The following is a 57,671-nucleotide window of genomic DNA, read 5'->3' on the forward strand; positions in this document are numbered from 1 at the left end:
TTTATGCCCATTAAAATATTCCATTTCAATGAGAAAAACTCCATCTACCCGTCCCATCCAGTATATAGTAATTACATTTGGATGATGATTTCCAATGAATTCTTTTCCTTCAGATAAAGTATTATCTCCCCGTTCTTGGTCCTTAGGTATTTTAAGTGCCACAATTTCTTTGCTTTCAAGATTTACAGACCTCCATACATAACCAAAAGAACCTTCATCAATAAATTCCTTTAGTAAATACTTGTCTCCTATATTCATATCTACCTGTGGGCGAAAATTAACGGCTTTCTTTTTTCTCATTTTATCCAACCTCTACCCATTGATTTAACATAAGATTATCAGCATTACCTGAAGCAACACACCGATATATTAAATACTTAGTTTTTAATGCATTAATTCCTCTTATATAGGAACCATCACTTTTTTTAAACCCATTATCAAATATGGATATATATTCTTCAATCTCTCCCGGATTTTCCCCGGCATAACTCCAATATACAAATAATATGATAGGGATATTCCCACCTAGTTGATGATAAGCAATAAGCAAGTTTTCTATTTTTTCTTTGACTTTTAAATCTTTTCTTCTATTCTTTTCATATCTTTCAAATTCGCAAATCAATATAGGGTTATTACCTTCTTTTGAATACCAAATAGAATCTGGCCTTACCTCATTAACTTTAACTTCGTAATTGGCTTGGCTCTCTGCAACCATTTGCCCATAATAACCTATTTGTGAATATGGATATACAGGACATTCTGAAAGGGATGTAATTCCTTCTACATGTCTCCCTATAGCAGTTATGTAATTAAGACCTACAGTATGAACAGTTTCTGAATAGTCCCTTATCCCAAATTGTGTCATCATAGGAAACATTTCATTTCTAATATTCCCTTCTTTAAATTCTTCTTTTATAAAATCAATAATCTTTTCCCTATTCATTGAATGTGCCCCATTCCTTAATAACTTCAGGGGATTCTCCACCATGTATAAGCGCTTTTGTCCCAACCTTTACTAACAATGGTGCAGGTATTGACCTTCCATTTATCAATGCCTCTCCTGTTGATAGAGATGGTAATTCATCAATATCAGACTTTGAGAACATATCTGATGTTTTTGCAATAAACCTTTGGTCATCTGGATTCTTTAACCTCATTGTAATGATTGTATTACATTGTGATGTAACATCTGGGTCCAGTTTCGATGGCCTTTGGGATATAATTGCAAACCCTGTACCAAACTTTCTTCCTTCTGCAGCAATTTTCTTTATAATTTTTTTAGATATACTCGGAATGCCCGCTGGTGCAAAATTATGTCCCTCTTCATAAACAAGGAAACATGGTCTTATCTGCCTTTTCTTATCCGATGCTGCTCTCAATACCTCACTGGATATCAATGCTGTAATAATTTGCTTTGCATCGTCAGATAAGCCTTGTAAATCTATAATTACAAACCTTCCTACACTCTTTCCTTTTTCCCCAATCATTTCATAAATATCTGTAGGTTCACCAATAGCCCTTGTATAAAAACTTTTTGCCTCATTTATTACTCGGGACAATTTTATAGAAGCAACTGCTGCACTTCTGTTGTTTAATGCTTTTGATTCTCCTTCAGTCAAGTTATCCCAACTCTTTAATTCTTCTAATCCTCGCTCATCTGATAAAAGATAAGTTAAATCCTGAATATCCCTGGGGGGATTACTGTACTTTGCCTTCCAATATCTTATTGCAACATCTAATACCCTTTCTTGAGCCTCAGTTAACCCAGGAAGAATAGATGATAAATCATCCATATCAAATCTGTCAAATTGCAGAGCCAAATGATGATTCTTTGCACTATATTTATAATCAAAAGAATCAATCTGAGGAGTATATACTTTCATTCCACCTCCAGCATTCAGCATCTTTGATAAGTTCTCCTGAATCTTTTGTATGCTCTCCTTTTCTTTTTCATCCTCAATATAATCGAAATTGTTATTAAAGTGTATCTCTCCCTTTTCAAATGCTTTCCCGTACTCCCCATGAACATCAAATACTACTACTGTTCCATTCATTTCTGCAACAAGTCTTTCAATAATCCTGCCTACAGTGTATGATTTACCTGAACCAGTCATAGCCAGCACTGCCATATGCTCTGTAACCAGTTTGTTTACATCAAGATAAACTGGAACTATATTGCTCCCCTTATCGTATCCAATAAGATTTCCTATATTAAGGCTAGTATTTTCATCAAATTTATAAAACTTTGATAAAAACTCATAATCAACACCATATACCTTTTCTCCTGGGTTAAGAGGTCTCCTTGGTATTTTTATCTGCCCATAATTATCTCTATACCCTACTAATTCTATGGTCCCAAACAGTGTCTCTCCTGTAATTTGCGCACCTGGTAATATTTCAAGGGATGATAACCCCTCACCCATGTTGGAGTTATATAGAATATTGCTTCTGGATATGGAAACAATTCTTCCTAGAACATAGGTATCTCCATCTTCTTCAGTTTCTCTATGTTTAATTTTTACAAACTCGCCCCTTTTAGCAGAAAAACTGTTTTCAAGGGCAATCTTTAAATCATTAGGATTCCCAGTGTTACCGATAAGTTTGCCTATGTATTTGTCCATAAATAATACTCACCTCTTCGTTTTATTCTTCAAATACATCTAAGTCTTCTTTCCAAATACTTTCTAACTCCTCATTTTTAAGCATCTCTCTTGCTTGTGCTTTATAGTATTGTAGTATAACATTTTTCCCGTTATTTGTTGCCTCAACTGGTTTTAAAGCATATTTTGCGTACCATAATGGTAATGGCATTGCTTTTTGCTGGTCAAATGTAATTAATGATATAATCTGTGAAGCCAATTCATCGAGCATTTCTGTTGTCCAATTTCCTACATCGCCTAATATTTCTACCAGAAGTGGTGGTGTAGTATTCCCTGCTTTAATGTGCATTCCCATTAAACCTACTTCCCTCAAACTTTCTGGCTCAAGCCTACAATCCTTATTTAATCCATCATATTGAAATGCCGCCGTTCTTGTCCTTTTTACAAGAATACCAGTCAGCAACCTTTTTATACCTACATCTTGAACCTGTGGCATTAAATCTTCCATTCTTCCAGTTATTTTGCTGTCAATTTCATCTGGTATGTAACATAGGTTATCTTGTGTCAGGGCAAATACAATTGCCCCAAATCTTTTTGTTCCTACTGATACGATTTTTATTCCATTTTTATTAAAAGGATATATATTATCCTTATACTTTTCCCAAAAGGATTCTATAGTGTCTCTACATTTATTATAGGCTATTATAGTGTCCTTTCTATCATCAACTGGTGCATCTGCACGCTCTAGTACCAGAGGTACATCCACCAAAACAAGTTCAGGTTTTTCATCGTCTTCCATTAAATCTTCAAGCAATTTATATACATTAATGATATCTATAAACTTTAATTTTTTCTGGTTATCTAAATCGTCTATTTCGTCTACATCTACTATACTTTCCTGCCTTGTTTTATAGATAGAACCATCATCGATGAGAACATCCTGCCGTACTGCCCCAGCGACATATAAAATTCCACCAAATGCATTAGAAGTCCTGTTAGTTGATGAAATTCCTGAAGCCTTAATGGTAAGCGGATTAATTAGTTCTATATTTCTAATCACTCCACTTTCTTTTAATGTGGGGGCTATTTTATCTATAAACCGCATTTTGGATGATAACTTGGAAACGGTGGCTGGCAGTCCCAACTGAATATTAGCAACTATACTTTGGGATATAGGGGTACCGCTTTCTTTAAATCCATCCATCTTCTTTTTCACCTCTCTTTTTTACAACCTGGATAAAGGATTTCAACTTCCTTTCCTTCACTACGTCCATACCCTTATTCGTTAATCCATCGGAATTTATATACTGATGAGCCACTAAATCTTTATACATTCCCATAGCAGTTTCCTCATCAACTGTGACTCCAAAGTATTTCTTAATTTTTTTAGACATCTGATTAACTAAATCCACTTGGGCACCTGATAAAATAATTAAATAAATATGTATATCATTTAAAGCAAAATTTTTTATCTCCACTGTAGATTCTTGTGCTGCAACATCAACCTGAAACAAGGAATCAAATAAAATTTTTAGTTTATACTCAAACTGGATTAGTCTATAGTCTAATAACGGCAGAGTAACTACCGTTATTAGACCTGTTCCTGTATTTCTTCTATAGTTAACACCAAAAATCTTTCCATCCTGCTGAAATATAGTATCTTTTACTGTGGATTCGATTTTATAACCTACTGGGATTTTATCAAAACTGCTATCTGTTTTAGTAATCAATATATCTATTGATGAATCGAAAAAGTTTTTTAAGTTCATTTCAATCCATGTGGGGGTCAGTATTAACTGATTGTTGCTGTCTTCAAGCCAGATATTTAGTAAATTCAATTGTTCCTTATCTATCCTATTTAAAAGAATACCAGGTAAAACTAGAACTCCTTTTTGAAGTGCATCCAGGTTTGCTATTTGGCAGTTATAGAAACCTTTAAGCACTCTATATTCTGTTCTGTTTTTATATTCATCTAGTATCTGAACAAACATCACAGCACCTCAACTCTTGTCTGAATCAGTTTCACTAATTCAAGTTCCCTCTTTTCATCAGGGTAATCATCCCAAGTAATATCACCATCTTTTTCAACCACCTGTTTAAAGAAACCAAAAGTAGTCTTTTTAATAGATGATGAGTTTTTAAAGAAAGATTCTCCTTCGTTGGAAAAAACATCCATTTTATCCCGTATTGCTATCTTGGTAGCCTCATATGTTGACTCTTTCGGATACTCTTCCATATTTATTTGGGCAGATATAGGATTCTTTCCTTGTACTTTTCGTACCTTGTCCAAAGTTTTTATGAGTAATGAATCATAAAATTCATTCTTTCTTGTCCTTGCCAAGTTCATCACGTTTGTTCTATAACCTTCAATGAGCCCCACATAATGCTGCATATCTTCAACACTCTTTTTAAGAAGTGCTAAAAAATCATCAGGCTTACTCAGCATACCAGGTTCGTTATCTTCAATTTCCTGTTCAAGTCCACCATTTACAAATAGTTCTATTTCCCTAATACAGTTGCTTAAGTTTCTTACTTCAGAGTGGTTTTTTAATTTTTCTGTGGCATCTGAGAAATAATCAACCCATCTTTTACTTTCAGGTAATTTCTTGTAACAGTCTATAATTGAGGTGAAGTTCTTATAGATTGTCCTGTACTCACCTATTATCCCTTTGTCATTTGCCCACTTTAACTCATTATTTTCGATGACTTCCAAGCCACAGGCATCAAGAATATCTTCAATTCGTTTATATGCTCCACTAAAATCCCCATCCATTAACTTATATGCTAGAGTATTTATATAGGAAACCATAGTACCTGTACCTGCTATAGTCATCTTTTGATAATCCGTAGAATTTTCCAACTCATTGCAATATTTTTGCAATATATTCGTTATTGGAGAAATAGGAAGCATGAATGAGCCATACTCACAATTACTCTTAATTTCTGCAATTTTATCCGTAATGCTCTTTACGGCTGGGTCTTTCAAATTATTAATATAGTCTATAAACAATCTTATATGCCTTACCCTAAACCACAAAGGCTTATCCTTATCATCAATTTTAATATCCTTTATGATATTTGGGTTATAGGTTTTGATGTTATTCCATCCATCACTATCATATACTTGATAGCAAATCTCCAAGAATTCCTCAATCTTAGAAATGACCTCTCTGAAGTTTTCCATGTTCTTATCATCTTTTTCTGATAACTTATCAACATTAATGCTATCCTTAATTTTTTCAGCATCTTGAAGTTGCACTTTATAGTAGGGCACTTGATTCTTTTCAAGAACATCCAAATAAGGACCGTTTATAACCTTCTTCATGCTGCTAATTTCCTTTTTGCAGTCATCTTCAAGCCACTTTTTAACCACAGAATACTTTCCATTCAACTCATAGTTGGATATTCTCTCTATAAAACCTTCCCTAGTCTTTAACAGAAGGTTTAAACCCATCATGAATTCTATCCATTGTTCTACAATACGTTTTGGCTTTACCTCATGTATAAGGCTAAAAAAGAACTTATTACCATAATCAGCCAAGGATTGGTTGTGGTTACCATTATACTTCAGTATCCTATTCATGCAAGAAGGTATATTTATACTATATTTGTTTTCATCCTCTTTGATGAACAATCCTGTCTCTTTATAGCCTTGGCCTTCATTCATTCTTCCTATAGAAGTTGATTTTAAAACAATCTTTAACTCCGTATATTCTGCATCTGATAGTCTCACATCTTTCTTGCTACCAAGTTCCTCAAAATCAAGGTTATATATAAGCATTCTTTTAAAAGCATTAGAAAGAACTGCTAGTTGTTTTTCATCATGCTTCTTATAGATAATAGGCCTTAAAATCCAGCCTTCTTCATCTAATTTTTCAAACCATTCTCCCGCTTTTAGATTAAAATGGTCTCTAATCTTTCGAATTCTATCCCTAAAGGTAGATGTGATAACATTTCTATTTTCTCTTATATCCAATATATCCTTATCTAAGGACATAACTTCTAAAATATCCTTTTGGAGTCTGGTTATATTAACAAATATCAAGCACTTTCCTATACCTTCATACTTTTCCTTAACAAATTTATCAGTATACTCTGTACTTATTACCGAATCAGAAATCACAATCACAGGATGAACCCCATCTTTTAAGAGCCTATTATCAAGCAATACTCCTTTTAGTTTTTCTTCATCCTTACCCCATATAATATCTACTATTTTATCACCGTGGGCATCCAGATAAGGACCCCCTTCTACCTTAGTCCTGACGCATTCAACACCATTAATAGTATAAAAACTCTCTTCAGGATAATTTATCTCTAAAGCCCTGCAAGTCCCTGAAAGAACCCTTTTCACTTCTTCTTTTCTATTTTTACTTCTTTCTTTTATTAACTCTTCAATCTCTTTGTTCTTTTCCGTATCAGGAACAAATCCAAAGTCATCTTTTTCCACCCTATATCTTTTGTCAAGTCGGCTTAAATAGGCAAAATTTGGACCAATATATTCTGCTTCCTTTGCATCTTCTTTTTCTAATTTTTCAATTATATAACTATATATATATCTTGCTGCTTCTTCAATATCTTCTTTTGGATATAACATCCTTACCTGGTCTAAAAATGTTTCTTCTTCTTTACCTACAATGTACTCATTTTCTTTTACATTAAGAGAAAAAGTTTTCAGGCTTCTAAAAAGTATACCTAGGTCAAAACTGCTACCAAAGTTATTTATAAAGTTATCCCCCAATTCCCTTTTGTAGCCCTGTGAATTAAGGTAAACGGCCAAATCATCTTTTTCTAATTTTACACGGTAAAACTCTTTAAATAACTTCTCTCCATCTTCTGCCTTGGCATCCATCATGGCTATAGTTTCTTCATCTGAATAATTGGATTTTTTCTGAGGAATTTGACCTAAAAGAGCATGTTTAACCGTCTGTCTAAACCTATCATCACACCTAATGTAATCAAAGGCTGGTTTATCAATTAGACTTTCCTTAAAGCGATTGCTGGAGTTTAGTATATTTTCAAAGATATGCCCCGTATCTCTCCTAACAGTATTATCCTCCATCTTTTGGTCTACGTTGTGCATGATAACATTAAACCAGCCAAAATTACCCCCTGCTATAGTATAGGCTGCTTCCACCAACCCCTTTGGATATTCTGGTATCATACTTTTTTTGTTGAGGAAGTATATAAAATCTGATATGTCTGCAAAGGAGTTCTGAAGCATTTCATACATTTCCGTCCTTCTATCTAGTGCACCTATACCTTGGATACTTCCTCCAATGGCTGTAGAGCATAATAAAAGGAAGGAAACCTCTGGGTACTTTTTTCTTGGGTCTTCATGTTTTATTGCACTGGTAATTACCTGAATTGCTTCCCCATCAACTTTGTTTACGAGTTCCTTATCTTTTTCAATTCCATACTTTGCGATTTCTCCTGCTGTTTCCATTTCATCGCAAATAATCATAAAATGCTCAATATCAAACTGTTTTACATACTCAATTCCTTTTCGGGTTAACTCATCCAGTCTTTCTTTACTTATTACCAATTCATCTGTATTTACATTATTTACTTGCAGCAAATCTCCTAAGGTATTCCTATCAAATCCCATAGGAATTAGAGCATCTTGAATAGATTCCATAATCTTTCCTTGAATGCTTCCATCGGATTCTCTACTTAAATAAGATAGGGCTGTATAAATACCATAAGCCACCCAGTTATCCCCTAGCAAATCAGGATGACACATTTGAGAATACCTTATGTATAATGGAAGAACCTTATCTTCGAAGTTAGGCTTAAAAATCCTTACTTCCTTTTGTTCTCCATCTTCATTAATAATCCAGCCCTTATCCATGCCAAGAGGTTCTGAGACAAGTTCAAATCCGATTCGGGATTTACCTACACCCCACTTTGAAATCAATGGAAATATAGTTGCCATCCCTGCATTTTTCATAGTCTTTGTAAAGCCTTTAAAAATATCATAAAACTCTTTTTGTCCAACCATTGGTTGGTTTAATGGAAAATCACTGGTGCCAAAGGGTGCCCATATAGACATACCCATCCCTCCTAACCTATAATTTCTAATTTTATTAATTGGTAATCTCTTTTCCCTAAAAGTCCCCTGCCATGCCTTGGCTGTCCTTGCTCATGATGCTTAATTTTAAACCTTCCCTGGTTTATTCCTGTAATAAAATAATGGTCAATCCACTGTTCTTCCGTCATATTACTTTGGTTATCGATGCTGGTTTTAAGCATAGAGCCTACAATTCCTATTGGAAAAAATCCTCTTGCATCAGAATATTCTTTTATTAATTGTTCTAATATTTCTAATTCATCTGCATTTGCCCCATTTACTAGACTTTCATACACACTTTGACCTGCGTCATTTTTTATTTTCTGCTTATCTAAGATGTACTTTCCATCTTCATATTCAATAATCCAGCCCAAATAATCAAATAACAGCATCGGTATTTTTAAATATGTGCTCATGGAGCCTAATGAAGGATAATTCTTGTTAATTCCTCTAAACATTATTTCTTCTGTTTCATCTATGTTAAGTTCCTTTCGCCAGAAATCTCCTAATATTTTTAAAGTGTTTTCACTCATTAAATCATTTATATTTACTTCTTCTGGTTTATTGCTAAATACATAATATTCCTTGTTGTTAAAGGTTATATAAGCCTTGGCAAAGTTTTTCATATATCCTTTTTCAAAAATAAGTTGTCCTCCATTTAACATTGCAAAAACAATAGTTCTAACCCTTACAGAATACTTTAATAATTGACTTGCCAGTACCTTTTCCCATCCTGCATTTTGTTTGTACCCCTCTAACAGTTCAATAGCACCCTCTGTAAGTTCGTATCCATCTTCATTTTCTTTAATAAAGTTACATCCAACGATAGTTACAGAGTCTTTTGTCTTTTCAACCCCAAACAGGCCATATACCTCATCAGCATTTACAATTCTTCCGCTTTTATCAACCTTGTAATCTAAATAGTCCCTGGCTATATCTTTTTTACTGGTGCAAAGTATTTTTTCTGGTAAGGATTTTAAGATTTCCGCCCATCTTTCTATGTTGGATGGCTTTACCCAGAATCTATCAGTACCTATTTTAATAATCATAATGTATTCCTCAACTTTTCTATGTAATCTTTAAGGGTGTTTTTAAACTTTCTGGAACGGTTTTTAATAATAATATCTTTGGAGTATATCAGGTCCTTAAACTTTTCATTAAGGACATATTCTCCATCTTTAAAATCTATTTTTTGTTCATCCATCATATCAAAAACCACCTTGTATACTTCTGGAGCCTTGTCGGGGAATAAGTACATATCATTCTCTAAACAAAACTCATATACAAAATCATTAAGCCTTCCTACCCTAATCTCTCTTCCCTTTGTATTGAAAATGTAAAAGTCTAAGGCTTGTACTGCATAGTAGTTGCTGTGGTCTGTCGGCCTTATGGCTAAGCCTTCAAAGCCAGCCGTCTGATATTCCAGGGCTACCATAGTCAACAAAGTCAAAAATGTTTTCCACGGGTAAGAAAGAACTTCTCTCACTGGTTCCTCCACTGGGAAATCCCTGTATTCGTAAGGGGTAAATGTATATTTGTTTTTCTCCTTTAACTTTGCAATAGTTATAGATGAAGTTACTCTTCTGCCTTTTGTCCATATTTCATTAGGATTATTTCCCACATAAGCCGAGTCTACATCTTCTACGTTCTCTGCCAATTGTATGGTCTTAAGTTTGTTAAGTATTGAGGGATATTGAGGATACCCATTAAATACAGCCTGATAAAAACCCTTTATATCTCCTGTTTCCTCTATAACCTCATCTTTTATCTTTAATATGGTTTCGGCAAATTCAGGGATACTGTCTATAAACTCATATAGGGCTTTGCTGTCTCCCCTCTTACCTATAATACATGCCTCTACGTAAACCTTTTGCAACAGTTTATGCAATAACGGAGGATAGAAACAGAGAAGAGAGGATATAAAGTCTTCTTTGTTTACCTTCCCACTAAACTTAATCCATTTTTTTGTAATAACTAGTCTATCTTCTATAAGCCTAATAAAGTTTTGGTCTGTAAGGTATTGTAAATCTATATTATTTTTTATTTCTCCATAATCATATAGGAAGTTTAAACTTTTAACCAACTCGTTTATGTTTATCAAAGGTTTCACCTGCCTTTGTTCTATATAAATTCTAATTATTCACCTTAATTTTTGACATATCAAAGTTGCCTTCTATTAAATCTTCTACATCTTGCTTGGCTTCTTGAATTAGTTGTTTTGATTTATTAATATATTTATAGCCTAATTCAACAGCATTTTTCATAATATCTAACTCTTCTAAACTAAAGTCCAAAATAGGAACTATGATTCTTGAAATATCCCCTGGATAAGAGTGCGCTGTCATTCCTTTTACAGTCCTTTGAATTTGGTAATATCCCCAGTTTGATTTCATATATAAAAATAAATAATACGGATTAATTTTGTCTAAATTAGGCTTTATACATGTTATTTCTGTTGTTGACACATATAAATTCCTTTCTAAATTAATATTAACTTTTTCCCCTATATATTTTGCTAAATGAGCGGAATTTCCCCATACAATGCTATATTTATCAATTAAATGCCTAGTGTTAATATTTTCATCTATATATTTATCTTCATTGCCTACAATAAACCAGTCTCCCAATTCGCCAACCCCAATGTTCATATACTTTCTTTTCTCATTTGTAGTTTTATATGTTTTCCCATTATAGATATTAGAATCACATAATTTATCTAAAGTTTTTAAGACAAACCCCTTACTTTCTAACTGTTTCTGTAATATAAAATATTTTTCTTTATAATATTCACTATCTATTCTTTCAAATACATCTTTTTCTTTAATAAAGTTTACAGTGTAGTTTTTTTCATCTTCTAATTCAATATTATTTAATTTCTTATATATAATCTCTTCAGCCTCTTTTTTTAACCTTTTCGCTTCTTCTCTCAACTCTTCTGCTTTCCTAACCTTATCTCCTATGCATTTTTGGATTTCAGGAGATGGAATGGGAGTAAAAATTTTTTTAATATTACTAATTAGTATTCTTCCCCTGGTAGAACCAGAAGAATAAGAGTTAGTAATTTTAGTTCCAAAGTTTGAATTTAAGTATGACATAACATAGTATGGGTCGATATGGGATTTTAATTGCAGTTTGGCTAAATCTCCACGAATATTATAATTACTATATTCATTATTTAACACACACACTGTTCCTAATCTTCCTGTTTTTGTAAACACTAAATCTCCTGGTCTACATTCAGACCTAATAATTCTTTTATTGGCTTTTTCTGATATAAATACTAAATTCGAATCTTCAAAACCATACTCTGTGATGTTCTGAACTCTAATAAATGGAACACCCTGTTCTACATAATCTTCCTCTAAAATATCTGAACCAAAAGGTCCATCTATAATTTTGTTACATATATCATCAAGTGTCTTAATTTGAAAATCAGTACTCTCTTTTTTATATAGGTCAAATAAACCCATATTAATCTGTGTTATATATGAAGATGAATCCATTCTATCATCAATGAATTTACATTCCACCCATGCAACATTATTAACCTGCATTGTTCTCACCACCCTACTCCATATCTTCTGGCATACCTTTTTTATAAGCCTCCACAATCTTTAATAAGTCATTATGGTCATCTCCTAACTGTATCTCAACATTCTGTTTTACAGTAAAACCTACTTCATCTGCTACTGCCATGAATACTGGTCCCTGTTTTTCGCCTGGATGTTCTTTTTTCTTTAGGTATAGCAAGGAAGTCTTTGCACCTGCTCCTGAAAGTCCAAAGGTTTCCTGAGGGAGACTTACAACCGCTTTCAATATTGCCTTACCGCCTTCAAATTCACCTGTTACAGGGTTTTTCTTACCCATAATATATTCACGGACATACCTATCTCCCGAGTTTGAGAGTATGCCATCTGGTACAACTATCATAAGTAGTCCACCTGGTTTTAATAGTTGAAGATTTCTATCAATGAATAAAACTGCCGGGTCTACGGAATTTACTTCTTTCCACTTCCCTCTACTATCTGGCTTTGAACCAAGACATAGATATTTTTGTTCAGGGTCATTTTTTAACATTCCATCTTCGTCTATACCTTCTGAATAACGTTCAATAATTTCAACACCTTCTGGATTTTCCACTGTTGTTTTACCTTTTTTAATTGTTTTTGAAACTCCAGTTTTTGAAAATGGAGGATTTGTAAGGATTACATCAAAGGTTCCTGACTCAAGTCTTGTATTCACCAAAGAATTTCTTGTTTGAAAAATTGGGCACTTAGGCGCTCCATGAAGTGCCAGATTAATCCTTGCTTTAAGTATCATCCCTGGAGAATTATCTGCACCAATAAAACTATGTTCTTTAATTTGTTCAAAAAGTTCCTCGTATTGCTTCTTATCTCCTGTTAATTTATTTAGGAGATAATGCTCAGTTTTTTGAAGCATTTTTATTAAAAACCCTGCAGAACCACAGCACAAATCACCTATACGCAGAGTAGGTATTCCTTCTGAATCTCTTTCTATTAATTTCGCAGCCCCGTCTTTGGTAAGGTCGTGCAGAACCATTTCTGCCCCCGCTTCCGTTACTTGTCTTGGAGTAAGATAAATACCCATTCCACCTTTATTCTCAAACTTTCCTCGGAGCAGCACGTCAAAGACTCTACCTAATACATCCCCTGTTAAATCCATTAAATTAGCAGGTCTCTCTACACCGTCAATTTTTATTGGTCCTAAATTCTGAAGGGCTTTTAATACAGCAATATAGATATTCGGGTTTTCAAGTTTCATATATTCATCTTGACTAAATATATTTGCCTTTTCTCCATTATCTAAAATGGCAACATAATCAGCATGGTCTTTTATCTCTTTGAAGGCTTCCCTAATCTCTTGAACTGCCGCATCTTTATATTTCTCTACATATTCATATCTAAATATTTCATTAAATAGTCTCCCTGCCACATTTCCTTTTGCCAATCTATATTCAGGATGATAAAGCCTAAAGGTCTCCATAAAAATAAGTTTGCTAAACTCATCTATTACGTCATTGGAGTTGTTCACGTGGTCTTTCATTCCATAAATCATTTCATGGAGTCCATCAAACTTCTCCTGTAATTCTTGATATTTTCTTATTGACCATTTATCCCTATCAGTAAGTTGCCTTTTCCCTGAATAGAAGTCGCTTTCATCTTCAAAAACCGATGGGATTTCTGAAACAGCCTTTTCTTCTCCTACAAGCACATAAGCATTACTTGTACCATTTGTAATCCAAGCATATGTAGAAATAGGGTCTGTTACCATTGCTTCATAAGTTATGGCTGTAACCAATTCTGGTTTCAACTGCTCTTCATCCACTTTTTTTACATACACAAATATATCTTTATGATTGGCTATAAAGGCAGTCTCATCAATATCCTTTATAGTTTCATAGCCAAGTTCCTTTATTTTATCCTTTAACTCTTGCATAGTAAGTCCTCCCTAATTTTTCGTTCTCATTAAAACAGCACCATTGGAATGTATTATATATTTACCACTAGATTCTGCTATCTTTGATATTTCTTCTCCACTTACTGTAATATCATTTGGTACATACTCCATAATCTTTCTTATAGGTGCAACAGGTTTACCATCCATTACTTTATCCACTATGTCTAATATAATAGTATTTAGATTATTTCCTCCAGCACTGTATAGGTCCCCAGTCTTTTTGATATTGCTATCCATCAAAAGAAATAGTTGTAATTGTGACATATTCCACTTAACCCCAGCCTCGTTTAGTCTTTGGTGTAATTCTTCAATAGGCTTAGGAGTTTTTAGTTGCTCATATATTGTTTCTACCAAAATACCCACCTCCAATCAATGTTCCTTATCTCTTGGCGGACACGGGTCATTTCCATAACTATCTTTACTTCTTATTTTTGCATCTCTCCCTTGGATAATTAGTTCTGATTTTTGATTCTGGGCAATTCCCTTTGCAACATCCATTGCTTCTTTTTGCGTATCAGTAACTTTAGTTGCCCTTTTATTACCTTCACCTTTAACTGCCCACTTATCACCATGTTTTACTACCCATTGATTTTTTCCCATACACAGCACCCCTTTATTTTTGGTTTTTTAACTTGATTAAATAACTCAACATTTTTTCCGTTATTTGTTCCTCCAAACTACCTTCTAGTCTTGGTATTTTGATTTGTTCAAAATCTTTTCTCTGAATAAGTTTATATAGTGTTCCTTTAGTAAACATATTTATCTGATTTAAAATTACTGGCTGCTTAAACAAAAACAGAAGATAATAGGGACTAATATTTTTAGGAACCAAGTTATACAGCGCATCTGTTGTTACCATGCCATCAAACTCTTCCGTGATAAGCGCTGATACATGTCCCTTAGTCCCTGTGGCACTTCCTCCCTTAGCAGTAACTACTTCGCCATCCCTGACAATATATCTCATTCGATTACTTAGGTTACCATAAAAGTCCTCATGTGTTTCTTTTATTATTGATAAATTAGGGTCAATATCTGCCAATAAAAAATACTTAACTTTTTGGTTCCCACTTATATCAGGTTTATTTGCCCTTTTAATTTCTGCAACTTCAGCGATTCTCTGCCATTTCACATTTCCTGTATTTTTATGAATCAACCTATACAATTCAGTGTAAAAATTCGAATAATATTCAGGGTCTAATCTATGGCTATCAAGATGTTTCATAACATAAAAACATTTTAAATATTCCTCTTCGCCTTTATAATGAAGTACTCTAGAAAATATAAGTTCTGCTGATTTATATAATTTTTCAGCACTTGAATACGGACTAATGTCATACCAGTCATCATCACCATATGTGTCAAAGCCTTCGGGAATTAATAATTTTTCAATATCCTCTACAAAGATTTTATTTAGGATTCCTATTTTTATGGAGTTTAATAATATTTGGCCTATGCTGCTTTTTAGGAATTTATATAGCCTTATTTCTTCTCTCTTGTCTTTTAAAGAAATTTTAATAATATCTGATGTTATAACGTAGCCTTCCAAGGCTTCATTTACATATATTATTTGTCCCGACTTACCTGAGGCTGTAACCAATATATCTCCATTATTTATAATGTCTTTCTCTCTTACTACTTCTGGTTGTACTATTTTAAGTTCATTAATATATATAACTTCATTTCTTATATCTCCTGGTGCAATGATTCTATATCCATCTTTATCCGTATAATACTCTTTCCTAACTCGAATCCCACTCGTGATTTCTTCACAAATATCACTTAATACTATAAGGGGATGCCCCTTCAACAACCTCTGTATTTCATATTGCTGTACTACATAATCATAAGAAATTCGCTTTCCATCCATTTTATCTGGGGTAATAAACATATAATCCAATCAACTCACCATCGCTCTATAACATAATTTCCCCTCTAATTTGCTTTCTTTATGAATATAATATTACTATTTTCAGGAAAAGTCAATGGTTTTGTTCCCAATTTTTTTAAATTAAAATATACACTGGAACTTAAATTAAAAAACAGGATATACATCCTGTTTTTTAAGTAGTTCTACATTCTTTTGTCCAACATATTTACGTTATAATGAAACTTAATTATTAATCCTTATCCCCATCCAAGTGTTCACAAATATATTCCCACACCTCATCGATGCTCTGAATTCGAGTCATTTCAGCATCAAGCGCACTCCTAAGCATTTCATCTATTCTACGAACAGATAGGTCTCCTTCAACTAAATAAATGTCATAATATCCTTGCCCTATAAAACTAATATCTGCTTCTTGTAATACCATTTCATTTTCTGATAGTTCATTCTCATCATCACATTCTTCATCAAAATAATTGAGTTCTCTTATGTATTTTTTTGTTTTCTCTATTAACTCCTCTTTAGTATTAGCGAAAATTCTGGCATATTCAATGTTATCATCATAATGATAGTTTTGGACTTGTCTCATATATTGTTGGTACTCATTATAATTGGTTGCAAATTCATTTCTCCCTGATAAATTATCTAATTCCTTCTCAATATTCAAAAGTTCCTTATACTCCGCTATACACTCTTCCAAATAACTTTTACTGAAATTATAATAATAGGTCATAGTTCATCATCCTTTCATGAGATTTAATTGTTATTTAAAAAGCAAAGGGACTTCACAAAGTCTTTCTAGAATCTTTTAACTTATTTATGTGCATTTTTATCCCCTACATTTTTGTAGCATAACACATAAAAAATAGGTAAAACCAATTGTTCGTAGGTCTTTAGTGCTGTTTTTGCATGTTTTTTAAAAACTTTTTATTTTTTCTTTATAACTGACGCTATTTATGCTTAAATTTGGCATTAAAAAACTGCCTACTAAAAAAGTAGACAGTTCCTCAAGGAAAAGATACTATGACAAAACCTGATATCGGATTTGGATTTATATTGTAATTACTATAATATCCCTATGTCAAGTTTATTTTTTATATTCTTAACCCTTTAACCCAAATCCCTTAACCCTATAATTATGTATATTAGTGAAATTAGGGCAAAGGCTTAAGGCACAAGGGCTTTGGTGGGTTTCCATGCGACAAAAAAAGATGTTGGGAAATTACATAAATACTAAAAGGCAAGTACTTCCGTTCAAACGAAAATGCACTTGCCTATACTTATCCTTAAATCTTATCTCCTATATTCACTATGATTAGTAATAAGTTTATCTAGTTTTGTGCTTATTTCCAACAGTTCATTGTTTATTGCTACATTTGACTCCTGAACCACTTTTTTGTTTATATTATCTGTAAGCATTTCTATTTTCTGTTTTAAATCCTTTAATTCATCCGCTATATGTTTTACTTGAGCCTTTTTTCCATTCTTCTCTTTATACAGATGGCTATCAGCCATATCAATCACCTTTTCCAGTTCGTACATAGAATCTGCGTAGGCTGAACCTGCGCTTATCTTAATATTAATATTTTCTCTTTCACATCTTTTCCCGATACTTTCCCTGATTCTATCTATTACCTTTTGAGCCGCACTTTCTTTTGTATCTGCAAGTAATATAAAAAACTCATCCCCACCACTCCTTATTCCGATATCCTGTTTTCTAATGTTTTCCTTTATGGCTTGCCCGACAATCCTTATGGCTTTATCTCCAATCAAATGACCTTTGGTGTCATTTAAACACTTCAAATTATCTATATGAAGAATAATTAATGTGAAACGTTTGGGCATGGAACAATGCGATATATATGACATCAACTGTTCCCAGTAATTTCGGTTATGCAGTCCAGTCAACGAATCTATATACGCATAGTTTTGCTGTAATTGAATAAGAATCAAATAATATACTGCTTTATCTAAATTAACTTTGTCAACAGTTACAATATAACGCTTAATCCTGTAATCAATAGTATCATTAACAGGTAAATGGTTAAAGATATTTATAGCCTCTAGATACTCATAGGTAACATCCCTATCGATATTGCTATAGCAAACTATACATTCTTGGTTTATCAATATACATACTGTCTTTCCTACATTAGTAAAATTCTCCATTTCATATTCTCCTATATAAATACAAAGATAATAAATTGAAATTAGTAAATAATGATATTTAGGCTATATCTATTTTTTTAAGCATAAAAAAACACACTTCTCCTTCACTTAATTCAGTGTAAGAGAAGTGTGTCCTTCCCGACAGTATATCCACATATTACCGCATTTCAGTCACTAAAACAAGAATCAATACTTTTTCCTTTGTCCAATTATAGTCCAGCGAATGGCTGTCTTAGCAATGGTATCATGCTCATGTGTTAGTGTATCTACCTTTACATAGTAAGGCCTTATATAAAACTTGTAACCCATCTTTAGCAATCTTTCAGTAAACAAAATTAAAACTTTTACCGTCTGATAACTGGCCTTCATGCCGATACAATCGATATTTACAGCCAAGTTTTGCTTTATCTCTTCTAATGCTGCATCTACAACAGCATTGATATTGCTGTCTCCCGCAACTTTAAGCACCTTTATATTCATATCTCACATACCTCCATAAAGAATTATCTGAGGTATGATACAGGTTACTTTAAAACTATTTCAAGTTTTTTATATTGCATTACCCACTTTCTTCTAGTCCCAACATCCAATATAAATTATGGCTCCACAAGAAGGTATGAACAATAATATCCTGAATTACAAAAATTCCTCTATTGTTCATACCCTTATCTATCTTACCAAGATTAAATAAGCATACCAAATAATAAAAAGTTCTCATTAGTTCTAAAAAACACTTGATTTCTTAATTATTCATTTAATAACATGCATAAAACAATTAACGGAGGTGATTTGCCATGTTGACAGTAAATGTTCCCAAATTTTATTCAATTTCTTTAGAAAGCACTCTAAATTATACACCATACTCTCAAAGACTTGAAAAAACTGTTGCTGCAATATCAAGATATGCAATTAAATGTCTTAATGAAAAGGTAAAGATAGAAAATCTGTCTGAAGATAAAATAATCGAATTCTACCTTACTAAATGTCTTTTAAGCATATCATCAAATCCTGTATGGATTCAAAACGTCAATAAACATAAACTGGATAAAGACTACCTTTATATTCTGCTAAAAAAATATTTCTATCAATATACAAATAATTTTCACCTTTAAAAGTCAAATAAAATGGAGGTGACATCATGAAAAACAAACATCTTAAACAAGAAATTAATAGACTCCTAACTTCTGTAATGCAAACCTTTGGTAAAGATTCCAGGGAATATCGGGATGCCGAATACTACTTCGACGTCCTTGAAACTGTCTACCATTACAACTACAGTGATGGATTAGACTTACTGGATGAGTTAAAGAATTTGCTATGCAAATTATCAGATAGAATACCTGAATTATCATCTAATATGTTCACACAATGCTATCCAAATATCAGTGAGATGATAAAATGTCTTGAGGAATGGCTATCTGATTAATAATCTTATGGCTTTTCAGTTTTTCTGAAAAGCCTTTTTACATAATATCACACTGTTTTTTTGCAATAAAAAACCTGCATTTTGCACACTTTTTATTGTTAAAATATGGTCCTGGATTATGATTTTTTTACTGAATTTTTAACCGCAATTAAATATATAACTCCCAAAATCGCTAATGCTGCAAAGATAACTGTAACCCAGTGCGAAGAAATTTGACCTGACAAATAAATTGCTGTTGGTCCGTCTGCACCACCTATAATTCCTACTGAGCCCGCATCTCTTATATCCTTATTAAGTTTATATGATAAGTATAATGGCAATAAGTAACTGGAAAATGCACTGATAACGGCTATTAAAGTGCATGTAACGGTAACTGCTGTAATTGCCTTCGTTAATTTCCTATTTTTCATATCTTACTCACTCCATATATATTCGTTTTTTATTAAGGCATCATCTTTTGCTACTTACTTGTTTTTATAATATTTCTTTCATCTGCTTTATCAATGTCAAATAGAGAGTCATCGTTTATAACAGGACTATTAATCTGTATAAAATCCACATCATTCCTGTCAAGAGTAACATCTAGAACTACTTTATTATCTTTTACAAAAATTAGTTTATGAAATATATCATCATCCAATGGATACTCTCCGAGCCAAGTTTTATCACATATTAGATAACCGATATAAGTGTCCGCTGTAGTCCATTTTATGCCTATTACCTTCTGCATTTCTGTTCTACTAATATAAGGTCGTATAACATACATTCTGTCCCATTCAAAAGGAGTTATATTATTCATATCAAAAGATGAGTTTTGCTGGACAGTTGTCATCAGTTGACTTTTGAAACTTTCTAAGTGCTCATTATCGATTCTTTGACTACGATAATTTATATAACTTAATAAAAACAGTATCAAAGGTATTATTAAAAATGCTGTTATCATGATAGTTTTCTTTTTGATTTTCATATCTTTTCACCTCATAAAGGTTACATGTGCCATTACGCTACATTTTTTCAGGATTATATTTACTATTATATTGTATAACCAAAGTTATTGATAGAATCTTTTTATATAGATATATAGATTTTTAATAAGAAAATGGGTAAGAAGATTTAATATTTCAATAACTACTACCATATTATGTAGTTCCTCATTCCAAATTCCCTATCTCCTTTTAACCAATAACCCTTCTTCACCATTCTAATTATGTTTTAGAATCACTTTTTTACTCCTTTCTCCTTAAAACCATTTCTAGCCCTTGTTCCTTAATAAAAATGTATAAAACCTATCAAATTGCTCCGTTTCCTATATAAAAAGGCTGCTTTCTAATAATTCATTCTTACTTATCTTCTTATTAAGGAAAGCAATTCTAAAATCGAGTTTCGCCCCTTAAAATGCAAAATATTTTAATATAAAAACAAAACAGAGGAAATAAATTGCTACAGAGCAACCATTTCCTCCATTTTGTCCGCTTATTAACACTCCCTAGAATGTCTGCATTAAAAGTATCATATTGGATATTATTTGTAAAGTGTATACCTCGTCGTTTCTTATCTGTAAACCTTGGTTCCTTTTAGTACCCAACTTTTTATTCCAGTTCATTTAGGAACCCCATAGTAAGGATATAAGTGATATGGGGTAAAAAAATATCCTAATGAAATTTATGGCTTATTGTATACTTATCATATATATTATCCAAGAAAAAAGCAGGAAGTTCTAAACTTCACTGCTCATAATGGCTATAGACTATCAAACATGCTGAATATGTCATCAGACAATACAGGCTGAGCATAATCATCATTATCTTTTTTACTGTTCCCTATAGTAATTCCTCCACATTCCGCTATTGCTTCCTTTAAAGCCTCCTTTATTTTCTCCTTATCAAAATCCTTATCATTTTTCCCCGTAAAACTTAATACTGCCTTAATAACGTAATCCGTTTTATATTTCTGTGCAGAAAGTATGTTATATACCTTAACATCTTCCTCTCTATCCATAGAAAAAGACAGGTTTATTCGTTTTGTTACCATAGCATCACCTTCTTAATTCTTGTTCAAGCAAAATTTTGAACCCTCGTGCATTAGCAAACTGGTCAAGAAAATCTGCATACCTTACTTTTGTGGATTCTTCAATGTATTTCCGAAGCATCACACTTCCACCGCCCGTGAAAATGGTAGGGTTGCGGAATTCAAACCCATATTCTTCAACTTTGGCTAATATATTTTCTACGTACTCTTCTGACATCACTTTAACCATTTCCTTAACATCCGCCTCAAATATAACAGGTTCCTTTCCCGCTATAATATCTTGTATTTGAATTTCAGTTAGCCTAATATTTGTTTTTAAAAGTTCCTGCTGGATATTCGCAATTAACGTAATAATTCCGTCAGGGAGTGAGCAACACGATGCAGTGTCAATTATCCCGTTCTCCACTCTAAAAATATCTACAGTATAACCGCCAATATCTATAACATTACATAATATATCCTTATAACTGTTAAATACCGTAATAAGCGAAGCATACCCCTGTGGATACACCCTGCAATCAATAATATTAATTGCATAACCTTTTTTGTTAAAATTAAATTTAACATCCTGTCTTAAAAAATATTCCCGAAATTTTTTCTTAAGAGTTCCATAATTGACAATTGGAAGTCCTACTCCTAGAATTACATCTGATTTATCTTCTATCCTCGCTATATTTACAGCATCTGCAATTGCAGGTAAAGACATAATGAAAGTATCCTGATTAACTGTCTTATCCATCTGGACACTCAATCTATTACCTCCGATGCTATAAAACTTACCTTCATAAATTAACAAGTTGCTCGCTGAGATTGGCTCACTATTAGATTTAGTAAATCCTGACTCAACAATATAGCCCTCACTTGTTTTTGTACATTTGTTTCCATTATCAAGTCCCAATAAAATCCTGTTTCCCATAGTAATTCCTCCATTTCTTTAATAAAATTTAAGTTCCTTATCGTTCTTTATAGTCGATGATTTTTTATAATTTCAAGTATTTCTGCAAAAAAAATTGCTCACCCAGCAAACTAGGTAAGCATACAAAATAAAATAATACGGAGGTTATTTCATTAACATTGTAAAATGCCTTCATAAACGTAAACATATATTTTATAATAAATCATTCTCCACAAAGTCAAGTCTAATTTCTACTTTTTTAACTTTTTCCTTATTTCCTTTTACCTAAATCCCTTTTATATATTATGTATTTAGTAAATTTCTTCAAGCCCTTTAATTTACGGCATTCGTAGAAGTTTTTAAGCGACAAAAACTAGTTTAGGGTATATTAGGGAGAAGGTTTATTGGGTTAAGGAACAAGTATATGCACTATATTAACTTTTACTACAACGCCTTAACCCTTATACCTTCTTAGTGATTTCTTTACATAAATTCTAGCATTAAAATTTGACTTATCCCTGCCCTTCCGTATAATGTTAAAAATCAATTTGAAAGGATGAATTCTATGAGTGAAAATTTGTATATAAAAGATTTTAAAAGCCTGAAAGTATGGCAGAAGGCGAATGTTCTTGAGCAGGATATAAGGGAATTGGTTAAAGGATTTCCAAGTTGTGAGCAATATAGGCTTACAGACCAGTTAGTACGGGCTGTTAGGAGTATAGGGGCAAATCTTGCAGAAGGAAATACACAGTTGTTTATTAAAAAAGAAAAGGTCCATGCAAATGCTGCCCTTGGCAGTGCAGGAGAAGTAAGAAATCATCTTCTTACTTCTTTGCAGAATAATTATATTTCAAAAGAACAATATGAGATTCTGGATAATAAAACAACCGAGATTATCAAAATGCTTTATGGTTACATAAAAAGGTTGAAACTGGAGATAGGTAATGATTCGGATTTTAGTGACTCCTAATAATGGTACAACAAGGGTTAAGGTTTCAATTTGTACCTTAGCCCCTTATGCCTTATTCCTCCGTCTAGCCTTCCTATACGCATTTTTTTAGCCCTACAGGTAATGTTGCCCATTTTAAAATTAGTGCAATCAATAAGAAAAAATGCCTTGGAAGGCCGCTAATCCTCCAAAGCATTCTAAAAAATCCTAATAACTTACCCCTTCTACCTTTTTCTTTGATACCTTCCAATGATGCTCCCCGCTCTTATATACAAACATTTCTCCATGATAACTTACATTACCCTCATTATCTACTATTACACTATAAACAGGGCAAGTTCCATAGCACACTGTTCTTTGCAATTTTATGTATTCGAACATGATAATCCCCCTATTAGCCTTCATATTCATATACTTATTTACAAAACACTATATTCCATAGTGAATTAAGTGTTTATCCTCACTAATTGCATTAGATAACTTTTCAATAAGCAATTGAAGTTCCTGCGATTGATAACAACTGTTTGCCTTGGACCATTTGTTTTCTTCAAAAGAATCTATTATTCCAAAATCATGCTTAGCCAAACTATCACCCCCTGCAAATGTGCATTCAACCTCTTTTTTAGTCGAACATTCAGCGGCAAATTCACAACCATAATGTTCCGCTGAAAAAACATACTTATCCTCATCCATGAAAAAGATGCTAAACCATTTTATCTTGTCTTCCTCATCAAAAGGATTATGTATTAATTCAATTACAAATTCTTCTGTAATTTCTCCAGTGAAAACTTTCATGTTATCTATACCTGTATCAAGAATTCTTCCAAAAACTTCTGCTCTTTCAATGGCTGTTTCTTCATCAATCCAGCAGTCAATTCTAAAATGAGTACATTTTTTTAAAAAATAAGATGGTAATGGTCCCCAAAATTATAATTAGTTGGAACTAGCATTCCATTCTTAGTTTTACGTCCTTGTGATATCTCAAAATGTATAGAATACTTTTGCACTTGTTATCCCTCCATTACGCTTTATAATAATTTCCCCATTATAAATTACATTGCCCTCGTTATGTACTATTACACTATAAACGGGGCAAGTCCCGTAGCACATTATTCTTTTCAATCTAATATATTCAAACATGATAGCCCCCACAATTAGTGCACATAATAAAATACGACAGAACTGAATCTAAAGTTATGTTATATCATCCCTAAAAATTAGAATTTATCGAGCATGGTTCCACACCATAATCAATACATCATTATATTCTCTTAACAAGCCAAAACATTCTATTATATTGTTCATATTCGGGATAATAAATTTCTTCGTATTGTCTTATATCAAATTTTCTTTCAAAGAACTTTATCCATTCATCTGTTGTATTATTCCATAAAATCAATCCATCATCAAGTAAATTATCCTTTACAACCTTTATATTCCATTCTGATATTTGTTCTGTTGTTACGTATGGATTCACTTTAACTAAAACTTTACCATTTTCTTTTAAAACCCTCTCCACTTCATTCATTAGAACCTCTGCATCATCAGGATACAAATTATCTATAATATTAGATAAAATCACTGCATCAACCTCTGAATCATCTATATTCTTTAATTTATCAATTCCGCCTTGACTAAAATCAAATTCTCCTTGCGTCATTTGCTCTGCTCTTTTTTCTGCAACTTCAATTGCCTTTTCTGATAAATCAATTCCAATATTAAGTTTTGTTCCATTTATAGCACATAAAAATAGCATAGTGCCATTGCCACATCCAAAATCGAGAATTTTCTCTGTCCCATTACAAATCCACCTAATTCCTTTATCAAGGGTTTCATTTCCAGAGGTTGACTTCGTTGGAACGTTAGGTATTTCCTTTGAAAAAATATTATTCCATTCATTCACACATTTATCATACTTGTTATTCATGATTATCCCCCTTTAATTTTTAATCAACAAATTACTATTTATTGAGTTGTTTATATCGTTCATATGTTACATCTTTTTACTGCTATGATAAAACTTAAGAATATTGTTATATTCATATTTTACCAAACCATACCATATACCTTTATTTTACACTATATAGCCTGTAAAAGCACCTACTTCCTTACACCTTACCACTTTTTAACCAATTCCTCTAATACCCTCTTAACCCCTTCCACAACCAGTTTCCTATATTGATATAAATAATACAACTTTATTTTCATTTTGATAGAATTTTCCTTACAGAAAAAATAGGGCATGTTCTATAGGAAATGCAAATAAGGTCCTAATTTCTTTTCCCTTTTATCCACATTTCCCTTATATTTTATATACTTTATCCCCATTCTTGTATCAAGAAATGTGGGTAAAACACCATCTAAAGAACTTTATTTTCTTTTTGTAACTACTTTTCTGCAATACAAGGACTTTTCTGTTTCTAGAATTTTTCACCACATCGTTTTTAGAAACAGAAAAAAAGGCCTATGTTATATAGTAAAAGTAAATAAAGTCCTATTACAAATTTCCTTTAATCTCCTTATTCCTTTAACCTTAAAACTTACCTAAACCCTGTATTCCCAATACTTTTCCTGATTCCTTATCCCTTCAAATACCACTACTTTATTTTCTTTTTATAACAACTAATTAAGTCCTATATCCTGTCTTTTTTATTTCCTATATTCCTTACCCCTTTTTCCTTGTTCCTAACTATGTGTTCATCAAACAAACTCCTCACCTTTTTCAAATAAAGTTCTCTCACCAACGCCCCTCAAGCCCTTGAAAACACTGGCTTGTTATTCTCTTCCATTTATCCATTTAATTCCTTAATCCTTGAACCTGCACCACTAAAGTACTTGTATTTCTTGATTTTCACCTCAAAAAATGAAAATAAAGTTCTATTAGGATTGAGGGTTAAGGGAGAAGGTTTAAGGAGAGTTTTTATCCATTTCTCCTCTCCATTTTCCCCTCTTTCTTATCTTCCAATCCATTGATTTACCTAGGTTCCAGCCTTATTCCTTATACCTTTATCCCAAAATATCCTAACAAAAAAACATGGCTTACCCGAGATTCCTAATCCCTAATAAACCATGTTTCCTGAAACAACTTTATTTGCATTTTAAAATGAATTTGCAAAATGATAGGACTTTATTTGATGGAGACAATTAGCTAAAGATTTCTATATCTCTCTTCTTCCCTCTAACGCCTTTGAAAGTGTTACTTCATCGGCATATTCTAGATCTCCCCCTACTGGTATTCCGTGGGCAATTCTTGTGGTTTTTATGCCCAGGGGTTTTAGGAGCTTCGATATATACATTGCTGTGGCTTCTCCTTCTATTGTAGGATTTGTTGCTAGTATTACCTCTGCTACGTCCAGTTCCTGTAACCTTTGGAGAAGCTCTTTTATTTTAATATCTTCTGGGCCTATTCCTTCCATTGGAGAAATGCTTCCGTGAAGAACATGGTACAATCCATGAAATTCTTTAGTTTTTTCTAATGCAATAACATCCCTTGGATCTTCTACAACGCATATTGTAGTTTGATCTCTTTTGGTGTTGCTACAGATAAAACATGGATCTGTATCTGTAAGATTGCTACACACACTGCAATACCTAATGTTTTTCTTAGCATTTATTATTGCATTAGCAAGCCCATCTACATCCTTGGCATCCATATTCAGTACATAAAATGCAAGTCTTTGAGCTGTTTTTCTTCCTATGCCTGGCAACTTTGAAAATTCTTCTATAAGACCTGCTAAAGGAGGTGCAAAATAATCCATCCTATATCATCCTTTCACATAAACTAAGGCTTCATCCACGATGAGTTGTTTCCTTTTCTGAATGATCGAATCTACTTCATGCTATTAAAATCCCACCTACGCTAATACTAAAAGGTGGGATTTTATATAAGTGAAATATCTTAGAATAACCCTGGTATATTCATACCACCAGTTATTTTTTGCATTTCTCTGCTTACCATTTCATCTGCACTTCTTAATGCTTCATTTGTTGCAGCTATTATTAAATCTTGAAGCATCTCAACATCATCAGGATCTACTACATCTTTGTCTATAGTTATTGCTAATATTTCTTTTTTACCATTGGCCTTTACAGTTATAGCTCCTCCACCTGCACTTGCTTCTACTTCTCTTTCGTTTAGTTCGTTTTGTAAGTCAGCCATTTGCTTTTGCATCTTTTGAACCTGTTTCATCATATTTCCCATGTTTCCCATTCCAGGGAATCCACCTCTTGCCATTATAAAAACCTCCTTATTATTCTTCTATTTCCACTAAATCTTTTCCAAATACATTGATAACATCTTGTATCAATTCTTTTTCTTGTTCCTTCTCTTGCTTTTCATCATCAGTCTTTGTAATGTCGTCTGACATTACAAACTTAATTTCTATATTTGTGTTTAAGCTTTTATTTATAATTGTTTGAACAAGCTCCTTATTTTCCTCTTTATCGATGGCATCTTTATGAAATCTAAAACCATCTTCGAAGGCTATTGTTAGTGTATTGTTTTTAAAACTTACAGGGTTTCCTTCCATAATTAAAGCATGCAGTCCAATTCTCTCAGATTTTATTGTCTTTAATATATTACTCCATTCCTCAGAAATTTTATTAAAATCTATATCAGTTTGTACAATATTTTTGTTTTCTTTAATATCATTAGAGGAATTTCTTTCACTGCTTTCATTATCATCTTTATCCTTAGTTGGTAATGTGTTTTTAATAGGAATAGAAGGCCCTGATTGTTTCTTTTGAACTGTGCTCTTTACTATTGTACTATTTTCAAGTTTTTCTTCTAATTTTCTAATCCTTTCTACTAAGTCTTCAATCTCTGCTCCTGAAGATTCATTTACCATTCTTATGATACTTACTTCAAGTATAACCCTAGGTTGAGATGACCATTTACACTGTGTTTCTGCGTCAGATAGAATTTTTAGTATGTTAATTATTCCACTTGTACTAATGGCTTCTGCTTGTTTTTTTAGCCTATCTATCATTTCTTCAGTTTCGTCAATTACATTTTCGATATTCTCTGACACCTTTATTACCATTAGATTTCTAAAATGAAGTATCAAGTCTTTAATAAATTGATTTATATCTTTTCCATTTTGAACTATATGTTCTATTAATTTAAGAGATTTGTCTGATTCTTTTTCTATTATAGAATCTGTTATTTCATATATTATATCGTTGTTTACTACACCTAATATAGAAAGAATATAATCATATGTCATTTCTTCCCCTGAAAAAGAAAGACACTGATCTAGTAAACTAAGAGCATCTCTCATAGCCCCATCTGAGTTTCTAGCTATTAAGCTTAATCCTTTAGGGTCTACTTTTACACCAATTTCATCTAGAATATTTTGCATATTTTTAATTATATCTTTTACAGTTATTCTTTTAAAGTCAAATCTTTGGCATCTAGATAATATTGTTGCAGGCAACCTTTGAGGCTCTGTAGTCGCAAGTATAAATATCAAATGCTTTGGAGGCTCCTCCAATATTTTTAAAAGTGCATTTGAAGCACCCTTTGATATCATATGAACCTCATCAATGATGTATACTTTGAATTTGCATTTAGAGGGAGGGTACTTTGCCTTTTCCCTAAGGTCCCTAATATCTTCAACACTAGTATTTGAAGCAGCATCCATCTCTATGACATCCATTATGGTTTCATCAAGTATTCCTTTACATGCTTCACATTCATTGCAAGGATTTCCATCATGACTATTTGTACAATTAATTGCCCTTGCAAATACTTTTGCAGTAGAAGTCTTCCCTGTTCCTCTAGTGCCAGAAAATAAATAGGCATGGGCTATGTTATCGTTTTTTATTTGATTTTTTAATGTAGTAGTTATATGCTCTTGTCCCATGACGTCGTCAAAGGTTTTAGGTCTGAACTTCCTATATAAAGCTTGATAAGCCATTTAATCACCTTCATGTGTTTAATAAATATATTATACCAAATCTTTCTGTCTTATACCAGAATGGATTATACGAAGTAGAAAAAGACCAGTCTTTAAGCAAGACTAGTCCTTTCTGAAATTATATCACTATGCATAATTGTCTCAATGACTTTTTTATTTCTTCTGTATATATCTGTCATAATATCTACTATATAAGGATTGAACTGAGCCTCTTTATTTCTAATGAGTTCTTCAATGGCTTCTTCTGGCGTAATGGCACTCCTATATGCCCTACTTGTAGTCATTGCATCAAAGGCATCTGCCACTCCTACAATAGCAGCTTCTAGTGGTAGCTCTTCAATATATATTTCTAGAGGATATCCTTTTAAATCATATCTCTTGTGGTGGAATTTAATTACATTCATTATAGTGTCTGAAAATCCCACTCCCTCTAATATTCTACTACCTATCACTGGATGCATTCTTATCATCTCGTATTCTCTTTCTGTTAATCTTCCTGGTTTTGTAAGTACCCCATCTTTTATTCCGATTTTCCCTACATCATGGAGTATTCCCGCAAATTCAATCTCTTCACAGAATTTCTTTGGCATTCCCATGTATTTAGCTATTTCAACACTATACTTAGCAACTCTATTAGAATGACCTTCAGTATATTCGTCTTTTGCCTCTATAGCTGCTGCAAGTGTTTCTATAGTCCTTAAGTAGTTATTCTTCAATCCTTGATAAAGACTTATATTTTCTGTAATTAAAGCTATTTGATTAGTTATAGACGCAAGAACATTGAATTCTCCTTTGTCAAGCTTCCCTTTACTACCTACTACCATTACTCCAGAGATTTTACCTCTAGCCTTAATTGGAAGAACACTTAAATAGCTGATTCTACCAGAATCAATTAGTTTCTCAGTGTATTTACTTTTATGATACTGTTTCCCTATTTCTAATACTTGTATCTTACCTGTTTTAGCTGCCTCCCCTATGTCATCCTCAGCTATTGGTATGTCTTCAGATGTAATTAAATTTGATGCTGCTCCAGAAAAAGCTTTAAGTATAAGCTTATTATCCTCTAATTGTCTAATGGTGCATAATGATATATTCATAAGTCTAATAATGCCATCTACTGCTCTTTGCATTAGGGTTTCTATGTTCATAGCAGTTGTTAAACCCTTACTAACTCTATTTACTACTATTAGCTCTTCATTTCTCTTTATTATGCTTTCTTCCATTTTCTTTCTTTCTGTAATATCTCTTATGACACCATGTATGCCAACAAGTTTATTATTCTCATAAACTCTTTTTGTGTTAGCTTCAACTATTATTGTATCTTTATAGCCATTAGTAATATATATTTCCCTATTATCTAAATCTGTTTCAACAATATCATTTAATAATGTTTCTCCATTTCCAATGATATAATTTGTTAGCTCATTTAAATTTCTCCCTAAAAATCGTTCTTTGTTAGTCCTTAATACAGTTTCAACCTGGTCATTAGTAAATATTATGTTTAAATCTCTGTCCATAATCCATACTAAATCATCTATATTTCCTAAAAGAGTTCTAAATCTTTGCTCTGATTCATTTAACTGGTCGGTGGTTGCTTTAAGCTGTTCGTATGAAGCTTCTAACTCAAGGTTTATTTTCTGTAGCTGTTCATTTGCATCTGTCAGCATAGCATTATTGTTGCTTAAGTCCTCATGAGATTTTTTTAACTTCGATACCATATCGTTAAATGCTAATGCTACTTGTCCAAATTCATCTTCTTTTTTTATATCAAATTTATAATCGTAATTTCCTTTTTGTATTTCTATTGCACCATTCTTTAGCTTTACTAATGGTTCTGAAAAAATCTTAGAAAACAGCATAGCAAGTATAACTATTGATAATAAAGTGATAGCTGTTATGTACGAAGCATATTTAACCAATACATTTATACCATTATAAATTTCACTTTTCGGAATTAAGGACATAATCTTCCAATCTACTGAGGGGACCGTAGAATAAAAAGCCAAATATTCCTTATCAAGCTCAATGTTTTCTGTCCCAACGTCAGTAGCTACAGTTTTCACTGCTAAAGACGATATTTTTTTTTCATAACTATCAATTACATTGCGTGATTCTATTATTTCTTTACCAAATCCACTTAATATATTTCCCTGTTTAGTTAAAACATAATTTACAGACTTATCATCTCTTTTTATTTCACCTATTCTATTTAGGATTCCATCGAAACTGAAGTCTACTAAAAGAACTCCCTCTATTTCACCAGTAACTCCAAAAAAAGGAACAGACGCAGTGATGATACTTGGGTGTCCGCTATTAACCTCCTGCAAAGTCCAAACTAATTCTTTTTTTAATAATGCATTAATATAATCATGTTTTAATCGTGGATCTCCTATAGATTGGAGTCTCTTAGATGAATATTCCTTTGAGTTTACCATGACTACTCTTAAGCTAAGTATTTCTTTAGATGATGTGAGCTGTGAGGAAAGGTATTCATTAACTCTTCTGTCTCCATCTTCTTCTGCCATAAGCTCTTTAATGAAAGGATAATTAACAGATATATCTTTAACTTTTTCTTCGTTAGTCATAAACCATATATCAAGCTTTTCAGCTTCATTTTCAATAAAGCTTGTTTTTGCTTTTATATTTTCTTCAATTATATAAGTATTAATTCTAGTGTATACACTTACAGCAAATAAAATAATAGGAACCATAGCTATTAAAGTAAACAAACCTATTAATTTTTTTCTATATGAGTTTAAAAACATAGATGCCACCTACTATCATATATTATTTAGGCTTGCAAAGAATATGTTGCTTATATATATATTAAGTATAGCTAACTTCTACTATTTTCAACAAAATAATTTGCACATTCTATAATTATTCTACAATTAATATAAAATTCCTCTTTTTTGCTACATTAAAACCAAAAACCATAAAAATAAAGACTATGGAAAACCCATAGTCTTTATTTTTTAGTCGTGCACCCAGCTTTGATATACTACTACAAGCGTTACCTAAGTAGTTAACTCGGATTAGGCAACCCTGCGGCACACAGAAGTGTTCACTTACCGCTGCTTCCTTCCGGATCTGACGGGGTTCATGAATTTCCATTGCGCAAGACCCAATCGTCAACATCACTTTCCTAGGGCAGACCTCACAATAGGATACCTAGGCTGGGAATTCAATCCTGCTATAGCGGATTGCAGGTTATAGGGCACCGCTACCTCCCCATCTAGCACGACAAACTTTATATTGGCGGAGAGAGCGGGATTCGAACCCGCGAGACGGTTTAGCCGTCTACCCGCTTTCCAGGCGAGCGCCTTCAGCCAGACTCGGCCATCTCTCCAAAAATTTTATTCTTAATAATATTCAATAGATTTATATTATAGCTTAAAAAATAGCATATGTCAATCTACTACTTTCTAAGCCACTTATTCATACCATAGACTACAATAAAGCTAAAAATCACTACTATAGCTAATAAAATATTAGCAGTTTTAGTATTTCCCATTTCAACGGCAAAATATATTGCTAATGGTATGTTTTGGGTTTTCCCTGGTATATTTCCTGCAACCATAAGGGTAGCCCCAAATTCGCCCAAGGATCTAGCAAAGGAAAGAACTACTCCACTTATTATTCCAGGCAAGGCAAGAGGAAGACTTATTTTTAAAAATACTTCTCTCTTATTAGCCCCTAATGACATTGCTGCCATTTCCAAATCAGGTTCAATTTTTAAAAATGCACTTTTACAACTTTGATACATTAAAGGAAGAGATACTACGGTTGCTGCTATACAAGCAGCAACCCAAGTAAAAATAAGTCTTACTCCAAATGCATCATATAATAGCTTGCCTAATATACCTCTTTTCCCTATCAAGATTAAAAGCCCATATCCAACAACTGATGGGGGTAATATCATTGGCAGAAGAAGAATTACCTCTATTATATTTTTACCCTTAAAATCATACTTAGTAAGGGTTCTTGACAGTAACACTCCTATTATCAATGTAATAACAGTAGACACTGCTGCAATTCTCAGTGAAATCATTATTGGACTTAGTATCATAAATAATCAACCTACTTTTCATATATCTTAAATCCATGTTTTCCTAAAATTTCTTTTGCTTTATCTGTTCTTAAAAAACTTAGAAAGTCTATACTTGCTTCTTTATTTTTAGTAGATGCAACTACTGCTGCTGGATACACAATTGGTCTATGTGTTTCTTCTGAAAATATTTCTGCTATGTAGCTTTGTTTGGCTCTAACTGAATCAGAACTATAAACTATTCCTGCTGCTACCTCACCTTTTTCTACATATGTAAGTACCTGACTTACGTCTTTAGCAAGTACAATATTAGTTTGAAGCTTATCCCAAATCTTTAGATATTCTAGAGCTTCTTTTGCATATTGACCAACAGGAACTGTTTCTGGCACTCCTATACTAAGCTTTAAATCTGTACCTATTATATCATTTATGGATGTTATTTCATCCTTATATTCTTCTGGTACTATAAGAACTAATTCATTTCTGTATATGTCTTCCCTAGTATCTTTTATAATCAAATCTTTTTCTTCAAGTGCATTCATCTGTTTTTGCCCTGCAGAGACAAATACATCTACTTCAGCGCCTTCTTCAATTTGCTTTTGAAGTGCTCCTGAAGATCCATAATTAAATATTAGCTTTACGTCTTTTTCTGATTCATATATGTCCTTCAGTTCGTTATATGCCTCTGTAAGACTGGCTGCTGCGCTAATTGTAAGCTCTATTGGTTTAGCGCTTTCGTTTGTGCTAGCATTTCCGTTTGAATTAACATCTTCTTTTGTCTCATTGCTACCTGTACAACCGTAAAGCCCTAATGCTAATACTAAAACTAGTAATAATGCTATTACCTTTTTCATAAATATACATCTCCTTTTGTCATTAAATTAATTTGAATATAAACTGTAATGTCTTAATACATTTCGTTGTATTTTTTATAGTATAACGAGGACAAAAAAATTAAAATACTTCTTTGTAGATTTTTAAAATAGCCTCTTCTATCCTTTTTTCAAGCTCATCATATTTATCTATTAGTGCCTTGCCTTCCTGAGTAAGAGTAGAACTTCCTCCATCTATCCCCCCTATTGTTTTATCAAGTATTTTAATGTCTAATGCCTTTTCTAAATTGGAAATAAGATTCCAAGCCTTGCTATATGACATATTCATAGACATAGCTGCTTTTCTAAGAGAACCCATTTTTTCTGTTCTTTGCAGAAGTTCTTTAGGTCCTTTGCCAAAAATCTTTAATTCACCTTTTTTTAACCATATTCTCCATCCTATATTCATATTATCATACCACCTATTGACTCGATATATGAATTATATCATAGGAAGATTGCTATTACAATATCAAAGAATTTCACAATAAATATTAAGACATTTCTCAATATAAAAACCAGTAGAAAATATAAATATCTACTGGTCTCTATTTATTTATTTTTCTCTTGCTATTACTTGTTTAATTACTTTGACAACCTCTCCGATTAGCTTTATGTAGGTTGTAACATCAACTGTACTATCTCTTATTGCTTCTACTGTATCGCTAATATTCTCTCCAACTACCTCCACTGTATCTATGGCTATTTCCATTCCATCATTTATATTCTCAGTAATGGAATTAACATTGTCTACTATTTCTGGAAGTACAGGCTCAATATTTTCGATAACATCCTTTGTTTTTGTGCTAATAATATTCACGTTATCGCTTATTTCTGGTAGATTTGAAATAGTCTCTTTTATAGACTTTTCATTTTCATCAACTATTTGCCTTACTTTCTTTAGTAATTCGTTTAGATTTCTTAGTGCCACAATTAGATAAATACCAAAGCCTATAACAACTAAAGATACTACTACTAATAATAGTTCCTTAACAGTAATTGTCGCGTCCATAGTTCTCCCCCTAAATTAGTTTTCTATTGTATTCCTTATTCTGATTATTCGGTAAAAGTTAGTTGTTTTCCTCTTTTTTTTCTTCACAATTTTCTTCTTCAAATTCTTCTAATTCATCATAAAATTCATCTTCACAGCATTCACATTCTATATTTTCTTTTTTACTTTTTACTTCTTCTATTTTTTCCTTTATGCTTTTCTCTATTTCATCTTTTTTTTCTTTTAGTACTTGCGTTGAATCTTTTATCGTTTCTTTCACTGTATCTGCAGTTTCTTTGGTCATTTTTGCAATATCTTCTCTAGTTTCTTTTCCTGATTTTGGTGCAAATAGCAACCCAGTAATAGCTCCCAAAGCAGTACCTACTGCTGTACCTACTGCAACTTTCTTAGCAGCTTCTTTTTTTGCTTTTCTTTCTTTTTCTTTTTTTGATTTTTCAAATAAATGTCTAATTGGCATTTTATGCCCCCCTTTTCTTTTTTAATAAAATTAACTACTATAATCTATATTATAGTATATACACGTGAAAACTTTACCACAAACATAGTTTTTTGGTAAAGTTTTTGATAAAAAGTATAGGACAGAAATACTCTGTCCTATTAACTATACTTTATCTTTATATATAACTAAATACACTCACAAGTATATATGATGCAAGTAAAATCAAACCAAAAGATCTTTTTAAATGAGTTTTTGAAATCATAGTTCCTACTCTAAATAACAATAGAACAAATATCATTGCAGGGAAATACAATTTAAAAAATACCGGAGGTACTAATATCCCGCCTTTTGTCACGGCAACAGAAGACCCTATTACAAATAATACATTTAATATATCTGCTCCAATAATGTTTCCTACTGCCAGTTCTCCATGTCCTTTTAGAGCAGCAGTTATAGCTGTCACAAGCTCTGGAAGAGATGTTCCAAAAGCTACAAGTGTTGCAGCTATTACGCTATTTGGCACACTCATTCTAATAGCTGCTTCCTGTACTGCTGGAATAAGTATTTTAGATGAAACTATTACTATTGCTATTCCAACAGCAAGCTTAATAAATATTGGTGCCTTACTAATCACTGCTGTATCTTCAGATAATGTAACTGCCTCTTCGCCCTTTGGAGCTATTGTCCATTTTATAGAAATATAAATATATAATGCTAATAAGACCAATAATACAAAGCCAGCAACTTGGTCAATATGTCCTCCCTCTGTTAATATGCCACCTATATTACTATAGGGTATAGAAATTAATACTAATAAAATTCCTGCTCCAAGCTGAATCCAGCCATGTCTATTTACAATCTCTTTTTTTATAGGTAAGGGAGAAATTAAAGAAGCAATTCCTAATATTAGAGCCGTATCACAAATTATTGAACCTACAGCATTTCCTAATGCTAAATCTGCATTTCCTTTAATTGCTGCAAAAACTGACACAGATGTTTCTGGTAATGTAGTGCCCAAACTTACTATTGTAGCACCTATTATCATTTTAGGTATACCTAATTGCTCTGATAACAATACTGCGTTGTTTACTAAAATATCTGCCCCCTTGCTTAGCGTATAGAGAGATACTGCAATAATTAAAAATATTGCTGGTAATGATAAGTTAATTACAATTTCCTCAATTATTTTTTCCATTAGTTATACCCCTTTCTGTAGCTATATAATGACATAATATAAGACCTGTGCATAACATATTAAGTTATACACAGGTCTCACTATTTCAAACTAAGCCAGATAAATCAATTATCACGATGTTGACTTAATTCCACATACTTAGTGCTAGTTACTCCCCTGAATCAGTATCTTGTATGATTTTCTTTATTGTTACATGATACAGTAAATACATTGTATTGTCAATATAATTATTTGAGTTCAATATCCATTATATTGTCAATTCCCTTTTGCACAGTTCCTTTTTCGATAGATAAGCTAAGAACTTTCTCCATGTTAGTTACTATTACAGGACTTATGATAGATTTTGCATTTTCTATAACATATTCTAAATCAACTTCTAGTAGCTTATCTCCTTTGTTCACATCGTCTCCGGCTTGTACAAAGCTTTTAAAGCCATTTCCCTTTAGGTTTACAGTGTCTAATCCTATGTGAATTAAAATTTCTACTCCTTCTGGTGTTAGGATTCCCATAGCATGATTTGTAGGAAATACTTGTATAACCTTTCCACTACATGGTGCTACTACTATTCCCTCAGATGGTTTTATAGCCAATCCATCTCCTACCATTTTTCCTGCAAACACTTCATCAGGTACTTTATCTATTTCAAAGATTTCTCCAGTCATAGGAGCCACAATTGATATTTCCTTTTTCTTTTTAAACAAACTAAACATATTTCTCCTCCTATCTATTTACAGACCTAGCCATTCTTCTGTAGGTATGTCTTTTCCCTTTAATTGTAATTGAATAAGTCATAATATTTTCTGGTGTAGCAATTCCCATAGACATTCCAGAATCCCCTATATGATGAATATCTGTTCCGGTCATTTTGCTATATAATGCTATGTTTCTTATGGTCGATTCGTCAGACCCCTCTTGAGAGGTTCCTATGGATGTCATTGCAAGTTTCCCAAGGGAATGTATGTATTCAACAAGTTCTCTTATAAAGTCTACTGTCATTCCTGGTACGGTTCCAGGAGCAGGCAAAAGAACTATGTCACAGCCTGCTTCAAAAAAATCCTTTACTATATCTTTAGTTATCAATTTGTTTCCTATTTCATTTCCACTTCCAGCAGCATGCATTTTACCTGCTACTATTATGATTTCATCTCCAACAGAAGCTTTAGTCTCTTTGATTGCATTTATAATCTGTTCATTTGTGACACCTGTTTTGGGATTACCAGTAAATACTACCATATCTGCGCCTTGATTTAAAGCTTTTTTTACATTTTTGGCAGTGCCTAACCTACCTTCTGAAATATATTCTCTCTGGTCAATTATTTCAGTATCTATATCTACAGGCTCTAAATTGACTCCTACAAGCCTACCAGTTAGCCTTTTTACCTGATTAATAACATCTTCACCTTCATTAATAGGGAGTCCTTCTACCTTGGGATGATTTACATCATAAAAATTCAATAAAATTATATCTGCTCCAAAAGCAGATGCAAGCTCTACATTACTAACATCCCATAAAATTGGAGGAGCTATAGTTATTATTTCTGAAACTACAGTTCTTCCTTCTGCACTTTTTATACTTAGAAGCTTTTCTTCTTTAGTCATATTTGCAATATCTGATGCATTTAAGTCTAATATTCTTTTTAGCATCTTTTTCATCTCCTTAACTATATTTTAAAAGTTTCTGTATTGATATAATTGAACGTCTGTAAAATTACATTTAATTATATTAATATAGAAACGATTTAAAGGAGTATGGTGGCTATATAATATTATATAGCCACCATATTTATTTTTAAACTCTTGGTAACTAAGCGTTTCTAGATACTTTTTTAAGATAATCTTTGATTTCTTCTGCTATTATATCTGCTTTTGTTCCAACTATTACTTGCATATTATTCTTAGTTGGTCTCAATACACCAGATGCTCCAATTTTCTTTAGCTCTACTTCATTGACCTTGTCTCCATCGTTAACTGATAATCTTAATCTAGTTATACATGAATCCAGTTCGACTATATTCTCAGCTCCACCTAAAGCTTCAACATATAATTTAGCTACTCCATGAAGACCTTTCTCATCTATTAGTTCATCTAATCCTTCTCCTTCTTCATCGATTCTTCCTGGAGTTGGAAGGTCAAGTTTCTTAATTACGACTACGAATAGAACATAATATATAACTCCGAAGATAACTCCAATAGGAATTAGCCACCATCCTTTAGTTGCTAGCCCCATGTTAAGAAAATAGTCTATTGCCCCAGCAGAGAAACCAAATCCATGTTTAATTCCAATAACATGACAAACAGCCATTGCAGCTCCTGTCAATAGTGCGTGAACTACATATAATACAGGTGCTAAAAACATAAACATAAATTCAATTGGTTCAGTTATACCTGTTAAAAATGCAGTAAATCCTACTCCAAACAATAAACCCCCAACAGATTTTCTGTTTTTTGGCTTAGCAGTTGTGTACATAGCAAGTGCTGCTGCAACAAGACCAAACATCATAACTGGATAGAAACCTGTCATAAATCCACCAGCAGTTGGGTCACCAGCAAAGAATCTGTGTAAATCTCCTGTAGCACCATTGTACTCCCCAAATATAAACCATACTATGCTATTTATAACATGGTGCAATCCTAAAGGTATTAATAATCTATTTAAGAAACCAAATACAAAAACTCCTGCTGCACCAGCGCCTATCATCCAATTTCCTGCTGCATCAATAACGCCTTGTATTGGTGGCCAAATAAAGCCAAAAATAAGAGCTAGAATAATACATGCAAATGATGTAACAATAGGAACAAAACGTTTTCCACCAAAGAAGCCAAGCCAATCAGGAAGCTTAATATTATAATACTTATTATATAGATTGCCAGCTACAACACCAGCAATAATTCCAGCTAATACCCCCATATTAATATCTGGATTTATAGCCTTAGCCCCTGATGTTATAACAAAATAACCAACAGCTCCTGCAAGACCTGCTGAACCAGCATTATCTTTTGATAAGCCAACAGCTACTCCTATTGCAAATAAAATTGCAAGATTTGCAAAAATTGCATCACCTGTTGCCATTACAAAAGGAATATTAAGAACGTCTCCCGCTCCTAATCTTAATAATAGTGCAGCTACAGGCATTACTGCAACTGGAAGCATTAGTGCTTTACCAAGCTTTTGAAGTTTTCCAAAAAAACCTCTCATTACAAATCCCCCTTATTTATTATTTTATAATTGCTAATTACTCTACCCTCCTTTCCCTTAAAATGATAAAAGGCACAAGCTGATTACATACATATAAAATCTGTATGGAAAAAGCTCATGCCTGATATGACTCAGTAACACGCTTTGATATTATCTTTGAAGTTTCCTTAATTCTCTCGATATGAAGTGATAAGTATCCTAATTCTTCTTCTGTTACATTAATATGTTTTTTCTCCCTTATATATTCACCTATCTTCTGTGATATCCTATATGACTCCTTGAATTGTTGTTTTATATTGCTTAGAAGAGGATTTTCGATGTATTTCTTTTCTTCTAGCCTATTTATAGTAACTCTTAAGTGATTTATTAATCTAGTATACATTAAATCTCTATTGTCAATAGATACAGATAACTCATTTTGAATTAAGTCAATTATTTCTTTTAGAAATCTTGTGTCCTTCACAGTTTCAGTGACTTTTTTGTTTTGTCTTGCAGAATGAAAATGAAGTGCTATGAATCCAACTTCTGATTCGGAGATTTTTGCATCTAGCCTGTCCCTAATGATTTCTGCTGCTAATAACCCAATTTGAAATTCTTCAGGGTACAATGCCCTAATCTCAAAAAGAAAAGGATTGTTCATTTCTAGTCCAATTTTTATACGATCAATGGCAAAACCAATATGATCAGTTAATGCAATGTGTATATGTGAATTAAGCTGTCCTAAATGTTTTTCTGCTATGGCAATAATCTCTTCGCTTACCCCCATAACATTACCATCCATTTGGCTTATCAGCTGGAAATATTCTTTTTTTGTTTTTTCATCATAGACAATAAAAGATTTTTCTATGTCTTTATTTTGTAAGTTGGTCATTTTCCCTTCTTTTTTTCCAAAACCAATTCCTTTACCTATCAAGATAAGCTCCTGTCTAGTCTTATAGTCAATGGCTAATATTACATTATTATTCAAAACCTTTGAAACTATATAGTCTTTCCCAACTGACAAGGGCTCACCCCCTTTAGAATATGATAGAACACCAAAACAAAAGGCATAAAGCTATATATGGCAATATTTAATTCCCATACACAGGTTTATGCCTGATTGTCATCAGTAACACACCTTTAATAAGTATGTTGATTTGTTAGAATATTCTATACTTATAATAAAGATAACATAAACTATAATAAAAAGTCAATATTATTTATGCTTTTTTTGCAACATATCCTAAACGTTCCAATATCGGTAATGTTTTGACTGCTGTTACTGTAACAATAACACATTTTATTAAATCCTGAACTATAAATGGGACTAGCCCCATTTTGATGGCTGCTGAAAAGGTAATAGGTGCCTCTGCTACTCTATTTATCATAAAATATAAATAAGGTACTCCTATTGCATAGACAGAAGCTAATCCAGAAAGAGAAGCAACAAAAATTCTTGTAAACTTAATTTCTTTAGCTGTCTCTGTTATTTTTCCTATTATATATGCACATAGAATAAACCCTAAAATATATCCAAAGGTTGGTTTAAATACATATGAAAATCCACCGCCCTCAGTAAATATAGGTATGCCTACCAATCCTATAAGCACATATAAAAGCTGTGATAACAGTCCTTTTCTTGAGCCTAAAAATATTCCTGCGTATGCACAAAATAATACTTGAAGGGTAAAAGGTACTACTGGTGTTGGAATCTTTAAAAAACCTCCTATAGCTGTAAGTGCAGCAAATAGTGCAATTAAAATCATATCTCTTGTTTTGCTTCTCATTATATAACTCCTCCTTAGTTTGTCTTTATAATTTATATCTTAATTTTATAAGGGAATATATTTATTGTCAACCATATTTATTATATTGGTTGACAATACTTTTAGATGTAAAAGTAAATACTAAAAACAAAAAGAACCCTTTTTAGAGTTCTCTATCTAGCGATTAATTTGATTCTTTCTTCCTGTTTATCAAGTCTGCTATCAATTTTTTTAATATCTTCCCACATAAATTTCTGCTCTTGTCTGATTTCCTTTATTTCTTTCTCTAGTCTTCCTTGGCCTACCTCTAACCTTCCCTGTCTTTCCTCTAGCCTTCCCTGTCTTTCCTCTAACCTTCCTTGTCTCTCCTCTAGCCTTCCTTGTCTCTCCTCTAACCTTCCTTGGCCTGCCTCTAAGTTTTCTAGTTTTTCTAATACTAGCCTTTGGAATTCTTCGTTAGTCATAAATTCGACCTCCTTCATCCGCTCAAACTTTATTCTTGCTATAATTATATATTACTACTAACATTTATACAATATATATCCCTACCCTGATTAGATATAGGAATAATTAAAACATTCAGTATTAGCTTGTGTATATGAATTTTATCACTTCTTCAATACTAGGCTCTTGAACCTTAAAATCATCTATGTCAAAGTTATTAAAAAGAGTTTTTGCTGTTTCTGAGATTTCTTTTTTATTTTTAAGGTTTAAAACAAGTTGAGATTTTTCTGCATTATATTCTCCTGAGTATTTAGATATTATTTCATTAAGTAATGAATCATATCCATTACGCTTCACCTGTGCAACAACTCTGATTGGCAATTCTCCTACTGTTTTCAGTTCTTCTACTTTACCTTTATATACAATATCCCCATGATTAAGAACTAACATTTCATTACAAAGCTTTTCTATATCTTTCATATCATGTGTTGTTAGAAATATTGTCTTTCCTTGCTTATTGATTTCCTGGAGAAAATCCACAACTTTATACTTAGACACTACATCTAAACCAATAGTAGGTTCATCAAGAAAAAGTATCTCAGGATCATGAATCATACATGCCCCTAGCTCGGCTCTCATTCTTTGACCTAAACTAAGCTGTCTTACAGGCTGTTTTAAAATATCTTGAAGAAACAGCCTATCTATCAAATATTCTAACTGCCTTTTGTACTTTTTTTCATCTACCTTATATATTCCCTTAAGAAGTTCATAAGTGTCAATGACAGGTAAGTCCCACCACATCTGTGTTTTTTGTCCGAAAACTACACCTATATTTTTTACATATTTTTTTCTATCTTTATAGGGTACATATTCCCCTACTTTAACCATACCATCACTTGGAGTCATGATTCCAGTAAGTATTTTAATAGTCGTTGATTTACCAGCTCCATTTGGTCCTACATAGCCAAGAAATTCACCTTTTTTAACTGTAAGATCAATTCCTTTAAGAGCTTCTACCTTTCTTTTATCTCTTCTAAAAAAGCTTTTCTTCTCATATATAGTGTATTCCTTCTTTAATCCTTCTACAGTAATAAATTCCATGAACGTCCCTCCATCATTATCATCTAATGCACTAGTATACAATAGAAATATTTAACGAACATTTGCATGGCATAACTATAATTCTTAGTGAATGTAGGCAAAAAATCCGTTAAGCAGCTTGCACTGTTTGAACGAAGCGAGTTTGCAAGCTGTAGGTTTTTTTACCGAAGTGAGCTTTAGAATTATTCATGACCGAAACCGTGAGTGTATATTTCTATTGTATACGGCTCTCTAGGTTCCTGTACTTGAATATCTTTTAATCCCTGAGCTCCAAATAAAATAAGTTATAGGTGTCATTGCAGCTACTGCAAGTAAGGGTGCAAATAAGTAGAGTATATCTTCGGATCTTCCAGTGTAATATACCAAAGGATAGTAGCTTACAGAAAAGAAAGGTATGATGAATGTCAAGATGTTACTGAATAGCTTATTATAAATTGATGCAGGATACTGAGCTGCTGTTCTTGTTGAGTAGTGTCCTAAAATTACAATATCTTCATTTTTTCCTGTCCAAAAAGCCACGGCGGCAAGTATTATACCTATTTGTGTATTAATTATTACAGAAGCTAGCAATAGGAATGGTAAATAAAAATAAAAGCTATTGTCTACAAACGAACATCTTTGCAACCCCCATATCCCAACAACCAATGCTTGAGCTACCAAACCAAGCCTTTTTAAATCAGTTTTCTGTAGCATAACTTGTACAAGTGCTGATGCAGGTCTGATAAGTAGTGTATCAAATTTTCCTGAAAGTACTAATAACTCAAAATTATTGAACCCATCACCAAAAAATCTATAAACTCCGAAGCCGAACTCTGTAATTGCATACATTAAAGCAATCTCATGAAGCAGCCATCCGTTAATATTTTTAAACCGGATCAATATAAATACAGTAATTAAAAAATCTCCTACGATAGCTATATTGCCAAGTAAATTAACAAAAAAATCGAACCTATACTGTGCTTCGCTTCTAAAAGAAGCCTTAAATAGAGTTAAAAAAAGTCTCATCCTAACCTCCTTGAACAGCCATCTTTTTTGTCAATCGTGCAGTTAATGAATAGGCAATAACAAATAAACATATTATCCACATCCATTGATTTAAACATGCTTTTATTAAACTAAATTGTCCTTGATAAACTGCTGTAGGTACATATGAAGTATATGCAAAGGGTAAGCTCATAGCTATTCTTTCGAAAAATTCAGGATAGTATTTCAAACTAATAAAGGCACCACTAAACAATGTACCTGAAAAATAATAAAGCATTTGAACACCATTAATAGATAAAAACTTAATGCTCCAAAGGCCAATAAAATAGTTTATTAAAAATGATATAAGTATTCCATTTAACAGCGTAATTAAGTATGGTAAAATCTGATGAATACTGGGAAGTGAAACTCCCATGATTAGGACGCCAAAAAGAAAAATTGGTAATGTGCGAAATAAGAAGTTGTAAGCAATATGTCCTAGTATTTCAAAGAAGCTACCATATAGTAGTCCATATGGTCTAAGCATTTCGAATGCAATTGAGCCATCTCTTACCTTCTGAGGTATGTAGCAGCCATAAGGGAGAAACATTACAAGCCAAAGTCCAGCCTGATTGACCATAAGATAGGTTACTGCTTCCATGCCTTCTGTTGAGTTTCCTAACACGGCAAGCCAAATTCTAACATTGATATAACCAAATATAATACTTCCGATATTGTTAACTATGTGGTTAAGCAAATAGACACGGTCTCTTTCAAAGGATTTCTTTGCAATCTCTGATCCTCTAAATATGTCAATCACCCCCGTTATTAAGTTGTGAGTAAAAGTATGTGAAATGCGATTTTCATTGGGGTAGATAAGGTCCCAATGGCGAGTAGATTATTAGTATATCATACATATTTTGTATATTCAATATGATTTGTTTGAAAAAGTTATAATTGATTAATAAAAAAACTAAGAAGATACAAAGTATTTTCTTAGTTATAGATGCTTATTGTCTATTTATAATAATAATTGTTCCTCTCTAGTATTATTGTTATTTGGAATGAAAGCAAACTTGAGTTAATCCACTAAGATATGCTGCCCCTGCAATGGTTGTGCCATAGAATAATACTGGCTTTCCAATATTTAAGAAATTTAATATAGTGCCATTGGTTATTGTGCTACCTGTCACCATTAATATATTCGCCCAATCAACAACTTTCTCCATATCTTTCTTTCCGTCTTCTATTAGTATATCATACTTTACTTTTCCTACATTGTTTTTATCTAAATCTAAAACTCTTAGTTTAAAGTCTTTCCGTAGATTATCAATTATTGCAGGTTGAAATCCTATTACTCCAATCTTGACATTTCCATATTCTTGCATAACATGCTTTGCTAAATCTTTTCCACATTTTTCTGGTTCCTCGTTTTTGCAATGTATAGTATTGGATATAAGATTTAGATGCCTTAAAATAGCGTTTAAAGATGCTATGAATAATACTTTATTGTGATTATCTGATAAATCTAGGCTCATTATATCTTCAATACTACCATTATAAACTGTAGGCGCATCTGTAAAAGCTTGACCTATTGCACCTTTAAAACTTGCTTCTACTAAAACTTCTTTTCCATTTAAAAGAGGAAAGTCTTTCCTCGAAGTTATTCCAATAGCTTCTTCTGGTGTTAATATAGCTGTTGAAATATTAATACTTTCTTTGTCTAGATTGTTTTCTTCAATAATATTTTTAAGCTTGTTCCACAAATCTTTGTAAAAATCCATTATTACCCCACCTTTTTTTCTGTATTGTTAAAAAGTCTGACAAAAAACAAGAATGTGTTTTGTTGAAAATATGATTAGTTTCAGACACCAAATTTAATGTCCCATTATCCATTATGCCAATTCTATCTGCTAAAAACATGGCTTCTTCTATATCATGAGTTACATGTATTATTGTTGCCTTAAACTCTTTATGTATATTCTTAATTTCTTCTTGAAGCATTAATTTCGTCATCATATCTAATGCGCTCATTGGCTCATCTAATAGCAGTATTTCAGGAGATATTATAAGAGCTCTTGCCAGGGCAACTCTTTGCTTTTCCCCCCCACTTAAGCTGCTTGGATATCTATTCAATAGATAACTTATATTAAGCACTGACATTAAATATTTTAACTTGTTCCGTATAATATCTTTACTTTCTTTTCTTATTCTTAAACCAAAAGTTATATTGTCCTCAACGGTCATGTAAGGAAATAGCTCGTAGTTTTGATAAACAAATCCAATATTTCTCTTTTCAGGCGGAAGAGAAATCATATCATGATTATTGTAGCGTATGCTTCCCTCCCTAGGACAATAAAGCCCTGCAATAGTTTCTAGCAATACTGTTTTGCCAGAGCCACTAGGTCCTAAAATCACGAAATATTCTCCTGATTTTATTTCAATATTTATGTCCCTTAAAGAAAATTGTCCTAGTTTAAGATTTACATTTTTTATTTCTAGCATATAAACCATCCTTTTTCATCATGCTGAGTTTCTTCTTTCTATAAATTCAAATAATAATTGTGATATCAAGGATATTATTATAAGAATTGTTGCAGTTCCAGTTGCTATATCTAAATCTCCAGTAGACATATTAAGGAATATTGCTGTAGGTAGTACTTCTGTTTTCATTCTTGTAGTTCCTGCAAGCATAATTACAGCTCCAAACTCTCCTAATGCCCTGGACCACGTAATTATTAGAGAAGAAAAGAGACTGCTTTTTATTGATGGAATAGTTATATGAATAAATGACTGCCACTTATTGCAACCTAAAGTTCTTGCAATAAACTCCATTTTATAGTTTGATCCTTCTATAGCAGTTTTAAGCATCTTTACCATAAGAGGAAAATTTACAAATACTTGGGCAGCAATTATACCCTTCTTTGTAAAAACAAAATCTATACCAATTTTAGATAAAAAGCCTCCTATACCTGAATTCCCTAAAAAAAGTAACAATGCTATACCAGATACTAAGTGTGGTAAGGATGCTGGCAAAAAAATTAAAATCGAAATGAAATTTTTTGTTCTTAATTTAAGTCTTGCTAAAGAATAAGACGCAGGTAATGAAAAAAACAAACATATTAATGTTGATATGCTTGATGTAATCAAGCTTAATTTAATAGAGAATATTATTTCCTGCGACTGGAAGCATTTTATTATACTAGTAAACCCTCTCCCTATTAATAGAGTGAGGGGAATAAATGTAAATATTAAAACCAAAGCTAAAGATACTATTGAAAAGTAGAGGAAAATTTTATTTCGCATTTACAACCAATCCTTATATTTACTTTACAGGTGGAAAACCATATTTTCCGAATATTTCTTTTCCTTTTTCTGAACTAACAAATTCAACAAATTTCTCTGTTTCATCAAAATGTTTTGTAGCTTTAAGTATGCCTACAGGTATTATTTGAATTATATTAACATCTTCAGGTATTGGAATTAATTCAATATCTTCATTTCCAAAAGCAGCATCTTCTGTAACTATTGCAGCATCAGCATCTTTTGATGATAAGTGTACTATAAGCTCATTTACTGTTGCTGTTTTAGAAACCACATTGTCGTTTATTCCTGTTAAGCCTGTTTTCTCAATCAGCTTTTGGCTAGTTTCTCCTATTGCATTAGCTTCTTCATCACATAAAACTACTTTTACTCCTGGTTTTGCTAAATCTTCAAGCCCTTTTATCCCTAATGGGTTTCCTTTTTGAACACCTATTATAGGATTATGGTATGCTACTTCTTTACCCTCTTCAGCAAAACCCTTTTCCTTTGCCACTTCGTAAGCTTTTTTTGAACCTACTATAAAAGCATCTCCCTTGTTAGTAAGCTCAATTTGTCCTAGTAATTGTGTAGAGCCAGCAAATACGTATTCTATCTTTATTCCAGTTTCCTCTTCAAATACTTGTGCAATTTCTGTCATTGGTTTTTTTAGACCTGCACCACTGTAAACAAGAAGAGTTATGTCTTTTGATACTTCTCCAGCAGTTTGCTGTTCAGAATTGCCATCGTTCACCGTTTCATTTGTATTGTTACATGCTACAATGGAAATTGTAAGTAGCAATACAAAACATAGCAAAGCTAATTTTTTTGTAATTTTCATATGTATCTCTCCTCTAAACTATAATCTCGTTGTTCTTTTAAAAATATAACGCTAATTAATAGTATAATGGAAGGATTTACGTTTGTCAACAATTTAACTTTTATGTTACTTATACTTTTGGATATATCTTTAGCTTTAAAACAATACTTTTAAATAGTATAATATGGGAAATAGCAATAATAATACAAAGAAGGTGTTTATGTGGAACAAGCTATATTTAATGACATGATGAATAATATTAAAGATGAAAATATATTAAATTTTGTTGTGGTTAAGGATGGAAAAATAGTCATTGATTATAACAAAAAAGATGAATATAAGAATAAAAGGTTTAAGGTAAACTCCTGTACTAAGAGCATAATATCAGCTCTCATTGGTATAGCTATAGAAAACAAGCAGATACAGGACGTTCATCAACCCATCTCTGACTTTTTTCCTGAGATAAAGATAAGTGGTGTGGACAATAGAAAAAGAGGCATTACAATACACCATCTGCTTACTATGACTAGCGGTATATCTTGGCCTGAATTTGGCAATTGGGAATTTATTACACACTTAGTCAATAGCGATAATTGGTTGAAGTTTATCTTAGATAGACCTATGGAGCATAATCCTGGTGAAATATTTAATTATAGCTCTGGTGGCTCTCATTTATTGTCTGCTATAATTAGCAAAACTACAGGCATGAGTGCTCATTCATATGCACAAAAACATATTTTCGAACCATTAGAAATAAAAAGTCTTACTTGGATGTCTGATCCTCAAGGTAATAACAATGGCGGTTTTGGCATAGAAATGTCTGCCTATGATATGGCTAAAATAGGAAGCCTTTATTTAAGTAAAGGGAAATTAGAAAAAGATTCACTAATTCCAGAAAACTGGATTAATGAATCTCTTGAACCTAAAGTTCTAGTCTCAAAGGCGCTAGGGTATTATGGATATCAATGGTGGGTTAAGGATTTAACAGTTAAAGGTACTTCTAATACTACATATTTTGCCATGGGTAATGGTGGACAGTTTATTCTTGTAATCCCAAGTATGAATATGGTTGCAGTATTTATTTCAGATAATTATGAAGATTCTTTTAGGCCTATTTATTATATGAAAAAGTATGTGTTGAGGATGTTTTAATCTTACGTTATTTCTTTATAGCACAAATACCAGTCCATACAACGCAAGCCCTCTTCTCCTGCTTTCCTTCTTAGTAATTCTTCATAGGTCTGGGGAGCTGGGACCACAACTGGACAGCCTGGCATCCAATCAGCAGGGGTTGCTACCTTCTCTCTATCTGAGATTTGAAGGGCATCTATAATACGAATCATTTCTGGTATGTTTCGACCATTTGTAAGAGGATAAACAAGTATTGCTCTAATAATTTGTCTGTCGTCTATGAAAAATACATTTCTGACGGTTTGCGTAGTGCTTGCCTCTGGAGCAATCATACCGTAGAGTCTAGCAATACTTCCATCTCTGTCAGAAATTATTGGGAAAGGTATTTGAATTCCTGTGTTTTGATATATATTGTAAACCCAAGCTAAATGGGAAGGATTGCTGTCTATGCTAAGTCCCAATAATTGTGCATTTCTCTTTACAAATTGATTATTATGCTTTGCCAAAGCAATGAATTCTGTAGTTCACACGGGGGTAAAATCTCCTGGATGCGAAAAAAGAACTACCCATTTACCTTTAAGACTTGAAAGCTTAATTGGTCCAAAGGTAGTTTTAGCAGTGAAGTCTGGGGCCTTCATTCCTATCTTAAGACAATTATTCTCCATAATAGTATTCACCACCAAATATATATTGATTTCTCAATACATATTATGATTTAGTAAATCCATTAGTGAACACAAACTTCGATAAAAATAGCTTTTTTTCATAGACGGTGTAAATTAGATACTTCTATAAAAATATGGTGGATTCTAAAATTATTTTTCCTACAGTAACTTGACACAATCATCAAAACATTAGAGTTTGAACTAGATGCCCTCTTGCCTATAAACTTAGCATGACTCATTTTTTCACTGTTTCCAATTATATTATTCCAAGAATACTTAGCTCCATGCATTTCCTTTAACTGGTTTTTATATAAATATAATTCTGTTTCAAGAAGCTTGTTTTTTTCAATTATATCCTTAAATTGCTCAAGGTCCTCAAAAAGCACCATTCCTACCCCATATTTAACTTCGCTTTTCCCAATTCCATCCTGTTTTTATATAAAAAATCATCAAACCTAAAATTTTTAATTAAGGAATTTGTAAGAAATATGAACAGTGTTTTGTAATATCTTCTTTGTACAATAATGATAGAACTTAGTGGACAATAGGAGGAAAGAAATGAACACAAATATTTATGTGGTTTACGGTGGAAAATCAGTTGAACATGATGTATCTCTGTTAAGTGCATTTTCAGTAATTAACGCCTTGGATAAAAATAAATATAATGTGTATCCCGTTTACATTACAAAAGACGGCACATGGTGTGATATAGGAAAATTGCAAAATCAAGTAAAAGAAATAAAGCAATTAAAAACTAAAAGCTCAAATACTGCTTCCTTTTCTTTAGGAGAATTTTTGTCTAAACATTTTAGGAAGAACGAAAAAAATATTGTTTTTCCTGTCTTACATGGAACAAATGGAGAAGACGGAACAATTCAAGGACTATTTGAAATGCTTAATATCCCTTATGTAGGTAATGGAGTGTTGTCATCAGCAGTAGGAATAGACAAAGTCGTGATGAAGGATTTATTTTCACTAGGGAAAATTCCTCAAGCAAAGTACACTTCTATTAGGCTTTATTCCTGGAAAACAAGTGAAGATCAGACATATAATCAAATTGAAGACACTATTGGTTATCCATGCTTTGTCAAGCCTGCAAAGTTAGGTTCAAGTGTTGGAATAAATCGCTGCGAAAATAGGGGGAAGCTTAAGGAGGCAATTAAGGAAGCATTCCTGTATGACAGTAAAATAATAATTGAAGAAGAGTTAATCGGTAGAGAAATGCAAATTGCAGTAATAGGAAATGATTGTCCCAAGGCTTCTGTAGTTGGTGAGTACATTCAAGAAAGACAGTTCATGGACTATGCTGCTAAGTATGTAGATGGTGAGCTAGTTCCTGTAATACCAGCTAGACTATCTACAGAAATAAGTGAAACTATGAGAGAAGTTGCTATTCAGACTTTTAAGCTGTTGAATTGCTGTGGCCTTGTAAGAGTCGATTACTTTGTCACAGATGAAAATAAATTCTATGTAAATGAGGTCAATACTTTACCTGGCTTCACTGCATATAGCATGTTCCCTGCTCTATGGGAGAAAACAGATGGCACTACTTATTCAGAGCTAATAGAGAAATTAATAAAGCTAGGGTTTTGTATGCATAAACAAAAAAATTCATTACTACACATGAGGTGGGAAAAATGATTTGTCGCAACTTAAGAGAAATTCAAGAAATGGTAGAAGGGTACGGATTAATGAAAAAAAACGAAGATATAGCTATACAAGGTGTATCTATAGACACTAGGCAAATAGAAACTGGTCAGTTATTTATACCCATAGTGGGTGAGCGATTTAATGGACATAAGTTCATAAATGAAGCTGTAAATAAAGGAATAGTGGCAGCTCTATGGAATAAGAAAGAGCCATTACCTAGTATAGATATTCCTCTTATATTAGTAGATGATACCCTATGTGCTATTCAAAAACTAGCCAAATCATATAGAACGCAGTTGAAAGCAAAAGTAATAGGAATCACAGGAAGTAATGGTAAAACATCCACAAAAGACATTTTAGCAAGTCTTTTAAAAACTAAGTATAAAACTCAGAAAACCTTTGGTAACTTAAATAACCATCTAGGAGTGCCCCTTACTATTTTAGGGTTAGAAGAAGATACTGAAATGGCTGTTATTGAAATGGGGACTTCTAATTTAGGGGAAATTGAGCTATTAACTAATATAGTTTCTCCTGATGTAGCCATCATTACAAGTATAGGAGAGGCTCACTTAGATGAATTAGTTACAAAAGAAAATATTGTTCAAGCAAAGCTTGAAATAGTAAAAGGCTTAAAGCCTAATGGCTTATTTGTTTATTATGGGGATAATCCATTGCTAAACGAAAGGATTAAGGATATGGACATTAACTACAAGACTATAAGCTTCGGAGAAAACTCCACTAACACATATATCCCTTGGTTGGAATCTTCTGATGAAAGAAGTATTACCTTTAGTTTAGATAAGTTTCATTGTCCATCCTTTTATTTACCTATGATTGGAAAACACCAAATGTTTAATGCAACTGCTGCTATTACTGTGGCAAGATACTATGGGATATCCTTTGAGCAAATACAGGATGGCTTATTAAATATTGAACTTACAGGCATGAGAAATGAAGTTATTCATACAGAAATATACACAATTATAAATGACTCTTATAAATCTAACCCTGCAAGCCTTTTGGCTGCATTAGATACTCTTTACAACATAAAAAACTATAAACAAAAAATTGCTGTTCTTGGAGATATGATAGGCCTAGGCATTGACGAAATTAACATGCATAGGGAAATTGGCGAAAAGATTGACCCTGAACAAATTGATTATTTGCTTACTATTGGTCCTCTTGGGGCTCATATAGCTAGAACTGCAAGACCAAGATTTAGAAAAAACAGGGTATTCTCCTATAATAATAAAACTCAACTAATTCAAAAGCTTAAGAAGTTGATGAAATATGAATCCATTGTATTAGTCAAGGGTTCACGTATGCTAAAACTAGAAGAAATAGTCGAAGAATTACAAAGAGAAAATATTATGGAAAATAAGGAGGTTGTATAATGGATACTTCAATACTTCATAGAAACACATGGGTAGAAATCCATTTAGATAGAATAGAAAATAATATTAGACAGATTAGAAAATATCTTCCCTCATCTGTTAAGTTCATGGCAGCAGTAAAGGCAGATGCTTATGGTCATGGTGATTTACAGATTGCTAGAATAGCACTCAAATCAGGTGCTGATGCACTAGCTGTTTCTATATTAAGTGAAGCCCTGTATTTAAGAAAGAATGGAATAAAAGCACCTATACTCGTGCTTACTCCTATACTGCCTAGTAATGTAAATATTGCTGTTGAATATAACTTGTCTGTTACTGTTTTCCAGCTTTCTTGGTTAAAGGAAATGAGATTATATAAGGTTGGGAAGAAGCCTTTGAAGCTTCACTTGAAAATAGATACTGGACTGGGCAGAATCGGTATAAATAGAAAAGAAGAATTAGAAGCAATGCTACCTACCCTAAGCAAAGAGGATATAGTAGTGGAAGGAGTGTATACACATTTTGCTACTGCTAATAGAGATGATTCCTCCTATTTTGATAAACAATTTAGTACTTTTCTAGATATGGTAGACTGGATAAAATCTAAAGGATTAGATGTTTCTATTTTTCACTGTGCAAATAGTGCTGCAACCTTAAAATATATGAATAGTCATCTTGATATGGTACGAATAGGGGTTGCTATGTTTGGGATATACCCATCGGAGGAAATAAGGAGAACTTCACCAGTAAGATTACAATCTGCTCTTTCTTTACATTCTAAATTATTACACGTCAAACAAGTTAAGAGAGGTAATTTTATAGGTTATGATACAACCTATGAGACGAATTCAGATGAATGGATAGGAACAGTACCTATAGGATATGCAGATGGTTGGTTTAGATGGTTTCAAGGCTTTCATGTCCTTGTAGATGGACAGAAGATGCCTATTATTGGCAAGATTTGCATGGATCAGTTTATGATAAGACTTCCTAAAAAGTATTCCATTGACACTCCTGTAGTTTTAATTGGTAAAGATGGAGATGATCAAATTACTTTAGAAGACCTAGCTAGTCATATAGGCAGTGTTCCTCAGGAAATCCCATCTATGATTACTTATAGGGTACCTAAGGTATACTTTTATAATGGCGAAATAGTTGAAGTATTGACTGAAAGAAATTGGAGCCCTAGTCAATATCCTTTAAGTAAGGTTAATGTCAATGTAAAGTAAGTATATTAGGATAAAATAAGAGGCTGTTTTAGCCTCTTTCGTCTATATTATTAGAGTGTCCTAATTCTAAAAGCGGCTGATTTAGATCTCCTAACTGGTTTCATCGACAATTATCCTTTAAAGAAATACTTCTGGACTATAGCTTATGATCATTTCGCCGTAAATGGAGAAGTTTTCATCCCCAAAGCAAACAAATATCACTTCTTCTAGTGTGTCATTAGTTGATAAAAACTTATTAACTTCTTTTATCGCAATCTCTGCTGCCTGCCTTTTAGGAAACCTATATACTCCTGTACTTATGTTAGGAAAAGCTATGGTTTTAACCTCATTTTCAACTGCTAGCTTTAAGCTATTAATATAACAGCTTGCTAATAATTCTTCCTCACCATTATTCCCATCTTGCCATACTGGACCTACTGTGTGAATTACATACTTTGCTGGAAGTTTTCCTGAAGATGTTATGACTGCTTCTCCAGTTTTGCAGCCACCTTGTCTACTCCTAATCTCAACACATTCATCTAGTATCTGTCGCCCTCCTGCTTTATGGATGGCTCCATCTACTCCACCCCCACCTAAAAGACTGTTATTTGCTGCATTAACTATTGCATCAACCTTGAGCTTAGTTATATCGTCTTTAACCAGTTTAATTCTTGTATCAAGTTGTTTATTGTCCATTTATTTCGCCTCCAATATAGCACTTGTTATACCCTTTATTGATATTTGTATGTAAGCTCTTCGCTTTTACCAGGTTCATTAACATATGATCTTACATAGTGCAGTATACCATCATTATCCCAACTTGTAATCCAAAGGTTATATTCTGGTGCTCCCCTATCTATTATTTTTGTTTCCTCAGTTTCTATATTTAATAAGCAAACATCTGTAGTTCCTTCCAACTCAGTTAATACAGCGGATTTTACTTCGCTTTCCTTTGCCATTGCTATAAACTTTGAATCTGGTGACCAGAAGAAATCTGATATAAATCCCATGCTATAAAGAAGCACAGTATCCTTTGATTTAACAACATATCCTGTTCTACTATTTGAAGTACCTTCATCAGCAACAACATATTCACTATTAGGCGACCATATAAAATCACATATCATACCTTCTGCTCCCTGTACTTCTACTGGTTCTTCAACTCCAACATACCATAAATACATTTGGCCTCCCCAATCTGTGTTATTCATCAGAAAAGCAACACAGGATTTGTCTGGAGCCCATCGGATTATATCAATATTCTTTTGCTTATTTAGCACAGCATCAATTTCTGTATATCCACTTTCCTCTAGCTCAAGTGGTATGGAGTTTGCGTTGTTTGAGGTCTTGGCTATTTCTGTGTTTTTATCTTGTTCTAAAATCTTAATTACTTTAGCTTTTGCTTGTACCGGATAGGATTCAGCTACTGGTCCATCAAATATAGCTTCTACCTTCATTCCTTCTTTAAGTTCATCAGTAGAAATCTTAGTATTTGTATTTGCCATATATATTTTTGTACTCTTATCAATTCTAATACTTGCTTTATCAAATGATGTGTCTTCTTCAAGTTCTCCTTCAACCATTATACTTACAATTCTATTGTCATTAGATATATCTACACCAGTAATCTCTCCTCTAATGTCTACTTTTTCGTTTTTTTGGCAGCCAGCAAGGGCTATTGCAATTATGCCTAAGGCTATTAGAATGAGCTTCTTATAATTCATAAACCGCATCCTCCTATTTCTGCTATTTTATTTATAGACGAGGAAATAATGAAATAGTTCCATTTTTTTAATGCCAATAGTTCTTTCATCCTTTTTTACCCAGAACCAACAGCTATTTAGTTAATTATTAATATCTTTGATAAAACATATTACTCTCTCTATTTCATCAAATCCAAATTTTTTATGAAAATCATAACTAATATTATTATCTATTAAAATATCTGAAGCCATTTGTTTGCAACCCCTGCTACTTGCCCATAATTCGCCTGCCCTAACTAATTCCCTAGCTATGCCTCTATTCCTATACTCTGATTTCACATAAATACCCTCTACATAACCTACAGGGCTTGATGTAGAGCCACTTACATAATCACTTCTAATAGAAACGTTAATAAAACCAACATACTCATTATCTAAATAATATAGAAGTCCTTCTTCCTTATCTGATTTTAAGATATCTAGAAAAATAGTTTTTAATTCCTCATCAGTACAATGTGGCCATAATCGGAGGCCCATTTTAACCCAACCTGCCAATGTTGACTCTGTTGCAACAACAATGTTTCCTATGCCTTCCATCATTTCCTTAAAATTCTGTTGCTTTTTAAATCTTTGATACCTAGCAATGACTTCGTCATAGACTTCTTCTATAGATTTCTGTTCATTAACTGCTAGTTCGAAATATCCTATATCACTTAATATCTTTCCGTAATCTATACATGGTGTGTTAATTTCTCGCCATGTATCAAGTATCTCTTCAATTCTAGAATGCTTACGTGTGTATTCATATGCTGTTTGAAGAATCAATTGGAACTCTTCTATCTCTTGAGGACCTTGCTTAATTTTGATATTTTTATTTTTAATGTAGTCCATTTTATCGTTTAATTGCAAGGCACCTGCAAATCCATCTCTTCCCCCATAAAAAACATTACGTATATTCATCATTACCATGGTACCAAAACACATGGGGCAAGGCTCTAAAGTTGTATATAGCTTATAGGTTTTTATGTCCGGATGTTCGTCTGCCTTCAGATTAAATAAGGCGGTCATTTCAGCATGGGCCATATCGCTTCCTGCTAATGGATTGGAGCTCTCTTTATCAAAGATTCTATTTCTTCCCCTTGATACTATCTCTCCATCTTGGGTTGTTATGATGCAGCCAATTGGTATAGTGCCCCTTTGATAGGCTTCCCAAGCTAACTTAAAAGTCTCCTGCCATTCCTTACTTAAGTCTTTCCACATGATTTCCTCCCCTTTTACTTTTCTAAATTTACGCTACTTCTCTGATTTAAACTTTTATTCCTTTTCAAACTTCATAGTAACAAATTCTATAGTACGACCATCCTGGGTCACTCTATCAAAATACTTGT

Annotated in this window: 60 protein-coding genes, 1 tRNA gene, 1 other RNA gene and 1 pseudogene (1 of these 63 running past the window's edge); 8 read left to right on the plus strand and 55 right to left on the minus strand. The window is 32.7% G+C overall.

Annotated elements, in window-relative coordinates; translation table 11 throughout:
- The 16 genes and pseudogenes from ABV008_RS01450 to ABV008_RS01525 all read right to left on the minus strand — a co-directional run.
- A pseudogene (locus ABV008_RS01450) lies at positions 1-300 on the minus strand (serine/threonine protein kinase); the annotation flags it as partial.
- A gap of 1 nt (position 301) precedes the next feature.
- Positions 302-943, minus strand: a complete 642-nt coding sequence (locus tag ABV008_RS01455) for a hypothetical protein (RefSeq protein ID WP_352418041.1) — start codon at positions 941-943, stop codon at positions 302-304.
- Positions 936-2,621 (minus strand): helicase HerA domain-containing protein, encoded by a 1,686-nt coding sequence (locus ABV008_RS01460; protein ID WP_352418042.1) that lies wholly within the window; start codon positions 2,619-2,621, stop codon positions 936-938. The genes ABV008_RS01455 and ABV008_RS01460 overlap by 8 nt, the downstream gene beginning before the upstream one ends.
- A gap of 22 nt (positions 2,622-2,643) precedes the next feature.
- Complete coding sequence (locus ABV008_RS01465) at positions 2,644-3,816, minus strand: hypothetical protein (RefSeq protein ID WP_352418043.1); 1,173 nt, start codon at positions 3,814-3,816, stop codon at positions 2,644-2,646.
- Complete coding sequence (locus ABV008_RS01470) at positions 3,791-4,591, minus strand: hypothetical protein (RefSeq protein ID WP_352418044.1); 801 nt, start codon at positions 4,589-4,591, stop codon at positions 3,791-3,793. The genes ABV008_RS01465 and ABV008_RS01470 overlap by 26 nt, the downstream gene beginning before the upstream one ends.
- A complete protein-coding gene (locus ABV008_RS01475) occupies positions 4,591-8,652 on the minus strand; it encodes a hypothetical protein (RefSeq protein WP_352418045.1) in 4,062 nt (1,353 codons plus the stop codon). The genes ABV008_RS01470 and ABV008_RS01475 overlap by 1 nt, the downstream gene beginning before the upstream one ends.
- 11 nt (positions 8,653-8,663) lie before the next feature.
- On the minus strand, positions 8,664-9,719 hold the full coding sequence (locus tag ABV008_RS01480; RefSeq protein ID WP_352418046.1) for a hypothetical protein: 1,056 nt from the start codon (positions 9,717-9,719) through the stop codon (positions 8,664-8,666).
- A complete protein-coding gene (locus ABV008_RS01485; RefSeq protein ID WP_352418047.1) occupies positions 9,716-10,771 on the minus strand; it encodes a hypothetical protein in 1,056 nt (351 codons plus the stop codon). Before ABV008_RS01485 ends, ABV008_RS01480 begins: the two co-directional genes overlap by 4 nt.
- Positions 10,772-10,802: 31 nt before the next feature.
- Complete coding sequence (locus ABV008_RS01490) at positions 10,803-12,224, minus strand: restriction endonuclease subunit S (protein ID WP_352418048.1); 1,422 nt, start codon at positions 12,222-12,224, stop codon at positions 10,803-10,805.
- Between the two features lie 13 nt (positions 12,225-12,237).
- Complete coding sequence (locus tag ABV008_RS01495) at positions 12,238-14,127, minus strand: HsdM family class I SAM-dependent methyltransferase (protein WP_352418049.1); 1,890 nt, start codon at positions 14,125-14,127, stop codon at positions 12,238-12,240.
- A 12-nt stretch (positions 14,128-14,139) separates the two neighbouring features.
- Positions 14,140-14,502, minus strand: coding sequence for a hypothetical protein (locus ABV008_RS01500; RefSeq protein ID WP_352418050.1), 363 nt, complete (start codon positions 14,500-14,502; stop codon positions 14,140-14,142).
- A 15-nt stretch (positions 14,503-14,517) separates the two neighbouring features.
- Complete coding sequence (locus tag ABV008_RS01505; protein WP_352418051.1) at positions 14,518-14,748, minus strand: DUF2188 domain-containing protein; 231 nt, start codon at positions 14,746-14,748, stop codon at positions 14,518-14,520.
- 13 nt (positions 14,749-14,761) lie between these two features.
- Positions 14,762-16,036: a restriction endonuclease subunit S gene (locus ABV008_RS01510; RefSeq protein ID WP_352418097.1), complete on the minus strand. Its 1,275-nt coding sequence runs from the start codon at positions 16,034-16,036 to the stop codon at positions 14,762-14,764.
- Positions 16,037-16,265: 229 nt separating this feature from the next.
- The gene (locus ABV008_RS01515) at positions 16,266-16,700 is read right to left on the minus strand and encodes a hypothetical protein (protein WP_352418052.1); all 435 of its coding nucleotides are present in this window, start codon (positions 16,698-16,700) and stop codon (positions 16,266-16,268) included.
- 626 nt (positions 16,701-17,326) lie between these two features.
- On the minus strand, positions 17,327-18,202 hold the full coding sequence (locus ABV008_RS01520; RefSeq protein ID WP_352418053.1) for a GGDEF domain-containing protein: 876 nt from the start codon (positions 18,200-18,202) through the stop codon (positions 17,327-17,329).
- A gap of 186 nt (positions 18,203-18,388) precedes the next feature.
- On the minus strand, positions 18,389-18,682 hold the full coding sequence (locus ABV008_RS01525; RefSeq protein WP_262429048.1) for a stage V sporulation protein S: 294 nt from the start codon (positions 18,680-18,682) through the stop codon (positions 18,389-18,391).
- A gap of 314 nt (positions 18,683-18,996) precedes the next feature.
- Between ABV008_RS01525 and ABV008_RS01530 the strand changes: the two genes are divergently transcribed.
- Both ABV008_RS01530 and ABV008_RS01535 read left to right on the plus strand, forming a co-directional pair.
- Positions 18,997-19,314, plus strand: a complete 318-nt coding sequence (locus ABV008_RS01530) for a hypothetical protein (RefSeq protein ID WP_352418054.1) — start codon at positions 18,997-18,999, stop codon at positions 19,312-19,314.
- Between the two features lie 26 nt (positions 19,315-19,340).
- A complete protein-coding gene (locus ABV008_RS01535) occupies positions 19,341-19,628 on the plus strand; it encodes a hypothetical protein (RefSeq protein ID WP_352418055.1) in 288 nt (95 codons plus the stop codon).
- Positions 19,629-19,744: 116 nt separating this feature from the next.
- On the opposite strand, the gene ABV008_RS01540 is transcribed toward ABV008_RS01535, so the two are convergent.
- The 4 genes from ABV008_RS01540 to ABV008_RS01555 form a co-directional block, all read right to left on the minus strand.
- Complete coding sequence (locus tag ABV008_RS01540; RefSeq protein ID WP_091728575.1) at positions 19,745-20,038, minus strand: sodium ion-translocating decarboxylase subunit beta; 294 nt, start codon at positions 20,036-20,038, stop codon at positions 19,745-19,747.
- Positions 20,039-20,088: 50 nt separating this feature from the next.
- The gene (locus ABV008_RS01545) at positions 20,089-20,595 is read right to left on the minus strand and encodes a hypothetical protein (protein WP_352418056.1); all 507 of its coding nucleotides are present in this window, start codon (positions 20,593-20,595) and stop codon (positions 20,089-20,091) included.
- Between the two features lie 773 nt (positions 20,596-21,368).
- Positions 21,369-21,659, minus strand: a complete 291-nt coding sequence (locus ABV008_RS01550) for a hypothetical protein (protein ID WP_138205098.1) — start codon at positions 21,657-21,659, stop codon at positions 21,369-21,371.
- A gap of 4 nt (positions 21,660-21,663) precedes the next feature.
- Positions 21,664-22,572, minus strand: coding sequence for a ParM/StbA family protein (locus ABV008_RS01555; RefSeq protein WP_352418057.1), 909 nt, complete (start codon positions 22,570-22,572; stop codon positions 21,664-21,666).
- A gap of 544 nt (positions 22,573-23,116) precedes the next feature.
- On the opposite strand from ABV008_RS01555, the gene ABV008_RS01560 reads away from it, so the two are divergent.
- Complete coding sequence (locus ABV008_RS01560) at positions 23,117-23,521, plus strand: four helix bundle protein (RefSeq protein ID WP_236915957.1); 405 nt, start codon at positions 23,117-23,119, stop codon at positions 23,519-23,521.
- 186 nt (positions 23,522-23,707) lie between these two features.
- Here the strand turns inward: ABV008_RS01560 and ABV008_RS01565 are convergent, their stop codons facing one another.
- The 28 genes from ABV008_RS01565 to ABV008_RS01700 form a co-directional block, all read right to left on the minus strand.
- Positions 23,708-23,881 (minus strand): DUF6438 domain-containing protein, encoded by a 174-nt coding sequence (locus ABV008_RS01565; RefSeq protein ID WP_236915958.1) that lies wholly within the window; start codon positions 23,879-23,881, stop codon positions 23,708-23,710.
- Between the two features lie 48 nt (positions 23,882-23,929).
- On the minus strand, positions 23,930-24,295 hold the full coding sequence (locus tag ABV008_RS01570; protein ID WP_352418058.1) for a hypothetical protein: 366 nt from the start codon (positions 24,293-24,295) through the stop codon (positions 23,930-23,932).
- A 186-nt stretch (positions 24,296-24,481) separates the two neighbouring features.
- Positions 24,482-24,640, minus strand: a complete 159-nt coding sequence (locus tag ABV008_RS01575; RefSeq protein ID WP_272879144.1) for a DUF6438 domain-containing protein — start codon at positions 24,638-24,640, stop codon at positions 24,482-24,484.
- A gap of 121 nt (positions 24,641-24,761) precedes the next feature.
- Positions 24,762-25,427: a class I SAM-dependent methyltransferase gene (locus ABV008_RS01580; protein ID WP_236915962.1), complete on the minus strand. Its 666-nt coding sequence runs from the start codon at positions 25,425-25,427 to the stop codon at positions 24,762-24,764.
- Between the two features lie 1,231 nt (positions 25,428-26,658).
- Complete coding sequence (recR, locus tag ABV008_RS01585) at positions 26,659-27,258, minus strand: recombination mediator RecR (RefSeq protein ID WP_352418059.1); 600 nt, start codon at positions 27,256-27,258, stop codon at positions 26,659-26,661.
- Positions 27,259-27,398: 140 nt separating this feature from the next.
- Positions 27,399-27,734, minus strand: coding sequence for a YbaB/EbfC family nucleoid-associated protein (locus ABV008_RS01590; RefSeq protein WP_352418060.1), 336 nt, complete (start codon positions 27,732-27,734; stop codon positions 27,399-27,401).
- A 16-nt stretch (positions 27,735-27,750) separates the two neighbouring features.
- Positions 27,751-29,418 carry a DNA polymerase III subunit gamma/tau gene (gene dnaX / locus ABV008_RS01595; protein WP_352418061.1) on the minus strand — a complete coding sequence of 556 codons (1,668 nt, stop codon included), beginning with the start codon at positions 29,416-29,418 and terminating at the stop codon, positions 27,751-27,753.
- 92 nt (positions 29,419-29,510) lie between these two features.
- Complete coding sequence (locus ABV008_RS01600) at positions 29,511-32,183, minus strand: HD domain-containing phosphohydrolase (RefSeq protein WP_352418062.1); 2,673 nt, start codon at positions 32,181-32,183, stop codon at positions 29,511-29,513.
- 214 nt (positions 32,184-32,397) lie between these two features.
- Positions 32,398-32,662, minus strand: an RNA gene (gene ffs / locus ABV008_RS01605) — signal recognition particle sRNA large type.
- A gap of 12 nt (positions 32,663-32,674) precedes the next feature.
- Positions 32,675-32,767, minus strand: a tRNA-Ser gene (locus tag ABV008_RS01610).
- 69 nt (positions 32,768-32,836) lie between these two features.
- A complete protein-coding gene (gene modB, locus ABV008_RS01615) occupies positions 32,837-33,487 on the minus strand; it encodes a molybdate ABC transporter permease subunit (RefSeq protein ID WP_352418063.1) in 651 nt (216 codons plus the stop codon).
- Between the two features lie 11 nt (positions 33,488-33,498).
- A complete protein-coding gene (gene modA, locus ABV008_RS01620; RefSeq protein ID WP_352418064.1) occupies positions 33,499-34,320 on the minus strand; it encodes a molybdate ABC transporter substrate-binding protein in 822 nt (273 codons plus the stop codon).
- Between the two features lie 100 nt (positions 34,321-34,420).
- Complete coding sequence (locus tag ABV008_RS01625) at positions 34,421-34,747, minus strand: winged helix-turn-helix domain-containing protein (RefSeq protein ID WP_352418065.1); 327 nt, start codon at positions 34,745-34,747, stop codon at positions 34,421-34,423.
- A gap of 147 nt (positions 34,748-34,894) precedes the next feature.
- A complete protein-coding gene (locus ABV008_RS01630) occupies positions 34,895-35,350 on the minus strand; it encodes a hypothetical protein (RefSeq protein ID WP_352418066.1) in 456 nt (151 codons plus the stop codon).
- 58 nt (positions 35,351-35,408) lie between these two features.
- Positions 35,409-35,807, minus strand: coding sequence for a YtxH domain-containing protein (locus ABV008_RS01635; RefSeq protein ID WP_352418067.1), 399 nt, complete (start codon positions 35,805-35,807; stop codon positions 35,409-35,411).
- 157 nt (positions 35,808-35,964) lie between these two features.
- Positions 35,965-36,984: a calcium/sodium antiporter gene (locus ABV008_RS01640; protein ID WP_352418068.1), complete on the minus strand. Its 1,020-nt coding sequence runs from the start codon at positions 36,982-36,984 to the stop codon at positions 35,965-35,967.
- A 227-nt stretch (positions 36,985-37,211) separates the two neighbouring features.
- Positions 37,212-37,694: a PTS sugar transporter subunit IIA gene (locus ABV008_RS01645; protein ID WP_352418069.1), complete on the minus strand. Its 483-nt coding sequence runs from the start codon at positions 37,692-37,694 to the stop codon at positions 37,212-37,214.
- 10 nt (positions 37,695-37,704) lie between these two features.
- Positions 37,705-38,628: a DUF7916 family protein gene (locus tag ABV008_RS01650; protein ID WP_352418070.1), complete on the minus strand. Its 924-nt coding sequence runs from the start codon at positions 38,626-38,628 to the stop codon at positions 37,705-37,707.
- 160 nt (positions 38,629-38,788) lie between these two features.
- On the minus strand, positions 38,789-40,180 hold the full coding sequence (gene nagE / locus ABV008_RS01655; RefSeq protein ID WP_352418071.1) for an N-acetylglucosamine-specific PTS transporter subunit IIBC: 1,392 nt from the start codon (positions 40,178-40,180) through the stop codon (positions 38,789-38,791).
- A gap of 115 nt (positions 40,181-40,295) precedes the next feature.
- On the minus strand, positions 40,296-41,183 hold the full coding sequence (locus tag ABV008_RS01660; RefSeq protein ID WP_352418072.1) for a PRD domain-containing protein: 888 nt from the start codon (positions 41,181-41,183) through the stop codon (positions 40,296-40,298).
- Between the two features lie 196 nt (positions 41,184-41,379).
- On the minus strand, positions 41,380-41,946 hold the full coding sequence (locus tag ABV008_RS01665; protein WP_352418073.1) for a biotin transporter BioY: 567 nt from the start codon (positions 41,944-41,946) through the stop codon (positions 41,380-41,382).
- 152 nt (positions 41,947-42,098) lie between these two features.
- On the minus strand, positions 42,099-42,389 hold the full coding sequence (locus ABV008_RS01670; RefSeq protein WP_352418074.1) for a coiled-coil domain-containing protein: 291 nt from the start codon (positions 42,387-42,389) through the stop codon (positions 42,099-42,101).
- A 121-nt stretch (positions 42,390-42,510) separates the two neighbouring features.
- Complete coding sequence (locus ABV008_RS01675) at positions 42,511-43,470, minus strand: ABC transporter ATP-binding protein (RefSeq protein ID WP_352418075.1); 960 nt, start codon at positions 43,468-43,470, stop codon at positions 42,511-42,513.
- Positions 43,471-43,701: 231 nt separating this feature from the next.
- Entirely contained in the window at positions 43,702-44,475 is a 774-nt protein-coding gene (locus ABV008_RS01680; protein ID WP_352418076.1) for an ABC transporter permease, read from the minus strand.
- A 1-nt stretch (position 44,476) separates the two neighbouring features.
- Positions 44,477-45,253 (minus strand): ABC transporter permease, encoded by a 777-nt coding sequence (locus ABV008_RS01685; protein WP_352418077.1) that lies wholly within the window; start codon positions 45,251-45,253, stop codon positions 44,477-44,479.
- A 235-nt stretch (positions 45,254-45,488) separates the two neighbouring features.
- Positions 45,489-46,217 carry a Rossmann-like domain-containing protein gene (locus ABV008_RS01690; protein ID WP_352418078.1) on the minus strand — a complete coding sequence of 243 codons (729 nt, stop codon included), beginning with the start codon at positions 46,215-46,217 and terminating at the stop codon, positions 45,489-45,491.
- Positions 46,183-46,938 carry an ATP-binding cassette domain-containing protein gene (locus ABV008_RS01695; RefSeq protein WP_352418079.1) on the minus strand — a complete coding sequence of 252 codons (756 nt, stop codon included), beginning with the start codon at positions 46,936-46,938 and terminating at the stop codon, positions 46,183-46,185. Before ABV008_RS01695 ends, ABV008_RS01690 begins: the two co-directional genes overlap by 35 nt.
- An 18-nt stretch (positions 46,939-46,956) precedes the next feature.
- Positions 46,957-47,634, minus strand: a complete 678-nt coding sequence (locus tag ABV008_RS01700) for an ABC transporter permease (protein ID WP_352418098.1) — start codon at positions 47,632-47,634, stop codon at positions 46,957-46,959.
- On the opposite strand from ABV008_RS01700, the gene ABV008_RS01705 reads away from it, so the two are divergent.
- Positions 47,567-47,719, plus strand: a complete 153-nt coding sequence (locus tag ABV008_RS01705) for a hypothetical protein (RefSeq protein ID WP_352418099.1) — start codon at positions 47,567-47,569, stop codon at positions 47,717-47,719. The two genes, ABV008_RS01700 and ABV008_RS01705, sit on opposite strands and share 68 nt — an antisense overlap.
- Positions 47,720-47,758: 39 nt before the next feature.
- Here the strand turns inward: ABV008_RS01705 and modA (ABV008_RS01710) are convergent, their stop codons facing one another.
- Positions 47,759-48,574 carry a molybdate ABC transporter substrate-binding protein gene (gene modA, locus ABV008_RS01710; RefSeq protein WP_352418080.1) on the minus strand — a complete coding sequence of 272 codons (816 nt, stop codon included), beginning with the start codon at positions 48,572-48,574 and terminating at the stop codon, positions 47,759-47,761.
- A gap of 201 nt (positions 48,575-48,775) precedes the next feature.
- On the opposite strand from modA (ABV008_RS01710), the gene ABV008_RS01715 reads away from it, so the two are divergent.
- Entirely contained in the window at positions 48,776-49,705 is a 930-nt protein-coding gene (locus ABV008_RS01715; protein WP_352418081.1) for a serine hydrolase domain-containing protein, read from the plus strand.
- Positions 49,706-49,707: 2 nt separating this feature from the next.
- On the opposite strand, the gene ABV008_RS01720 is transcribed toward ABV008_RS01715, so the two are convergent.
- Together ABV008_RS01720 and ABV008_RS01725 are read right to left on the minus strand one after the other, a co-directional pair.
- Positions 49,708-50,349, minus strand: coding sequence for a peroxiredoxin (locus ABV008_RS01720; protein ID WP_352418082.1), 642 nt, complete (start codon positions 50,347-50,349; stop codon positions 49,708-49,710).
- Positions 50,350-50,447: 98 nt separating this feature from the next.
- Entirely contained in the window at positions 50,448-50,735 is a 288-nt protein-coding gene (locus tag ABV008_RS01725) for a hypothetical protein (RefSeq protein WP_352418083.1), read from the minus strand.
- Positions 50,736-50,907: 172 nt separating this feature from the next.
- On the opposite strand from ABV008_RS01725, the gene ABV008_RS01730 reads away from it, so the two are divergent.
- The 3 genes from ABV008_RS01730 to alr are packed head-to-tail and all read left to right on the plus strand — an operon-like array spanning position 50,908 to position 54,601.
- Complete coding sequence (locus tag ABV008_RS01730) at positions 50,908-51,990, plus strand: D-alanine--D-alanine ligase (protein WP_352418084.1); 1,083 nt, start codon at positions 50,908-50,910, stop codon at positions 51,988-51,990.
- On the plus strand, positions 51,987-53,393 hold the full coding sequence (locus tag ABV008_RS01735) for a UDP-N-acetylmuramoyl-tripeptide--D-alanyl-D-alanine ligase (RefSeq protein WP_352418085.1): 1,407 nt from the start codon (positions 51,987-51,989) through the stop codon (positions 53,391-53,393). The genes ABV008_RS01730 and ABV008_RS01735 overlap by 4 nt, the downstream gene beginning before the upstream one ends.
- Complete coding sequence (gene alr, locus ABV008_RS01740; protein ID WP_352418086.1) at positions 53,393-54,601, plus strand: alanine racemase; 1,209 nt, start codon at positions 53,393-53,395, stop codon at positions 54,599-54,601. The genes ABV008_RS01735 and alr overlap by 1 nt, the downstream gene beginning before the upstream one ends.
- Positions 54,602-54,718: 117 nt before the next feature.
- On the opposite strand, the gene ABV008_RS01745 is transcribed toward alr, so the two are convergent.
- The 4 genes from ABV008_RS01745 to ABV008_RS01760 form a co-directional block, all read right to left on the minus strand.
- Positions 54,719-55,276, minus strand: a complete 558-nt coding sequence (locus ABV008_RS01745) for an O-acetyl-ADP-ribose deacetylase (RefSeq protein WP_352418087.1) — start codon at positions 55,274-55,276, stop codon at positions 54,719-54,721.
- A 35-nt stretch (positions 55,277-55,311) separates the two neighbouring features.
- Positions 55,312-56,304, minus strand: a complete 993-nt coding sequence (locus ABV008_RS01750; RefSeq protein WP_352418088.1) for a DUF3221 domain-containing protein — start codon at positions 56,302-56,304, stop codon at positions 55,312-55,314.
- Positions 56,305-56,424: 120 nt separating this feature from the next.
- The gene (gene aac(6') / locus ABV008_RS01755; protein ID WP_352418089.1) at positions 56,425-57,543 is read right to left on the minus strand and encodes an aminoglycoside 6'-N-acetyltransferase; all 1,119 of its coding nucleotides are present in this window, start codon (positions 57,541-57,543) and stop codon (positions 56,425-56,427) included.
- Between the two features lie 54 nt (positions 57,544-57,597).
- Positions 57,598-57,671 carry the 3' portion of a GNAT family N-acetyltransferase gene (locus ABV008_RS01760; RefSeq protein WP_352418090.1) on the minus strand. The gene runs 523 nt beyond the window's last position, so the window shows 74 of its 597 coding nt (coding positions 524-597); its start codon lies off the right edge, out of view; the stop codon is at positions 57,598-57,600.

The sequence above is a fragment of the Proteiniborus sp. genome, from assembly GCF_040308045.1.
Lineage (GTDB): Bacteria > Bacillota > Clostridia > Tissierellales > Proteiniboraceae > Proteiniborus.

Excerpts from the sequence above, each read along its gene's own strand:
- ABV008_RS01455 (WP_352418041.1), bottom strand. The coding sequence starts at position 943 with ATGAATAGGGAAAAGATTATTGATTTTATAAAAGAAGAATTTAAAGAA.
- ABV008_RS01460 (WP_352418042.1), bottom strand. The coding sequence starts at position 2,621 with ATGGACAAATACATAGGCAAACTTATCGGTAACACTGGGAATCCTAAT.
- ABV008_RS01470 (WP_352418044.1), bottom strand. The coding sequence starts at position 4,591 with ATGTTTGTTCAGATACTAGATGAATATAAAAACAGAACAGAATATAGA.
- ABV008_RS01475 (WP_352418045.1), bottom strand. The coding sequence starts at position 8,652 with ATGTCTATATGGGCACCCTTTGGCACCAGTGATTTTCCATTAAACCAA.
- ABV008_RS01480 (WP_352418046.1), bottom strand. The coding sequence starts at position 9,719 with ATGATTATTAAAATAGGTACTGATAGATTCTGGGTAAAGCCATCCAAC.
- ABV008_RS01490 (WP_352418048.1), bottom strand. The coding sequence starts at position 12,224 with ATGCAGGTTAATAATGTTGCATGGGTGGAATGTAAATTCATTGATGAT.
- ABV008_RS01495 (WP_352418049.1), bottom strand. The coding sequence starts at position 14,127 with ATGCAAGAGTTAAAGGATAAAATAAAGGAACTTGGCTATGAAACTATA.
- ABV008_RS01505 (WP_352418051.1), bottom strand. The coding sequence starts at position 14,748 with ATGGGAAAAAATCAATGGGTAGTAAAACATGGTGATAAGTGGGCAGTT.
- ABV008_RS01510 (WP_352418097.1), bottom strand. The coding sequence starts at position 16,036 with ATGTTTATTACCCCAGATAAAATGGATGGAAAGCGAATTTCTTATGAT.
- ABV008_RS01520 (WP_352418053.1), bottom strand. The coding sequence starts at position 18,202 with ATGGAGAATTTTACTAATGTAGGAAAGACAGTATGTATATTGATAAAC.
- ABV008_RS01525 (WP_262429048.1), bottom strand. The coding sequence starts at position 18,682 with ATGAATATAAAGGTGCTTAAAGTTGCGGGAGACAGCAATATCAATGCT.
- ABV008_RS01530 (WP_352418054.1), top strand. The coding sequence starts at position 18,997 with ATGTTGACAGTAAATGTTCCCAAATTTTATTCAATTTCTTTAGAAAGC.
- ABV008_RS01535 (WP_352418055.1), top strand. The coding sequence starts at position 19,341 with ATGAAAAACAAACATCTTAAACAAGAAATTAATAGACTCCTAACTTCT.
- ABV008_RS01540 (WP_091728575.1), bottom strand. The coding sequence starts at position 20,038 with ATGAAAAATAGGAAATTAACGAAGGCAATTACAGCAGTTACCGTTACA.
- ABV008_RS01545 (WP_352418056.1), bottom strand. The coding sequence starts at position 20,595 with ATGAAAATCAAAAAGAAAACTATCATGATAACAGCATTTTTAATAATA.
- ABV008_RS01550 (WP_138205098.1), bottom strand. The coding sequence starts at position 21,659 with ATGGTAACAAAACGAATAAACCTGTCTTTTTCTATGGATAGAGAGGAA.
- ABV008_RS01555 (WP_352418057.1), bottom strand. The coding sequence starts at position 22,572 with ATGGGAAACAGGATTTTATTGGGACTTGATAATGGAAACAAATGTACA.
- ABV008_RS01560 (WP_236915957.1), top strand. The coding sequence starts at position 23,117 with ATGAGTGAAAATTTGTATATAAAAGATTTTAAAAGCCTGAAAGTATGG.
- ABV008_RS01565 (WP_236915958.1), bottom strand. The coding sequence starts at position 23,881 with ATGTTCGAATACATAAAATTGCAAAGAACAGTGTGCTATGGAACTTGC.
- ABV008_RS01570 (WP_352418058.1), bottom strand. The coding sequence starts at position 24,295 with ATGAAAGTTTTCACTGGAGAAATTACAGAAGAATTTGTAATTGAATTA.
- ABV008_RS01575 (WP_272879144.1), bottom strand. The coding sequence starts at position 24,640 with ATGTTTGAATATATTAGATTGAAAAGAATAATGTGCTACGGGACTTGC.
- ABV008_RS01580 (WP_236915962.1), bottom strand. The coding sequence starts at position 25,427 with ATGAATAACAAGTATGATAAATGTGTGAATGAATGGAATAATATTTTT.
- recR (WP_352418059.1), bottom strand. The coding sequence starts at position 27,258 with ATGGATTATTTTGCACCTCCTTTAGCAGGTCTTATAGAAGAATTTTCA.
- ABV008_RS01590 (WP_352418060.1), bottom strand. The coding sequence starts at position 27,734 with ATGGCAAGAGGTGGATTCCCTGGAATGGGAAACATGGGAAATATGATG.
- dnaX (WP_352418061.1), bottom strand. The coding sequence starts at position 29,418 with ATGGCTTATCAAGCTTTATATAGGAAGTTCAGACCTAAAACCTTTGAC.
- ABV008_RS01600 (WP_352418062.1), bottom strand. The coding sequence starts at position 32,183 with ATGTTTTTAAACTCATATAGAAAAAAATTAATAGGTTTGTTTACTTTA.
- modB (WP_352418063.1), bottom strand. The coding sequence starts at position 33,487 with ATGATACTAAGTCCAATAATGATTTCACTGAGAATTGCAGCAGTGTCT.
- modA (WP_352418064.1), bottom strand. The coding sequence starts at position 34,320 with ATGAAAAAGGTAATAGCATTATTACTAGTTTTAGTATTAGCATTAGGG.
- ABV008_RS01625 (WP_352418065.1), bottom strand. The coding sequence starts at position 34,747 with ATGAATATAGGATGGAGAATATGGTTAAAAAAAGGTGAATTAAAGATT.
- ABV008_RS01630 (WP_352418066.1), bottom strand. The coding sequence starts at position 35,350 with ATGGACGCGACAATTACTGTTAAGGAACTATTATTAGTAGTAGTATCT.
- ABV008_RS01635 (WP_352418067.1), bottom strand. The coding sequence starts at position 35,807 with ATGCCAATTAGACATTTATTTGAAAAATCAAAAAAAGAAAAAGAAAGA.
- ABV008_RS01640 (WP_352418068.1), bottom strand. The coding sequence starts at position 36,984 with ATGGAAAAAATAATTGAGGAAATTGTAATTAACTTATCATTACCAGCA.
- ABV008_RS01645 (WP_352418069.1), bottom strand. The coding sequence starts at position 37,694 with ATGTTTAGTTTGTTTAAAAAGAAAAAGGAAATATCAATTGTGGCTCCT.
- ABV008_RS01650 (WP_352418070.1), bottom strand. The coding sequence starts at position 38,628 with ATGCTAAAAAGAATATTAGACTTAAATGCATCAGATATTGCAAATATG.
- nagE (WP_352418071.1), bottom strand. The coding sequence starts at position 40,180 with ATGAGAGGTTTTTTTGGAAAACTTCAAAAGCTTGGTAAAGCACTAATG.
- ABV008_RS01665 (WP_352418073.1), bottom strand. The coding sequence starts at position 41,946 with ATGAGAAGCAAAACAAGAGATATGATTTTAATTGCACTATTTGCTGCA.
- ABV008_RS01670 (WP_352418074.1), bottom strand. The coding sequence starts at position 42,389 with ATGACTAACGAAGAATTCCAAAGGCTAGTATTAGAAAAACTAGAAAAC.
- ABV008_RS01675 (WP_352418075.1), bottom strand. The coding sequence starts at position 43,470 with ATGGAATTTATTACTGTAGAAGGATTAAAGAAGGAATACACTATATAT.
- ABV008_RS01680 (WP_352418076.1), bottom strand. The coding sequence starts at position 44,475 with ATGAGACTTTTTTTAACTCTATTTAAGGCTTCTTTTAGAAGCGAAGCA.
- ABV008_RS01690 (WP_352418078.1), bottom strand. The coding sequence starts at position 46,217 with ATGGATTTTTACAAAGATTTGTGGAACAAGCTTAAAAATATTATTGAA.
- ABV008_RS01695 (WP_352418079.1), bottom strand. The coding sequence starts at position 46,938 with ATGCTAGAAATAAAAAATGTAAATCTTAAACTAGGACAATTTTCTTTA.
- ABV008_RS01705 (WP_352418099.1), top strand. The coding sequence starts at position 47,567 with ATGCTTGATGTAATCAAGCTTAATTTAATAGAGAATATTATTTCCTGC.
- modA (WP_352418080.1), bottom strand. The coding sequence starts at position 48,574 with ATGAAAATTACAAAAAAATTAGCTTTGCTATGTTTTGTATTGCTACTT.
- ABV008_RS01730 (WP_352418084.1), top strand. The coding sequence starts at position 50,908 with ATGAACACAAATATTTATGTGGTTTACGGTGGAAAATCAGTTGAACAT.
- ABV008_RS01735 (WP_352418085.1), top strand. The coding sequence starts at position 51,987 with ATGATTTGTCGCAACTTAAGAGAAATTCAAGAAATGGTAGAAGGGTAC.
- alr (WP_352418086.1), top strand. The coding sequence starts at position 53,393 with ATGGATACTTCAATACTTCATAGAAACACATGGGTAGAAATCCATTTA.
- ABV008_RS01745 (WP_352418087.1), bottom strand. The coding sequence starts at position 55,276 with ATGGACAATAAACAACTTGATACAAGAATTAAACTGGTTAAAGACGAT.
- ABV008_RS01750 (WP_352418088.1), bottom strand. The coding sequence starts at position 56,304 with ATGAATTATAAGAAGCTCATTCTAATAGCCTTAGGCATAATTGCAATA.